This window comes from Collinsella aerofaciens (assembly GCF_015552075.1).
Classification (GTDB): domain Bacteria; phylum Actinomycetota; class Coriobacteriia; order Coriobacteriales; family Coriobacteriaceae; genus Collinsella; species Collinsella aerofaciens_Y.
Map to the genome: position 1 here is coordinate 1 of NZ_JADNDZ010000102.1, position 51,494 is coordinate 51,494.

General features: G+C 60.2%; 46 protein-coding genes and 1 tRNA gene. 9 read left to right on the plus strand and 38 right to left on the minus strand.

Features of this window, described 5'->3' with window-relative positions; genetic code table 11:
* The first annotated feature begins 386 nt into the window (after positions 1-386).
* Positions 387-1,073, plus strand: coding sequence for a DUF5710 domain-containing protein (locus I2D41_RS07755; RefSeq protein ID WP_195364133.1), 687 nt, complete (start codon positions 387-389; stop codon positions 1,071-1,073).
* 76 nt (positions 1,074-1,149) lie between these two features.
* Here the strand turns inward: I2D41_RS07755 and I2D41_RS07760 are convergent, their stop codons facing one another.
* Positions 1,150-2,655, minus strand: coding sequence for a Sau3AI family type II restriction endonuclease (locus tag I2D41_RS07760; RefSeq protein ID WP_195364134.1), 1,506 nt, complete (start codon positions 2,653-2,655; stop codon positions 1,150-1,152).
* 149 nt (positions 2,656-2,804) lie between these two features.
* Between I2D41_RS07760 and dcm the strand changes: the two genes are divergently transcribed.
* Both dcm and I2D41_RS07770 read left to right on the plus strand, forming a co-directional pair.
* A complete protein-coding gene (gene dcm, locus I2D41_RS07765; protein WP_055309617.1) occupies positions 2,805-4,067 on the plus strand; it encodes a DNA (cytosine-5-)-methyltransferase in 1,263 nt (420 codons plus the stop codon).
* A 124-nt stretch (positions 4,068-4,191) separates the two neighbouring features.
* Entirely contained in the window at positions 4,192-4,683 is a 492-nt protein-coding gene (locus I2D41_RS07770; RefSeq protein WP_055309616.1) for a hypothetical protein, read from the plus strand.
* A gap of 100 nt (positions 4,684-4,783) precedes the next feature.
* On the opposite strand, the gene I2D41_RS07775 is transcribed toward I2D41_RS07770, so the two are convergent.
* The 8 genes from I2D41_RS07775 to I2D41_RS07810 form a co-directional block, all read right to left on the minus strand.
* A complete protein-coding gene (locus I2D41_RS07775) occupies positions 4,784-6,250 on the minus strand; it encodes an ATP-binding protein (RefSeq protein ID WP_195364135.1) in 1,467 nt (488 codons plus the stop codon).
* A gap of 431 nt (positions 6,251-6,681) precedes the next feature.
* Positions 6,682-7,530 carry a PTS system mannose/fructose/sorbose family transporter subunit IID gene (locus I2D41_RS07780; protein ID WP_055285868.1) on the minus strand — a complete coding sequence of 283 codons (849 nt, stop codon included), beginning with the start codon at positions 7,528-7,530 and terminating at the stop codon, positions 6,682-6,684.
* A complete protein-coding gene (locus tag I2D41_RS07785) occupies positions 7,530-8,303 on the minus strand; it encodes a PTS mannose/fructose/sorbose/N-acetylgalactosamine transporter subunit IIC (protein ID WP_022094038.1) in 774 nt (257 codons plus the stop codon). The genes I2D41_RS07780 and I2D41_RS07785 overlap by 1 nt, the downstream gene beginning before the upstream one ends.
* Before the next feature lie 81 nt (positions 8,304-8,384).
* The gene (locus I2D41_RS07790; RefSeq protein WP_022094037.1) at positions 8,385-9,419 is read right to left on the minus strand and encodes an SIS domain-containing protein; all 1,035 of its coding nucleotides are present in this window, start codon (positions 9,417-9,419) and stop codon (positions 8,385-8,387) included.
* A 248-nt stretch (positions 9,420-9,667) separates the two neighbouring features.
* Entirely contained in the window at positions 9,668-10,138 is a 471-nt protein-coding gene (tnpA, locus tag I2D41_RS07795) for an IS200/IS605 family transposase (RefSeq protein WP_195364136.1), read from the minus strand.
* Between the two features lie 240 nt (positions 10,139-10,378).
* Entirely contained in the window at positions 10,379-10,852 is a 474-nt protein-coding gene (locus tag I2D41_RS07800) for a PTS sugar transporter subunit IIB (protein WP_195364137.1), read from the minus strand.
* Between the two features lie 71 nt (positions 10,853-10,923).
* The gene (locus I2D41_RS07805; RefSeq protein WP_195364138.1) at positions 10,924-11,343 is read right to left on the minus strand and encodes a PTS sugar transporter subunit IIA; all 420 of its coding nucleotides are present in this window, start codon (positions 11,341-11,343) and stop codon (positions 10,924-10,926) included.
* Between the two features lie 135 nt (positions 11,344-11,478).
* Positions 11,479-12,183, minus strand: a complete 705-nt coding sequence (locus I2D41_RS07810) for a GntR family transcriptional regulator (RefSeq protein ID WP_195364139.1) — start codon at positions 12,181-12,183, stop codon at positions 11,479-11,481.
* Between the two features lie 280 nt (positions 12,184-12,463).
* Between I2D41_RS07810 and I2D41_RS07815 the strand changes: the two genes are divergently transcribed.
* The 4 genes from I2D41_RS07815 (at position 12,464) to I2D41_RS07830 (ending at position 17,209) form a co-directional block, all read left to right on the plus strand.
* Positions 12,464-15,502 carry an insulinase family protein gene (locus I2D41_RS07815; RefSeq protein ID WP_195364140.1) on the plus strand — a complete coding sequence of 1,013 codons (3,039 nt, stop codon included), beginning with the start codon at positions 12,464-12,466 and terminating at the stop codon, positions 15,500-15,502.
* Between the two features lie 391 nt (positions 15,503-15,893).
* On the plus strand, positions 15,894-16,157 hold the full coding sequence (locus I2D41_RS10245; RefSeq protein WP_195364141.1) for a type II toxin-antitoxin system HicA family toxin: 264 nt from the start codon (positions 15,894-15,896) through the stop codon (positions 16,155-16,157).
* Positions 16,150-16,479, plus strand: coding sequence for a type II toxin-antitoxin system HicB family antitoxin (locus tag I2D41_RS07825; RefSeq protein WP_055285251.1), 330 nt, complete (start codon positions 16,150-16,152; stop codon positions 16,477-16,479). The genes I2D41_RS10245 and I2D41_RS07825 overlap by 8 nt, the downstream gene beginning before the upstream one ends.
* A gap of 133 nt (positions 16,480-16,612) precedes the next feature.
* The gene (locus I2D41_RS07830; protein WP_195364142.1) at positions 16,613-17,209 is read left to right on the plus strand and encodes a 5-formyltetrahydrofolate cyclo-ligase; all 597 of its coding nucleotides are present in this window, start codon (positions 16,613-16,615) and stop codon (positions 17,207-17,209) included.
* Between the two features lie 42 nt (positions 17,210-17,251).
* Here the strand turns inward: I2D41_RS07830 and metA are convergent, their stop codons facing one another.
* Complete coding sequence (gene metA / locus I2D41_RS07835; protein WP_118206081.1) at positions 17,252-18,178, minus strand: homoserine O-acetyltransferase MetA; 927 nt, start codon at positions 18,176-18,178, stop codon at positions 17,252-17,254.
* Positions 18,179-18,389: 211 nt separating this feature from the next.
* Here metA and I2D41_RS07840 point away from each other — a divergent pair, with 211 nt between their 5' ends.
* Positions 18,390-19,367, plus strand: a complete 978-nt coding sequence (locus tag I2D41_RS07840; RefSeq protein WP_195364143.1) for an L-lactate dehydrogenase — start codon at positions 18,390-18,392, stop codon at positions 19,365-19,367.
* A 132-nt stretch (positions 19,368-19,499) separates the two neighbouring features.
* On the opposite strand, the gene I2D41_RS07845 is transcribed toward I2D41_RS07840, so the two are convergent.
* The 13 genes from I2D41_RS07845 to I2D41_RS07905 form a co-directional block, all read right to left on the minus strand.
* Positions 19,500-20,468, minus strand: a complete 969-nt coding sequence (locus I2D41_RS07845) for an SIS domain-containing protein (RefSeq protein ID WP_195364144.1) — start codon at positions 20,466-20,468, stop codon at positions 19,500-19,502.
* A gap of 141 nt (positions 20,469-20,609) precedes the next feature.
* Positions 20,610-21,374, minus strand: coding sequence for a GntR family transcriptional regulator (locus I2D41_RS07850; RefSeq protein WP_195364145.1), 765 nt, complete (start codon positions 21,372-21,374; stop codon positions 20,610-20,612).
* 3 nt (positions 21,375-21,377) lie between these two features.
* Positions 21,378-23,354: a RecQ family ATP-dependent DNA helicase gene (locus I2D41_RS07855; RefSeq protein WP_195364146.1), complete on the minus strand. Its 1,977-nt coding sequence runs from the start codon at positions 23,352-23,354 to the stop codon at positions 21,378-21,380.
* A gap of 130 nt (positions 23,355-23,484) precedes the next feature.
* On the minus strand, positions 23,485-24,672 hold the full coding sequence (locus tag I2D41_RS07860; protein ID WP_271741683.1) for an IS110 family RNA-guided transposase: 1,188 nt from the start codon (positions 24,670-24,672) through the stop codon (positions 23,485-23,487).
* Positions 24,673-25,100: 428 nt separating this feature from the next.
* Positions 25,101-25,820, minus strand: a complete 720-nt coding sequence (locus tag I2D41_RS07865) for a GntR family transcriptional regulator (RefSeq protein WP_195364147.1) — start codon at positions 25,818-25,820, stop codon at positions 25,101-25,103.
* A gap of 104 nt (positions 25,821-25,924) precedes the next feature.
* Positions 25,925-26,932 (minus strand): YitT family protein, encoded by a 1,008-nt coding sequence (locus I2D41_RS07870; RefSeq protein ID WP_195364148.1) that lies wholly within the window; start codon positions 26,930-26,932, stop codon positions 25,925-25,927.
* A 355-nt stretch (positions 26,933-27,287) separates the two neighbouring features.
* Positions 27,288-27,917 (minus strand): HAD family hydrolase, encoded by a 630-nt coding sequence (locus I2D41_RS07875; RefSeq protein ID WP_195364149.1) that lies wholly within the window; start codon positions 27,915-27,917, stop codon positions 27,288-27,290.
* A gap of 159 nt (positions 27,918-28,076) precedes the next feature.
* On the minus strand, positions 28,077-29,060 hold the full coding sequence (locus I2D41_RS07880) for an SIS domain-containing protein (protein WP_229025861.1): 984 nt from the start codon (positions 29,058-29,060) through the stop codon (positions 28,077-28,079).
* A gap of 199 nt (positions 29,061-29,259) precedes the next feature.
* A complete protein-coding gene (locus I2D41_RS07885; protein ID WP_006235135.1) occupies positions 29,260-30,093 on the minus strand; it encodes a PTS system mannose/fructose/sorbose family transporter subunit IID in 834 nt (277 codons plus the stop codon).
* Between the two features lie 13 nt (positions 30,094-30,106).
* A complete protein-coding gene (locus I2D41_RS07890; RefSeq protein ID WP_195364150.1) occupies positions 30,107-30,901 on the minus strand; it encodes a PTS mannose/fructose/sorbose/N-acetylgalactosamine transporter subunit IIC in 795 nt (264 codons plus the stop codon).
* Positions 30,902-30,937: 36 nt separating this feature from the next.
* Positions 30,938-31,861 carry a PTS mannose/fructose/sorbose transporter subunit IIAB gene (locus I2D41_RS07895; protein WP_161145296.1) on the minus strand — a complete coding sequence of 308 codons (924 nt, stop codon included), beginning with the start codon at positions 31,859-31,861 and terminating at the stop codon, positions 30,938-30,940.
* 182 nt (positions 31,862-32,043) lie between these two features.
* Positions 32,044-33,126, minus strand: coding sequence for a DMT family transporter (locus tag I2D41_RS07900; RefSeq protein WP_195364151.1), 1,083 nt, complete (start codon positions 33,124-33,126; stop codon positions 32,044-32,046).
* 258 nt (positions 33,127-33,384) lie between these two features.
* Positions 33,385-34,377, minus strand: coding sequence for an SIS domain-containing protein (locus tag I2D41_RS07905; RefSeq protein ID WP_006235139.1), 993 nt, complete (start codon positions 34,375-34,377; stop codon positions 33,385-33,387).
* 206 nt (positions 34,378-34,583) lie between these two features.
* Here I2D41_RS07905 and I2D41_RS07910 point away from each other — a divergent pair, with 206 nt between their 5' ends.
* A complete protein-coding gene (locus tag I2D41_RS07910; RefSeq protein ID WP_195364152.1) occupies positions 34,584-35,306 on the plus strand; it encodes a GntR family transcriptional regulator in 723 nt (240 codons plus the stop codon).
* 45 nt (positions 35,307-35,351) lie between these two features.
* Here the strand turns inward: I2D41_RS07910 and I2D41_RS07915 are convergent, their stop codons facing one another.
* From I2D41_RS07915 to I2D41_RS07985, 15 genes are all read right to left on the minus strand, one after another.
* Complete coding sequence (locus I2D41_RS07915; RefSeq protein WP_118226089.1) at positions 35,352-35,933, minus strand: GNAT family N-acetyltransferase; 582 nt, start codon at positions 35,931-35,933, stop codon at positions 35,352-35,354.
* Between the two features lie 77 nt (positions 35,934-36,010).
* Positions 36,011-37,036 carry a threonine aldolase family protein gene (locus tag I2D41_RS07920; protein ID WP_195364153.1) on the minus strand — a complete coding sequence of 342 codons (1,026 nt, stop codon included), beginning with the start codon at positions 37,034-37,036 and terminating at the stop codon, positions 36,011-36,013.
* Positions 37,037-37,081: 45 nt separating this feature from the next.
* Complete coding sequence (locus I2D41_RS07925) at positions 37,082-37,945, minus strand: phosphatase PAP2 family protein (RefSeq protein ID WP_195364154.1); 864 nt, start codon at positions 37,943-37,945, stop codon at positions 37,082-37,084.
* Between the two features lie 56 nt (positions 37,946-38,001).
* Positions 38,002-41,634: a transcription-repair coupling factor gene (gene mfd, locus I2D41_RS07930; protein WP_195364155.1), complete on the minus strand. Its 3,633-nt coding sequence runs from the start codon at positions 41,632-41,634 to the stop codon at positions 38,002-38,004.
* A 121-nt stretch (positions 41,635-41,755) separates the two neighbouring features.
* The gene (gene nth, locus I2D41_RS07935; protein WP_195364156.1) at positions 41,756-42,421 is read right to left on the minus strand and encodes an endonuclease III; all 666 of its coding nucleotides are present in this window, start codon (positions 42,419-42,421) and stop codon (positions 41,756-41,758) included.
* A 63-nt stretch (positions 42,422-42,484) separates the two neighbouring features.
* A complete protein-coding gene (locus I2D41_RS07940; protein WP_195364157.1) occupies positions 42,485-44,287 on the minus strand; it encodes an ABC transporter ATP-binding protein in 1,803 nt (600 codons plus the stop codon).
* A 127-nt stretch (positions 44,288-44,414) separates the two neighbouring features.
* Positions 44,415-45,770: a DNA recombination protein RmuC gene (locus I2D41_RS07945; protein ID WP_195364158.1), complete on the minus strand. Its 1,356-nt coding sequence runs from the start codon at positions 45,768-45,770 to the stop codon at positions 44,415-44,417.
* A gap of 51 nt (positions 45,771-45,821) precedes the next feature.
* On the minus strand, positions 45,822-46,385 hold the full coding sequence (locus I2D41_RS07950) for a transcriptional regulator (protein ID WP_195364159.1): 564 nt from the start codon (positions 46,383-46,385) through the stop codon (positions 45,822-45,824).
* Positions 46,382-46,912 (minus strand): DUF6036 family nucleotidyltransferase, encoded by a 531-nt coding sequence (locus tag I2D41_RS07955; protein WP_195235013.1) that lies wholly within the window; start codon positions 46,910-46,912, stop codon positions 46,382-46,384. Before I2D41_RS07955 ends, I2D41_RS07950 begins: the two co-directional genes overlap by 4 nt.
* Before the next feature lie 123 nt (positions 46,913-47,035).
* Positions 47,036-47,470, minus strand: coding sequence for a hypothetical protein (locus I2D41_RS07960; RefSeq protein ID WP_195364160.1), 435 nt, complete (start codon positions 47,468-47,470; stop codon positions 47,036-47,038).
* A gap of 433 nt (positions 47,471-47,903) precedes the next feature.
* Entirely contained in the window at positions 47,904-48,536 is a 633-nt protein-coding gene (locus I2D41_RS07965; RefSeq protein WP_195364161.1) for a hypothetical protein, read from the minus strand.
* 289 nt (positions 48,537-48,825) lie between these two features.
* Positions 48,826-49,365: a rubrerythrin gene (rbr, locus tag I2D41_RS07970; protein WP_117634424.1), complete on the minus strand. Its 540-nt coding sequence runs from the start codon at positions 49,363-49,365 to the stop codon at positions 48,826-48,828.
* Positions 49,366-49,479: 114 nt separating this feature from the next.
* A complete protein-coding gene (locus I2D41_RS07975; protein WP_195364162.1) occupies positions 49,480-50,385 on the minus strand; it encodes an HhH-GPD family protein in 906 nt (301 codons plus the stop codon).
* Positions 50,386-50,406: 21 nt separating this feature from the next.
* Entirely contained in the window at positions 50,407-50,892 is a 486-nt protein-coding gene (locus tag I2D41_RS07980) for an RrF2 family transcriptional regulator (RefSeq protein WP_138341664.1), read from the minus strand.
* A gap of 359 nt (positions 50,893-51,251) precedes the next feature.
* Positions 51,252-51,329: transfer RNA gene (locus I2D41_RS07985), tRNA-Asp, on the minus strand.
* Positions 51,330-51,494 lie beyond the last annotated feature (165 nt).

Below are 51,494 nucleotides of genomic sequence, written 5' to 3' on the forward strand. Positions count from 1 at the left end.
TCCCTGACACGGAAGAGGTCAGAAGTTCAAATCTTCTAACGCCCACCAAATGTTCACAGCTCAGAGGCTATGTCTCTGAGCTGTTTTGTTTTATGTCGCCAAATCCGCTGGCAACTCCAACCGTCATCGCAACGTAACATCAATTCACCTGACGAATGGCTGCCAAACAAATTCAATACCCCAACATCAACAACAGCCGGGCACAAAACTGCGCCGCAAACTGCTCCAACCACCCTGCCCATGCACAAAACCGCGTCAATAGCCACCGAGGCCGAGACCAACGCGTCTCGAACCCATCCGAGCCGCAACTTCTCGACAAAACGCCGCGATGTCTGCGCCCTGCGGTATCCTTGAGCCACTTGCACCTGCAGCACCAAGGAGCCGCCATGCGCACCGAGCTCGATGTCCCCTTTTCGCACAAAGAAGAAGCCAAGGCGCTGGGCGCCAAATGGGACCGGACCAAGAAGATCTGGTATGTACCCAGCGGCGTCAACCCCGAGCCCTTTGCCGAGTGGCTGCCCGGTGTTGACCGATCCGACCCCTCAGCGCCGTATATATATCTAGTACTGGGCAAGCGCGAGTGCTGGAAGTGTCACAAAGAGACCTCGGTCGCGGCCTTCGGCATTCCCTATCGAACCGATAACGACGAGAGCATCGCCATCGCGCACGCGCCCAACGAAGCCAGGTACATTGCCATCGACACGGCCAACGCCAACGCACTCGCCATCGTGCCCGCTCTTGGCTGCGTGCCGGGCGAGATCCGCGACTACCTTCATAAGCGCTGCGGCTACAAGCCCGTAGGCGCGCGAGCCTCCAAAGCCCCGTCGCTCGGCAACACGTGCACCAGTTGCGACGCGTTGCAAGGCAGTCGCTATCTGCTCGAAGAGCCCTCGTCCCCGTTTGCCCTCACCGCCATCAACAAGCTGCCGGCACTGGAGTTTGTGCGCGTCGAAGTTGCCGGCGTCTTTGGCGTCCCGGCCACGCGCACCAATTTTGACCAGGCGCTCTTTACCTGGGCACGCGACCACCACGCCGAGTTCCACAAGACCCTGTTCGAGGGAATCTACCTGTAGGGCAAGGCTCGAAAATCGAGTCCAGATATCCTCGAAAATCGAGTATGCACAGGTAGTTGAATTGCCGACTCGAAGGCTACAACCCCAGGATGTGCTCTAGATAGCCTTTGTTAAACCAGAACGATTGCTTGGTCATCCAACGTCCATCGGGCAACTCGTAGGCGTTCCTCGCAATGTCGCCGATTTCGGTTCCGTCGGCGAATCTGTACGCAGCTTTTGAGGTATGCGGGCGAACGTGGACAATCGGGTTGTCCGCCATACCGGGCAGATTGTTGGTCACCTTGAGCTTTCCACTCGCGTCCCGATACGGACTGAGCTTAACGCCCTCACGAATTACCTTGCGAGTCTCATCCCAGCAGGCCTTTGCGGGGCCCTCGATTTCGTTTGCCGGCATTGCCCAGAATAGGCAGCGGTCAAGACGCCACTCCCCCTCGTGGTCCTCACGGAACACGACAAAGAAGAAACGGTTGGTCTCAAGGCGCGCACGGAAGGATGACGTTTCCCAATCCTCATTGATTAGCTGCTTAAACTCAAACGGAGGGAAAGACATTGCCTGCTCGATGTGTCCCCTCTTATTAACGCGACAAACGCGGACGTTAATCCCAGCCTTAACGAACTCCTCGGCAGCATTGCTTTTAATTCCGAGCATTCGATAAACGAGTGTCGTCCATTGCGCCTTGTTTCCCGTGTATTCCAGGCCGTACTGCTCTGCAATCTGGCGATCGGTTTCACCATAGTGGCGCTCGATAAGCGCAGTAACGTAGCTTTCGAAATCAATGGACTTGTCGCCGGCCTGGACGATACTCTCGCCAATGCGCGGAGCACCGAGAACATAGGTATGAAGCACATAGTCCATGTACGAGCGCTTGAGTGAGAAGGCACGACGCTTCGCGCGACGGTGCTCGATCTCGCCCGTATCGGTGTTGAAGTACTCGTAATACTGGTCAACCCACATCGTCGCTTCGGTTGCGCCCTTTGTGCAGGCGCCCAAGTAGGTGGTCATGCCCTCCGACAGCTCGTCCGCGCGACCATCCTGAATGTACGAAATGATCTTCTCGTAGTCGGCGCGAATGATCTTCATATCCTCTTCGGGCAGACGAACCATGACTGCACGCTCAATGCGCTGGTCGTATTTGTCGATGGAGCGGTCACGGCCGTAGTAGATCAGCAGGATATTGCTGAGCTTGGTCTTGAGATGCGAGCTGTCGTAGTCGAGCGAAACGGGACGGTCGTAGGGAATCATCGTCAAGACAAGACGCTCGCCGGCAGACTTGCGACCATCCTTGAGCACGTTGAAGCATGTTGCCTTGAGTTCCACACCCGCCTCGGGAAAGTCCGGCCGATCGTCGCTGTTGGCTTTGTAGCCAAAGTAACGCTCCTCGATCAGGGTTCCCATACCGCCCTTGTACTTCTTAGACCCAAAGTCCTTGGGCGCACTCTCCCCCTCCGGCGCAATGCCAAGCTCGAGAATATCGCGAAACGTCATCCCGTCGAGATTGGCAGCATACCGCTCAATGCTTGAGGGGTCAGAAAAATCAGTATCGTCAAGCATGCGCTTGAAATCGAGGTGCTTCTTGGACATGGCAAATCCTCTCGAAATAAGACATGATCTAACACGTATGCTACTGTAAATTCGGGTTATACCGTGAAGATCCCCTAAGGGATCTTCCATTTGCAACCCGATTTCTGTACCCTTGATCTTTGCATTTGCAGCGATTTGGGGGAGTGAGTATGTCAGAGGTCAAAATCGCCGAGCTTTTTGCTGGCGTCGGCGGATTTCGTTTGGGCCTCGAAGGCTACGCTGACCCTCGTTATCCAGATTTCTACATGAAGCCCGCCGGACCCTTTCGCACCATTTGGGCCAATCAGTGGGAACCACCCGGAACCAAGGCTCGTCAGTTCGCGGCACGCTGCTATATGGACCGCTTTGGCGAGGATTCCGTAGTCAACGAAGATATCAATAAAGTCCTGGAACAGGCTGAAGCCGGAGAGGTTGAAATCCCCGACGTCCAGATGGTCGTCGGCGGCTTCCCTTGCCAAGATTACTCCGTCGCTCGCCCGCTTAACCAGGCACATGGCATCGAGGGCAAGAAGGGTGTCCTTTGGTGGGACATCTACCACTTCCTCGAGATGAAGAAGCCGCGCTTCGGTCTCTTTGAGAATGTCGATCGTCTGCTCAAGTCGCCCGCGTCTCAGCGCGGTCGCGACTTCGCCATCATCCTAAGCTGCCTTGCCGACCTCGATTACACGGTCGAATGGCGCGTGGTCAACTCCGCGGAATATGGTTTTCCCCAGCGCCGCAAGCGCGTTTATATCTTCTGCGAGAAGAACGCCGGCAAGGTCGATCTCGTTGACCGCATGCACAACGGTGTCATGGCGAAGGCCTTCCCCGCCATCTACCCTGACGAAATGGCCGAGCTCGATGTCCTGCCTGATCCTTACGAGAACTCGACTCGTTTTGGCGTTGGTCAAAAGACATCTCAGTTCAAGAATGCCGGTGTCATGCAGGGCTGCCATGTTTTGACCTGCGACTTCGTTGAGGATTATCACGGCGAGCGCCGTGTGCTTGGCGATGTACTTGTTAATGAGGAGTATGTTCCGGAGCAGTTCTACATCTCCGACGAGAAGCTCCCCGACTGGCGCTACCTCAAGGGCAGCAAGCGCGAAGAACGCACCAACAAAAAGACGGGCTTTACGTACACGTATTCCGAGGGTGCCATGAGTTTCCCGGATGCCACCGACAAACCGAGCCGCACCATCCTCACGGGCGAAGGCGGCACGGGCGCCAGCCGATTTAAGCATGTTATCGAGTGCCCCGACGGCCGTTTCCGCCGCCTCGTTCCCGACGAGCTCGATCAGCTCCAAGGATTCCCCAAGGGCTGGACGGATACTGGTATGACCGACGGCCATCGAGCTTTCTGCATGGGCAACGCGCTCGTCACCGGCGTGCCCCATCGCATTGGCGAAGCTATGGTCGAAGTGTACGGCCTCTAAGGCAAGCAATCCGGAGCCGGCAGTCACGCTGTCGACTCCATTTTTCCACCCCACTCCCCTGTATACTGATGTAGCACGTGTTTCGTCCGGGCCTGTTGGGCCGGATTGTTCATGGGAGGGTCTTATGGCTGCTTCGAATCCGCCTAAGGGGAGCGTTTCTTCTTCGTCCATCAAGCCGGTTACGCGCAAGGCCGTGCGTTGCCAGCGCGAGGTCGCTTGGCTTGTCACGCAGGCGGCGGGCAGGCTCGTGGCGACCACTCAGGACGTCAACGCGCCTACGCCGAGCTTTGTGCTGGCAGCGGCGCTGGATTTTGTGCGCCAATTGGAGCTTGCCGCACAGGATGCCAGCGGCCACCTCGACTACCAGAATGTTATGGCGCCCGACCTGCAAACGTTCTGCCACATGGCCAAGTTGCCCGCCGCGCCCAATGCGCTTTCGGACGCAGGCTACATGTTTACGCTTTCGGGCGCGGACCTTATCCGCGACATCTATACATACTGCAGCGAGCTCGCCGAGCGCCATGTCTTTGACGCGGCTGAAGTCAAACCGGGATATGTCATCAAGCTGGTTCTTAGGCTGTTCTTGATGGACGGGTTCGCGGCCATGCCGGCGTAAGCCGAGTCTTTAGCATCACCGTCAACTGGGCAACAACCGCTTAACCTTAGTGGGCGCCAATCGAGGGTCGATTATTGGGTCGCCTCGTCCGCTAACGCATTTATTCCACGCGCTCCAACAGTCGGTACTTGCGGTTGCGGCTCGTCGCCGACGCCGTAGGTTCAAGCTCGCCCTGTGCGATGAGCGCATTGACGCGCGCCCTAACCTGGGAGACCGTAAGCCCCGTGCATTCTGCCAGCTCGCGCGTTCCCAGTTCGCCGTTGCGCTTGATTGCCGCTACAATTAAGTCACCGCCATGATCGACCTGCTCAACCTTCGCTCGGTAAAGGACAACCTTAAACCGGTCGAAACCCGGGCAAAACAACGGCTCGGCCAGACCTTGCGCACGCATGGCATCGAGCATCATTGGAATGCCCGACCCGTTGCCTTCGGCAGGAGAGCCCGCGCCGTCGGGCAATGGGACAAGCGACATGAGCTTCACAAGCGTCGCATTGCGACATCGGGAGCTGCCGTCAAACAGGTTCTCGCGAGTCTTTCCTCCGTATAGGCCGCCGGGGTTCGTCACCTCGATACGGTCATCAAAGACGTCAACAGCGATCGACTGCCCACAGAACCGATCTCCGTATTCTCGGTGGATTACGGCGTTGGCGATTGCCTCGCGCAGGACTTCCTCGGGAATCTCCAGCGAGTCGACACGCGAGACGCCTTGGATCGTCGAGGTTCGCCGCATTTTCTTGTCGATTGCCGAGACGGCATACGAGATCATTTCGCCCAACGTTCCCTCGCAGATCGTACGGTCCATGAACCTCAACGACCCCGCCGCGCCCTTCTGCGTTCCGGCATAGACCGCCACATCGATAAAGAGCTTGGGATAGAACTGCTGAGGATAGGCACCCGCAGCCAGGAGCCCGGCCTTAGTGACATTGCCCTGGGAGTCGAGGAAATTCAGGCGCTCCAGCTTCGTTTTCTTGTCCGGCGCGCCGCGCATCGCACGAGGTGTCAGTGAGAAAGCACGCTCTATCGTGCGGTCGACCAGGGCCTCGTCAAGATCGCCTGCGACCGCGCCGGGCACTGCATCGCGATCACTGGGGCTCGCCCGTTCATACGATGACAAGGACAGGACCTCGGTCGACGAGAGCGGAACATCTTTGTCATCGATGCGTTTGTAGCTGCCGCCTTGAGCGCCCCGCTCTATGACATAGCAAGGCTTGCTCGACGGGTCGAGCTCCTCAATCGTGATGACCAGAACCACGGTGCCCTGGAGCTCCACGCGTTCAATGGTGTATTTGGGCGGATTGGCCAGTTTTCCGCGACCGCCGGCATCACCCATGCCCGCTACGAATTGGTTGAGCACCTTCTCGGTCTCAAAGTTCTCAACCGGGACAAAGCCCGCGCGCTCGCTCACGCCGAGCACGATGATGCCGCCGGCGGTGTTTGCGAAAGCGCTGACCGTTTCCCATACGTCGCGGGAAAGCGTCGTGGCGCTCTCTTTCACTTCGACGCTAAGGTCATCCGAGCCCATGCGCTTTAATGACTCGAGCAGACCGGCCAGCTCGTTTTCGTTCATCTGCACGTCCCTTCGCTCGGTCCTGCGGAGAATGCCGCAGACGGATTTCCCTCGTCGCTCAGTTATCTCTCGTAATTATCTCTCATCTTACTGCTATCTCTCATATTAGAGATAAGTGAGAGATGAAAGATAAGATGTCTGCCATCTGTTTCATTTAAACATGTTTTTGCTGGTAGAACAATCAGTATTGAGACAATACCATGATTGCTTGTCTCTTTGCTGATCAGTTATCTCTCATATTTATCTCTCGTCTTTCTGTTATCTCTCGTATTAGTGACGAATGAGAGATGAGAGATACGTGAGTAATGAACGAGCGTGGATTTTTGGACGGTCGGAAAATCCCTCAAACAAAAAAACGGGGCCGGCCTTACGCCGAGCCCCGTTTTCAAACGGTCAGTTAGTTATCCAACGCACGAGCATAGCAGTCAACATTACGCCGCCGCGAACACTCCCAAACCTGTTCCGATGATGCAGATCGCGAAGATACCAATAATAATCCAAATGGTCTTGACACCCTTTTTGTACAGGGCAACGCAAGCGAACGTTGCCAGCAAGGGCAGCAGGCCGGGGAAGATCGAATCGAACAGATCCTGCAGGACAATCTCCGAACCACCCACATCAAAGGTCAAAGCAGTGGACAGTGAGACCTGCGCCGCAATCATCGCGCCAATGACGGTCATTCCGAGGACACCGGCAGCATGCGTCATGCGAGACATAAGGTTGTTCTCTTCGGACTGCTGCAGGAACTTGGTTCCCAGGTCGTATCCCAGATGGGCGGCGACGATACGCGTTGCAAAGTTAATCACGGAGTAGATGAGCGCATACACGATGGGGCCGAGCGGGTTGCCCGTCGACGCGATGCCAATACCAATGCCGGCGGCGACCACGCGGAACGTACCCCAGTAGAACGAATCGCCGATGCCGGAAAGCGGTCCCATGAGGCCGACCTTCATGGCGTTAATCGAGGACGTGTCGAAGTTCTTATCGGCAGCCGCCTGCTCTTCCATCGAAACCGTTAGGCCGGCTACAAACGGAAGCACATGAGGCGTGATGTTAAAGAACTCGGTATGGCGATCAAGCGCCGCATAGTAATCGTCGTCGTTGGGATAGATCTTTCGCAGGGGCTTCTGAATGGTGTACATGAAGCCCATTGCCATCATCTTGTCGTACGACTGCGAGCACTGGCTCGTAAACTGGCGAAGGAACATGCTCCGATACATATCGGGAGTCATAATCGCGTCCTTCTTGGCCTCTTTGAGATCGGTGTTCTGGGTAGCCATTAGAAGTCCTCCTCTTCATCCTCGGCAACCGCCTGCGGACCGGCCGAGCCCTCGCGGAAGGCCAGGAGCAGCGCGACGCAGATAGCGGCAGCGGCAACACCGACAACGTCCATCTTGAGGTAGATGACCATAATGAATCCCAGGAACAGCCAGGGAAGAAGCTTGTTGTCGCCCATGGTCCTAATAAGAAGAGCGAAGCCGATGCAGACCATGACGCCGGACGCAACGTTGAGGCCGTCCATCACAAACTGCGGAATAGCGTTAAGCGCATTGTTGATGAGGTCGGCACCAAAGAACAGCGAGCAAAACACCAGCAGTGCAGACGGAATGCCAATCGACAGCGGCACGATGGTCAGATGGTACAGATTCGCCTTGGCAAGATCACGATTTGCCAGAGCGGTCTCGATCTTCTTGCAGGCAAAGGCACCCGGAACGGCGTAGCAGAAGTTGCGCCACACCTGAAGGAAGACGGAGACGGGAAGGGCGAGTGCGACGGCAGTTGCCGTGCCCGTACCCGTAATGACGGCAAACGCGCAGCCAAGCACGCCGGAAGCATAGACCTCGGGAGGAACCGCCGCGCCGACCATGATGGCGCCCATGAACATGGACTCCAAAGCAGCGCCGACGATAACGCCCTGCTGGACATCGCCAAGAATCAAGCCGACAAACAGGCTCGTAAACAGCGGACGACCAAGCATCGTAATGCCAAATAATTGCTCGTCCATGGACGCAATAAATGCGACCAGTGCAACTAGAAGATACTGGACAACCATTTCGATCAACCCCAGAAACAGGTCTGCAGGCGAGGCATTCTGCGCAGCTCGCCTGCAGACAACCGCAGCAATTTGAGAGGATTAGTAGTTCATCTGGTGATAGTAACGACGCGTGGTGAGCGGGTGGTTACGGACGTGCTCGAGATGGCAGCTCAGACGCTCGGTGATGGTGTAGGTGACCATCGGGGAGACGATCTTGCGGAACTCGGGGTCGCTGAACGGCAGCTCGACCTCGGCGGTGTCGAACTTGTTCACGCGGACATGGACGCCCTTCTCGTCGGCGAGCATGTGAGTGAAGTTGTCCACGCGGTCCATGAGCTTACGGGTGTCGTCCTCGCCGTAGAGCATGATGAGGCTCGTGCCCTCCTCGCACAGTTCGATGGTGCCGTGGAAGAACTCGGCGGCGTGGATAGACTTGGTCTTGATCCACTGCATCTCCTCGAGAATGCACATAGCGTAGTCGTAGGCCTCACCCCAGAGCATGCCGGAGCCGATCACCATGTGGTAGTCGGTGTCCTTGAAGTCCTCGGCCATGGCGGCGCAGCGCTCGTCCTGAGCGTCCTTGGCCTTGATGAGGTACGGGGCGATGTTGCCGAACTCCTCCATGAAGGTGTCGTACTTGGGGAAGGCGCCGGCGTTCTTGAGGAAGCGGGCGACCAGCGTGATCTGATAGGTGTAGATGGCCTCGCACAGAACGTCGTCCTCGGCGAAGCTGAAGAACTTGTAATCGGCGTACTCGGTGGCCGGGGTGTTGTCGTTGGAGACATACATCAGCGTGCGGGCACCCTGCTCCTGGCAGAACTTGGCGGCCTCGATGATCTCGGGGGTGGTGCCGGTACGGGTGGAGAAGACGCAGACCGAGTCCTTGTTGAAGGTCTTGGGCGGGCATGCGAGGAACTCAGCGGCAATCTCGCAGTGGACGTCGACGTCGGCCGTGGTGGTCTCGACCCAATACTTCATCGGGAGCGTGTGGGCCCAAGTGCCGCCGCAGCCGATGAAGAAGATGTTGGAATAACCCTGCTCGCAGACCTTGTCCACGGCAGCCTCAATCTGAGGACGGAGAGCGAGGGCATCGCTCACAACCTTCTCGTAACGAGGCTCATCGAAATTGAACATCCCTTACTCCTAACTCACTTGGATGAACCCTTCATTCATCCCATGACGTTATAATACTTTATATAACTAACTATGCAAGAACTATTTCAGATTTTTTTGATTTTTCTTTAATCAAAACCACCCCTAAAAGGGGTGGTTTGCTCTTAGGGTATAACCCTTGGATTTCCGGCACGCGTCTAAAGGCGCCGGCCCTCACGGGGTTCGGGCCGCACTGCAGATTGACCCGTGGCGGGCCGGTCAAACCGGCGTTATTTACGCCCCGGCCCCCTGCCGAAGGGGTCCTCGTACTCCTTGACGCTCAGCCGGTCGAGCGCGATGTCGGCCTTCTCCTGCTCCCGGATGTACTTCGCGATCGTGGCCTCGTTCAGGCCGACGGTGGACACGTAGTAGCCCTCGGCCCAGAACCTCCTGTTGCCGAACTTGTACTTCATGTTCGCGTGCTTGTCGAATACCATCAGCGAGCTCTTCCCCTTCAGGTAGCCCATCACGCTCGATACGCTGTACTTCGGCGGTATCGCCAGCAGCATGTGGACGTGGTCGGGCATCAGGTGCCCCTCGATGATCTCTATCCCCTTGTACTGGCAGAGCTTCCTGAAGATCTCCCCAAGGTCGGACCTTATTTGGTTGTAGATGACTTTGCGCCTATACTTCGGCGTGAACACGACGTGGTACTTGCACATCCACTTCGTGTGCGACAGGCTGTAGGCCTTCTGGGCCATACGCCACCACCGCCCTCTCGACTCGGATTCCTTGCGGCCTGAACAATCGCAAGTGTCCGGCGAGGGGGCGGCTTTGTAAAGCCGTTTGGCCCCACCCGCATAGCGGGTGGTTTCTGATGCGGCGCGCTGTGCGCCCCGCACAGGCTAAAGCCTTTAATAAAAAGCCCGCCGATCAAATGATCGGCGGGCTAAAGAAAGGAGGACCTAGTTAATAAATGCTAGACAATGGCAGGTTTCCAGCTAGAAAACGTCCTTGGCAAGTACCTTTGAGTCATTGGGAACCTGACGGATTTCGATAACCACGCCATCGTTCACAAGCTCTTGGATATGCTCGGCATCGGTTTCGGTCGCAAAGATCGCGGGGGTCGGATGAAGCGTGGTCTCGGGAGACTTTCGAGTTCCGCCCAGATTGATCTCCTTGATGTCTTTGCAACCCTTAGCAAGGCGATAGGCATCCTCGATCGTCTCGACAATGATAAACAGCGAATACTTGTCGGTGACGCCGCTGTTGAGCGCCTCGATAGCAGCGTTTACGTCTTTTATGACGAGCTTCACGCCGTTGGGGCGGGCGAGCCTCAATGCGGCTTTTCTCATGTCGTCTTTTGCCACAGCGTCGCTGGCACACAGGATGCAATCGACATCCAGCGCATGTGTCCAAGACATGGCGACCTGGCCGTGAATCAATCGGTAATCAACTCTCGTAAGCTTAATCATCGTAATCATCTCCGCACGTAATAAAGGTAATGACAGGTGTGGCCCTTAGCTAGGGCTCGAACCAGAACTAACTAGAACTCTTCTTCTTCGACATCGGCAAGCATGTCCGCCGCCTCACAAAGCATGATAAACGAACGTGATCCCTCGACCGCAGCTTTGGCCTTGTCCGCATCCAGGGAGTCCAGCTGTGTAGCCATTTCCACCAGCAGCGGCAAGTTCATTCCGGTAATCAACGTAAACGATCCGGCGGTCTGCCTCTGAATGAATTCGTTGTTTACAGAGCCGCCAAAGATGTCAGTCACGACAAACCAAGAGTCGGCAGGGTCCTTCGACTCCATCCAAGCATCGATAAGCGCTGCGACATCCCTCGTGTCGTCATCGACATAGGCGCACAGACACTCGATTCGGTCGTTGGCGCCCATCAGGATCTCGAGAGAGCTCTTCATACCTTGGGCGAGATAACCATGACTCGCTAGCAATATCTTATTCATAGTTCTCCAATATCAATAAGACGTACTATATTGTCATAACAAAGTATATTAGCAATCTACCCTACGCGGTGTGTCTATTTTCCAAATCCGCGAACGGTAGCAATTGGTCGGTAAATTGACCAATCTATCTCTAATTTACAAATAGAACTTCAGTCGCTCGGTGCAGTACACCTGACGGGAGATGAAAAGCGGCTCGCCGCTTGGAGCATAACGTCTATCGACAAACAGAAGCAGCGGAGAGTCCAGCTCCACGTTAAGGTATGCCGCCTCGAGCTCGCTCGCATAGCAGACCTCGAGCGTACGCGTGTTGGGGCCCATCTTGATCCCCTGGCGATCGAGTACCGCCATCAGCGAATCCTCGAGGGATTCATGCTCCAAAAAAGAAAGCACAGCGGAATAGCTATTGGTTTCCAGCATCGTGGGCTTGTCATCCACAAGGCGCAGACGACGGCTACGCAATACCTTTTGGGTATCGTCTACGCCCAGGAACTTCGCGTCTCGCAGGCTTGGGAAGTCCCAGCCCATTGCGAGAACCCTGGTAGACGCCTGTTTTCCCGCAAGCTGGCACGAATGGGTAAAGCTCTCACGGTCGTCCGCGGCATACATCTGTGTGTCCGACGAAACGAACGTGCCCTTGCCGCGGGCCCTCTCAACAAGCCCAGCATCTTCCATTTCTCTAATTGCGGAGCGAACCGTTATTCGGCTCACGCCAAATTGCTCGATGAGCTCCGCCTCGGTCGGGAGCTTATCTCCCGGGCGGTACGTGCCGTTGGCGATCGAATCAGAAAGCGCACGGACAATCTGTTTGTACAGGGGGACAACGCTATTTGCTTCAACCATATCAACCATACCTTTGCAAGGAATCAGCAGTTTATAGATAGATGACTTATATTATATTAGAACTTTTTAGGAGTCCATATATTTCCTAAATGATTCGGTAAACGGGGTGTTATTTCACTTTAGCGGGGTGCAGCGGCTACCCGCGGTATTCGTTATCAACCTAGCTAGGCTAGTCCACCCACATCGTCTTCAGTTCGCTGCAGAGCCGCGGCCCCATATGGGTATACTCTCGGAGATTCGACTCGATTCGCCCCCACTGGGGCGTCAAAGGAGACTGCACATGCCCACCACCTCAACCGACCCGCGCTCCACCGCCGCCGCACTGCTGGCACCCGGAACCACCTGCCACGGCTTTGCCGTCGAGCGCCGCGAGACCGTGCCCGAGCTCGACGCGGATGCCTATGTGCTGCGCCACACCGCCTCGGGCGCGCGCCTGCTGTACCTGGCGTGCGATGACGAGAACAAGGCCTTTGCCATTGGCTTTAAGACGCCGCCGGCCGATTCCACCGGCGTGTTCCATATCCTTGAGCACTCGGTGCTGTGCGGATCGGCCAAGTTCCCCGTTAAGGAGCCGTTTGTCGATCTGATCAAGAGCTCCATGCAGACGTTCCTCAACGCCATGACCTACCCCGACAAGACCATCTACCCCGTTGCCACTACCAACGAGCAGGACCTCTACAACCTGATGGACGTGTACCTGGACGCGGTGTTCAACCCGGCCATCTATACCAAGCCCACCATTTTTGAGCAGGAGGGCTGGCACTACGAGCTGGACCTGCCGGAGGGCGCCGAGGGCGAGGGCGACGGCAGCTCCGCGAGCCTGCGCGAGGGCACGCTGCGCTATAACGGCGTGGTATTCAACGAGATGAAGGGTGCGCTGTCCGATCCCATGAGCGTGCTGGACGACGCCGTCAACGCCGCGCTCTACCCCGACACCGCCTATGCGCACGAGAGCGGCGGCGACCCGCGCGCGATTCCGACGCTCACCTACGAGCAGTTCCTGGACACGCACGCCCGCCACTACAACCCTTCTAACTCTTATATAACGCTCTACGGCGACCTGGACGTGGACCGCGCGCTGGCCTTTTTGGACGAGCGCTATCTGTCGCAGTCGAGCGCCGCGAGCCGCCGCATGGACGCAGCCGTTGCCGCCGGCGAGGACCCGGCCGCGTTGGCGCCCAATCCGCTGGGCGTGCAGGCGCCTGTGACCTGCGAGTACCAGCGTATCGAGATGGCCACCACGCCCGAGAACGCCCTGGTGGGCCTGGGCTTTGTGCTGGGCAGCGCGCTCGACCGCAAACGCACGATTGCGGCGGACATCCTGTTCGAGGCGCTGCTGGGCTCCAACGAGGCGCCGGTTAAGAAGGCGATCCTTGCTGCCGGCCTGGGCGGCAACGTGGTGAGCTACACCGCGGCCGAGAGCCTGCAGCCCTACGAGCTCATCATGCTGCAAAACGCTCAGCCCGGCGTGGCGCGCGAGGTGCGCCGCGTATTCCAGGACGCCTGTCGCAACCTGTGCGAGCACGGCGTTCCGCGCGAGCGCCTGGAGGCCATCATCAGCAGCAACGAGTACGACCTGCGCCAGCGCGACTACGGTATTGCCGACGGCGTGGCCATTGCGTGCGACGCGCTGAGCACGTGGCTCTACGATGACGACGCTGCGACGCTGGCGCTCAAGTATGGCCCGGTGTACGAGGAGCTGCGCGGCGAGCTGGACGGCAGCTATTTTGAGGACCTGCTGCGCGAACTGGTGCTGCAGAACGATCACATGGCACTGGTCGAGCTGGTGCCGGTGGACGCCGCCGAGGGTTCGGAGGGTGCCGAGGCCGCCGAGCTGGCAGCCAAGCGCGATGCCATGACCGATGCCGAGCTGGCCGACGTGGTCGAGCGCACGGCCGCGCTGCGTGCCGCGCAGGAGGCGGAAGACACACCCGAGGCCAAGGCCACGCTGCCGCGCCTGCGCGTGTCCGACATTGGCGAGGCGCGCCCCGAGCCGCCACTGGTCGTGGACACGACCGCGCCCATCCCCTGCCTGCGCCACGGCATCCCCACCAACCGTCTGGCCTACGCCATGCAGTATTTCGACCTGAGCTGCGTCGCGTTTGAGGACCTGCCCTATGTGACACTGCTCTGCCGCCTGCTTAAGCAGCTGCCCACGCGCGAGCATTCGGCCGAGGAGCTCGACAATTTACTTGCCGGCAAGCTCGGCTTTTTGAGCTTTACGACCGAGGTCATGACCCAGCCCGACGTGGACGGCGTGCGCCCCTACTTGCTGGTGAGCGCCGGCGCCCTGTCCGAAAAGATCGACGCGCTGGCGAGCCTGCCGCGCGAGGTGTGGTCGAGCACATTGCTGGCGGACGCCGATGCCGACCGCGTGCGCGACGTGCTCACGCAGATTCGTATTGGGCTTGAGCAGGGCTTTATCAACAACGGCCACTCGGCGGCGCTCGGTCGCGCGATGAGCTACAGCTCGCCTTCGGCCGTGGTGCGTGAGCAGCTCTCGGGCGTAGACTTCTACCTGTTCCTGCGCGATTTGCTCGACCACTTTGACGAGCGCCTGGACGGCCTGCGTGCCAAGCTTGCCGAGCTGGCAGGCCGCATCTTTGTGGCCGACGGCTGCCTGGCGAGCTTTACCGGCAGCGACGAGGACTTTGACGCGTACTGGGATGCCGCGGGCGACCTGGGGCTGGGTGCGGGCGATGGTGCCGGCCGCGACGCGCTCGTGGTACCGACGCCGTGCGACCGCCACGAGGCTTTTGTCATCCCCAGCGACATCTGCTTTGCGGCAAGCGCGTGCGACCCGCGTCGCTTGGGCATTGACGTGACTGGCACCTGGGCGGTTGCCGCCAACGCACTCTCCTACGACTACCTGTGGAACGAGATCCGCGTGAAGGGCGGCGCGTACGGCTGCGGATTCCGCGCGGCCGGCGAGCGTCAGGCGGCGTTCTACACCTACCGCGACCCGGCAATCGATCCTTCGATTGAGCGCGTGGAGCGCGCAGGCGAATGGCTCGGCAGCTTTGAGCCCGACGAGTCCGCCTTCGAGGGCTTTATCGTGAGCTGCGTGAGCGGCATGGACGCGCCGGTGAAGCCGTACGCGCTCACCAAGCGTCGCAACACGACCTACCTGGCCGGGCTCGATCCGCACGCACGCGAGGAACGTCGCGCCCAGATGCTCGCGGCCACACCCGCTGAGCTGCGCTCGTTCGGCGCCGATGTGACGCGCATCGCAGCCGTGTCGCCCACCTGCGTCTTTGGCGGCCGCGAAGTCATCGCCAAGAGCAACGCCGGCTTTAACGTCATCGACCTGCTGGGCTAACGCACAAAGGTAGATTTTTAGGACATGCCTGAAAATCTACCTTTTTCTGCGGCTTGGGCGAGGCGGCGCAGCCCACCGCGGCGGTTTGTCTCGATCTGTAACATCTAGGCGGTAATATTGGATCCAGATGTTACAAATCGAGACGTTTTCGGATGATGCCGGCCCTTTGTCTCAATCTGTAACATCTAGGTCAGATTTTGCAGAGTTACTGTTACAGATCGAGACAAACCGCCGCAGACGCCCATCACAGCACAGACCACCACAAAGGTGCCTGTCCCCTTTCTCAGTGGTGATTCGAACGCTTGTTCTATACGTACACATGTTCTATATTATGAGTGTTTGCATCGGACTTAAATTGCAACTATAATATAGTTGCAGGATGTGAGGCAGGATGACTCGGATCGACAAACTCATCGCCCAGCTGCTTAGCCGTCCTTCAACGTATAGATTTGCTGACTTTCTTAAAGTTATGGCTTCATATGGCTTTGAAATGGACAACAAAGGCAGGACATCCGGATCGCGCATTCGCTTCTACAGGCCATCGGACGGCAGAATGTTCGTGATGCACGCACCCCATCCATCTGACGAATTGACGGCGGGAACCATCCGAAACATCGTTCGATTTCTACAAGATGTCGGAGGCAGCCATGAGTAACGTTTTGGCTTACAAGGGTTATTTCGCCCCGGTCGAGTTCGATGCCGAACAGCACGTGCTGACAGGTATGGTCGCCGGCATTAGGGACGCAATTGTATTTGAAGGCTCCACGGTTGAAGAAGTGGAGCGATGCTTCCACGACGCCGTCGACGATTACCTTGAGTTTTGTGCCGAAAAGGGCAAGGAACCAGAGCGGGCTTTTAAGGGCTCATTCAATGTGAGAACAGGCTCCGAGCTTCACAAGCAGGCAGCACTGGCGGCGGCAAAGAAGGGTGAATCGCTTAACAAATTTGTGGCCGAAGCAATCGCCGCGGCGTTGTAATAGAGACGAGTCGCCATCAAAACCACTACGAGGGTGCCTGTGTTCCCTTCGTGGTGGTTTTCGCTGTTTGCCCAGATAAAACCTGCCAAAATAAACCTGTCTCTTTTTGGCAGGTTTGCTAGAGGAGGTTGGGATGGACAAGGCTGAGTTGCGACGGGCGGTGATTGCCCGACGTGACGCTCTTGATTTGGATGTGCGGGCGGCGAAGTCTGCCGTTATCTGTGCGCGGCTGGTTGAGCGACTGGGTCGCTCGGATCCCGCGGCACCGCACACCGTTGCCGTCTATGCCGCGATGGGTTCCGAAGTCAACCCAGCCGCGTTTGCCGCAGCTGCCGCCAAACGTGGCTGGCGCGTGGCCTATCCGTGCATGCTCTCGGCAACAGACGCCGCAGCTTGTGGCCAGCGCATGTGTATGCGGGCAGTTGCCGCCGACGATGCATCCGCGGCACCGTTTATCGCCCACCCCACGCGGGCCTTCGCGGCCACGGACATCGACAGCAGCCGCTTCCCTATCGTGCCTGCCGACGCTCTCGACATGATCGTCGTGCCGCTCGTAGCCTTCGACCGCGCCGGCGCGCGCCTGGGCTACGGCGGCGGCTGCTATGACCGCTACCTGCCCATGCTCTCGCCCGCATGCCAAATCATCGGCATCGCCTTTGACGAACAGCGCGTCGACCACATCCCCACCGATGCCCACGACCTGCCGCTGCCCAACATCATCAGCGCCTGATCGCCGCCACATCAGCCACGGCTACAGCAGCACCATCGCAGTCTAGTGCTCCTCGCCGGCGCGGGCCAGGTCGTAGGGCGTGGTCTGGTAGACGTAGTAGTTGAGCCAGTTGGTGTAGAACAGCTGAGCCTGGCTGCGCCAGACGTTGCGCGGCTCGGCGGCGGGGTCGTCACCCGGGAAGTAGTGCGCCGGCACCTGAGGGTTGAGCCCGCGCTTCACGTCGCGCTCGTACTCCAGGCGCAGCGTGTCGGTATCGTACTCGGGGTGACCAAAGACAAAGAAGCGGCGGCTGTCGGTCGACTTGACGATGTACAGGCCCACCTCGTCGGACACAGCCACGACCTCAAGCTGCGGCTCGGCCTCCACGTCCTCGCGGCGCACATCGGTGTTGCGCGAGTGCACGGCATAGAAACGGTCGTCGAAGCCGCGGACCAGCGGGCTTTGCGGCTTCACCAGATAATGCTCGAACACGCCACTTGCCTTGGCCGGTAGATCGTACTTCTGAATGCCGTAATGATGGTAGAGCCCCGCCTGCGCGCCCCAACAAATGTGCAGCGTAGAGTGCACGTGTGTGGTGGACCAATCCATGATCTGGCAGAGCTCGGGCCAGTAGTCGACCTCCTCGAACGGCATCTGCTCCACGGGCGCGCCCGTGATAATCAGGCCGTCGTAGTGGATGTCGCGGATGTCGTCGAACGTGCGGTAGAACGTCTCCAGGTGACCGGCGCTCACGTGCGTGGCCTCGTGCGTCTTGGTGCGCAGCAGGTCCACCTCCACCTGCAACGGCGTGTTGGAGAGTTTGCGCATAATCTGCGTCTCGGTGGCGATCTTGGTGGGCATGAGGTTGAGGATGAGCACACGCAGCGGACGGATGTCCTGGTGCAGCGCGCGGTACTCGGTCATGACAAAGATGTTCTCGCTCTCGAGCTGCGCGGCGGCAGGGAGGGCGTCGGGGATGCGAATGGGCATGGATGCTCCTTACGAGTCAGTTGCAGCTATGGTACAACGAGCGGCCCCATCCGCGCGAGCACATCGCCCAGCGATGCCGTCAGCGGCCCAAATCACCCCAAAAGTAGAGATTAAGGCATGTCCCAAAAATCTACGGCGCTTTAGCCTAGCAAAGTGGCAGCAGGACGCTACAATGGTTCGACGCGAAAAACTCGGCCGAAAGGATACATATATGTACCAGACGCGTAAGATCGGTGTGGTTGGCCAGGGCCACGTAGGAGCACATGTCGCCAATAGCCTGCTTATGCAGGGCATTGCCGACGAGCTGTACCTGTGCGATATCAACGAGGCCAAGGTGACGTCCGAGGTCCAGGACCTGCGCGACTCCCTTTCGTTTGTCCCGTACAACACCAAGATCGTCAACTGCTACGACTACTACGAGGAGCTGGCCTGCTGCGACGTCATCGTCAACGCTGCCGGTAAGGTCGCGCTGGCCGCCGGCAGCCGCGACGGCGAGCTGTTCTTTACCACCGACGCCGCCCGCACCTTTGCCAAGCGCATCGTCGACGCCGGCTTTGACGGCATCTTCGTGAGCATCTCCAACCCCTGCGACGTCGTGTGCACCGAGCTGTGGCACCTGACCGGCTACGATCCCAAGAAGATCATCGGTTCGGGCTGCGGCCTGGATTCCGCCCGCCTGCGCACCGAAATCTCCAAGAAGGTCGGCGTGAGCCCCAAGTCCATCGACGCCTACATGATCGGCGAGCACGGCTTTAGCCAGCTGGCCGCCTTTAAGGCCGCAACCGTCGCCGGCAAGAGCCTCAACGAGCTTCAGGCCGAGAACCCCGACAAGTACGCCTTTGACCACATGGAGGTCGAGGAGCTTGCACGCAAGGGCGGCTATGTAACCTACCAGGGCAAGCAATGCACCGAGTACGCCGTCGCCAACTCCGCCGCGCGCGTCTGCGCCGCTGTGCTGCACAACGAGCACGCTGTGCTTTCCGCCTCCACGCTTATGACCGGCCAGTATGGCGAGGAGGGTATCTTTACCTCCCTGCCGTGCGTGATCGGTGCCGAGGGCGTCGAGGAGGTCTACACGCTGGACCTGTCCGAGTACGAGCTCGAGGGCTTCCACAAGAGCTGCCAGCACATCCGCGACAACATCGCCCAGCTCGACTGGTGGGACACCGAGGCCTACGACGCAAAGTAGGCCGCTGCCTGCCGCAACCTTGCGATTCTAAGCGCGATACTAAGCGGGCCGCGCCGGAAATCCCCGGCGCGGCCCGCTTTTTTGACTCACGCAGTGCCCTTGCGAATCGAAGGTGAATGGTTTTCCCGTTACTTAGTACTGCTCGATGCCCATGTAGCGACGGATCTCGGGGCTGTGGTCGAACACCTTGCCGCGGGCGGCGCGCAGCTCGCAGCTCATCGCATAGAAGAAGATCGGCTCTAGGAACGAGCGCACGCTAGCGGGCACCTCGCCCACGCCGTACTCGAGCGCATCGAGCACCATGAGCGTGTCGGTGTGCGTGTTGAGGAACGCAAGCGCGCGCTCCTCCATGGGGCGGCACTCGCCTGCGCCGAGCTGCACAAAGTAGAACACGCCGGGCTCGGTGGCCTCGAAGGGGCCGTGGAAGTACTCACCAGAGTGGATGTAACAGCAGTGCTGCCATTGCATCTCCATGAGCGAGCAGATAGCCATGGCGTAGGTCTGGCTAAAGTTGGGGCCGGAGCCCAGGATGTAGAAGAACTTGTGCTGCTGGCAGAGCTCGGCAAAGCGGTCACCCAGCTCGGCGTTGACCTTCTCGCGAGCGGCGGGCAACAGCGCGTCCATCTGCTTAAGGCCAGCATACATGTCGGCGAGTGCTTCGTAGCCCTCCTGCTGATCGAGCAGCTCAGCGGCGATCAGAGCGCCGATACCCTGCGGGACCTCGGACTGCGGCACGCCCTCGCCCCACGGATAGACCCAGGTGGTCCACTTGCCGCTATCGATCTTGGAGCCCTCGCAGTCGGTCATGGCAACGACCTCGGCACCGGCAGCCAGCGCCATCTCGCAGCCGTCGACGACCTCCTGCGTGTTGCCGCTGTGGCTGCAGGCGATGACGAGCGACTTCTCGCCGAGGCTCTTGGGGGCCATCAGGCAGAACTCACGCGCGGTGTAGACCGTCGAGGTAAACGTGATGGCCTCGCGCTTGAGCAGCTCGTTAGCCGGCATCAGGTCGATCATCGAACCGCCGCAGGCGATCCAAAAGACGTTCTCGATCTTGCCCTTGCGCTCTATGATTTCCTGAACCAGATCATGTGCGTTCATACTGATGTTCCTCCTTGTATGGCAACTTTAGACGACAGCTCGTACCTGCGGTCGTTCTATGTTGTCCTATTTATACCACGCAAGCTATCGCTCGGAAAGTCATTTCGGCAAATTTGTTCTATGTTGTTCTATCTATGAACGTTAGATGTCGAACACGTAGCGCGATCCCACGATCTTTTGGCGGCCGAGCAGCAGAGGCTGCTCATCAAAATCGGTAAAGTACGCCTCCATGTAGAAGAGCGGCTCGCCGATCGGAACCTCGAGCAGCGGGGCCGCCTGAGCATCGGCAAGCGCAATCTCCACCGTGCAGGGATCGGATTTGAGCGGCGAACGACCCGAATGCTCGGCAACAAGCGCAAAGATCGAATTGTCGGTAAGGTCATCGTCGGCCAGTGTTTGCAGATACGGATGGTCGGCAAGCACAAAGGCGTTGTTCTCGAGCATGACGGGGACGCCGTCGGCCGTACGCACGCGCTCGACCACGATAAGCTCGCAGCCGGGCTCCACGCCAAAGAATGCCGCATCCTCGTGCGTCGCCGCGACCACCGTGCGCGACACCAGGCGCGCGCCCGGCACCATATCGTTTGCAACGCAGCCATCGGTAAAGCTCTGAACATCGCCTTTCTGGACAATCTTGCGCTTGAGCTTGGGAGCGCACACAAAGGTACCCCTCCCCTGCTGGCGGCTAAGATACCCCGCGCGCGACAGCTCCTCGATGGCGCGGCGCACGGTGATGCGCCCCACGCCGTAGGACTTCGCGAGCTCCATCTCGGATGGAATGCGCGAGCCGGTCGGATACACACCGCGCGAGATCTCGCCCTTTAGGTCGTCCATAACCTGCTGATACAGCGGCACGGCGGGCACCTCGGCGCGCTCGGAACGCTCTGTTTTGCTCTCGGTTGCCATAGTTTACGCTCCATCCCGTGCGTGCTCGGATTCAAACTCTTCAATCGCCGTCATAAACTGCTCACCAAAGCTGTCGGCCTTTTTCTCACCAATACCGTTGACCTGGATAAGCTCGTCGCGCGTCTGCGGGCGCAGGCGGCACATGCCGCGCAGGGCCTTGTCGGAGAAGACCATATACGGCGCTATCTCGAGCTCGGTCGAGATCTCCTTGCGGAGTGCCCGCAGACGCTCGAACAGCTCGGCGTCGTCGCCCACGCGCGGACGCTGGTCCAGCTCGGCTTCCTCGCGCAGCAGGTCCACCGCACGACGGGCGCGCGCTGAGGCCTTGCGCTTGGACGCGCGGCGCTTAATGGTAAAGGCAAAGGCCTCGTCCTCGACCTCGCCGGCGCGCGGGCCCAGGCCCACCACCGGATACTGACCCTGCGAGGTGGCCAGGTAGCCACGGCCGCACAGCTGGCCGATGATGTCCTTAATGCGGCCGACCGATTCGCTCGACAGCTCACCATAGCCGCGGTCCTCGTCCAGATGCATCTGGCGAATGCGCTCGGTATTGCCGCCGTGGAGCACATCGGCGATCAGCGACTTGCCAAAGCGCATAGGGCGCATGGCAACGTAGCGCACGGCGGCGCGTGCCATGTCGGTGACGTCCTCGACCTCGAACTGCGTGAGGCAGTTGCTGCAGTTGCCGCAGCCCTCGGCCTCGTCTTCCGCGCCAACCGCGCACGCAACCGCATGCTCGGCCGCGGCCTCGTCGCCAAAGTAACGCAGCATGTATTCGCGCAGGCAGCCGGTGGTGTTGCAGTAACCCTCCATCTGGCTGAGCAAACGGTAGCGGTTCTGGAGCGCCCACGCGCGCTGCTCGTCGTCGAGCGCTTCGTCGGCCGCATCGCCGCGGTCGATCAAAAAGCGGCGCATGCGGAAATCGTTGCCATTCCACAGCAGGTGGCAGCTCGCCGGATCGCCATCGCGACCGGCGCGGCCCGCCTCCTGATAGTAGGCCTCGATGCTCTCGGGCACGTTGTTGTGGATCACGTAGCGCACGTTGGGCTTGTCGATACCCATGCCAAAGGCGTTGGTGGCGACCATCACCTGGATGTCGTCGTCGATAAAGGCGCGCTGGCTCTGGCGACGGGCATCGTTGCCCATGCCGGCGTGGTAGCGGCCCACGCGAATGCCGCTGGGACCCAGAGCCTCGGCAAGCTCGCCTGCCAGGGCATCGACCGTCTTGCGGGTGGAGCAATACACGATGCCGCTCTCGCTCGAATGCGCAATCACGTAGTCGCGCACCCACGCGGTCTTGGCCTTGTCGCCCATCTCCTCGCAACCAAAGTAGAGGTTCTTGCGGTCGAAGCCCGTCACCACGGTCGCCGGGTTTTGCAGGCCGAGCATCTGCTGAATATCCGCACGCACACGCTCGGTCGCCGTAGCGGTAAAGGCCGCCACGATGGGACGCTGCGGCAGCGAATCGATAAACTCGCGAATCTGCAGGTAAGCGGGGCGAAAATCCTGACCCCACTGGCTTACGCAGTGGGCCTCGTCAATCGCCACGAGCGGCACGCCGATGCCGTCGGCGGCCGCAGCTTCCTGCGCAAAGGCGAGAAAGCGCGGCTCGAGCAAACGCTCGGGCGCCACGTACATAAGCTGGTAGCGACCCTCGCGTGCACGCTTAAGCACCGTGTTTTGCTGAGCCGGCGTAAGGCTAGAGTTGAGGTAGCTGGGGCGCGCACCCGCCGCGAGCAGCGCGCGGGTCTGGTCCTCCATAAGCGACAGCAGCGGGCTCACCACAAAGGTGATGCCGGGCAGCATGAGCGCGGGCACCTGGTAGCAGATGGACTTGCCGGCACCCGTGGGCATAACGCCCAGCGCATCGCGACCGGCAAGGATCGCATCGACCATGCGGTCCTGGCCCGGGCGAAACGAAGTGTAGCCAAAATAGGCGCCGAGCGTGTCGAGCGCCATCTGCTGCATGCTATCGGTCATGGTTTCCTAACGTCAGAATCATCTGCCGCCGATTATACGCCGCCACGCGGACCAGCGTCGCCCGGCTGTCAGCCACGCTCATTCTGCGGGTAATCATTGGGTGTTCCTATAGTTTTGTCAACCGTCGGGGCTACTCCCGGTAGGGCACCCGGTCGCGCATCACGGCGTATATCGCCCTGAGCCGCTTCCTCGCGACGGCCTTGAGCGCCCGTCCGTGCCCCATGCCCCGTGCCCTGCAGGCCCGGTAGTACTCGCCGTAGCGCCCCGAGGACCTCACCAGGCTGTTGCACGAGAAGATCAGCAGGGACTTGAGCCTCGCGTCGCCGCGCCTGGACGCCCTGACCGACCTCACCGACGTGCCGGAGCTCCTCACCCTCGGGGCTATGCCGCAGTACGAGGCCAGGTGGTCGTGGTCCGGGAACCTCCCGATGTCGACCGACACCGCGAGCTGCGCCGCGGTCCTCGGGCCGATGCCGGGCACGGTGAGCAGGCACGCGTAGGTCTCGTCGCCCTCGAGCAGCGCCGCCGTCTCGGCCTCGAGGGCCCCGGCCTCGTCGAGGGCTTCCGATATCCGGGCGGCCAGGAACCTGACCTGCCTGTTCTCGGCCTCGACGAGCGCCGGCGGGGGCGCGGTGGAGGCGGCCGCGGCCTCCCCGGCGGCCTCGGCCCGCGGGCCCTCGGCCCCGGAGCGGGCGATCCCCCACGCCCCGCCGAACCCGGCGAGCAGCTCCAGCCACCGCCGGTCCGACAGGTCGACCGCGGCCTCGAGGGCCGGGCAGGACTCGAGCAGCACCGCGCGCAGGCGGTTCTTGTCCCTGGTCGCGCAGGCGACGACGTGGTCGCGCTGCGACGAGAGGGCGCGGGCGGCCTCGAGGGCCTCGCCGCGGCCCGGGACCCCCGACAGGGAGTCCGGCACGCCCAGGGCGGTCCGCGCGATCACCGCGGCGTCGCGCTCGTCGGTCTTGGCCTCGCCGGCGAACAGGCCCGCGGCGCGGCTGGCGGCGAGCCCGGGCAGGTAGGCGACCCCGAGCCCCGCGGCGCGGGCCCGCCTCACGGCGAGGGACCCTATGTTGCGGAACTGGTCGACGACGACGAGCGTGCCGGCGGGCGCGGAGGCGAACAGCGCGTCGAGCTCGGCCTCCCTGTTGCGGACGGGGGCGCTGGCCAGCACCTCCCCGTCGCGGTCGATCAGGCAGGCCCAGTGCGACGACTTGCCGACGTCCAGGCCGAGCACGGCCGCGGGTCTGGTGGATGGCGCTTTCACGGTGGTATCCTTCCGGTAGTCGTTCGACCGGATGGCCTCCCCCTCGGCACTCACATTACCAGCCGCGGCACCTGCCCGGCACTTTCCTATCAGCCGTCGGGGGCGGCGCGTCCCGCGCCGGCAGCACCCAACTGGCCCTCTCGGGGGCAGGGACGTTCGGCCGTGCGCGGGCGCCCGGTCGGGGGCCCGTTCTGGGCGCGCCTCAATCGTAGCCCGAGACGGTCCCGGGCTGACAATTTCGACTGTAATGGACGTTCTTGAATGACTAGTCGTTTAAGAACGTCCCCAATGACTAGTCTCTTGACAAGCGCGGAAACGTCGCTGGTTGAGCATAAGTCAGCGAAAACGCCCCTAAGCGAGCAAGGTGACGTGAAAGAGGAGGGAAGCGTACTTCGGTACGCGACCGACGATTGAACGTCAGATTGCCGCTTAGGGGCGTTTGCAGCGTCGGCCCGTTACGCGGTTTGGTAAAACCGCGTAACCTACATGACCATGACGTAGCGGCTGCCCACGTAGTACTGCTTGCCGAGCAAAACCGGTTCATCGTTGGGACCGATAAAACCGACACGCAAGTTGAGCAGCGGATCGTGCGGGGCAATGCCCAGCTCGGCAGCCTGCTCGGTGTTGGCGCGAACGGCCTCGACCGTGCGGTGGCCAACCGAGACGATCGGGATGCCGCCGACACGCTCGACCTCGGCAAAAATCGACTTGTCCTCAAGATCGGCCGTCAGCAGCTCGCGATACTGGTCAAACGGCACAAAGACGTTTTCCTCAAAGATGGGCTCGCCGTCGGCCGTACGCACGCGCTTGATGTGCAGCAGCAGTGCACCCTTCGGCAGACCAAAGAATTCCATCTCGTTTTGACGCGCCGGCACAATCTGGCGATCGACTACATGCGTGCCCGCCTTCATGCCATTGTCAGCACATAGCGCGGTAAACGTCTGCAGCAGCGAGGCGTGGAACTGGCGATTGATGTGCGGCGTGGCGACGAAGGTGCCGCGTCCCTGCTGCTTAACCAGGTAGCCATCGGAGCACAGCTCCTCAACGGCACGGCGCACGGTGATGCGGCTCACCTCATACTGTTCGGCAAGCTCGAGCTCGGACGGAATGCGCTCCTTGGGTGTATAAACACCCTTTTCGATCGCGTCCTTGATCTCGTCGTAAATCTGCTGGTAAAGCGGTGCGTTTTTAGGTGCGGACATATCTGGTCACTCTTATCAAAATAGCGAAATAACTCATACGTATATAACGTCTTTTTATATGTTACCTCACTTTGATAAAACGATATACCGCATACAGCAAATCCTTACTTGCCGTCATCCTGCTGCAGGCTGTCCTGCTCGCTCAGGCGCGCCTGCCTGCTGGCCATACGCGCCGGCTTATCCGGATCGGGCACAGCCGTGGGCATAGGTTCGTCAACATGACCGCCCCACCAGCCGCCCACAAAGTTGAGCGTGTGGAACACGTTGATTACGGCGCCGGGGTCCACGTCGCACACCAGCTTGACGATATCCTGGCTCTCGTAGGTCGAGACAACGGTATGCAGCAGGTACATCTTCTCGCGGCTGTACCCGCCAACAACCTCGGCACAGCTAATGCCGTGCTGAAAATGGTCGACATAGGCGGTCATGATCTCGTCGGCCTTGCGCGTCGTGATCTGCAGCGTCACGCGGTCGTAGCGACGATAGAAGCTGTCGATTGTCTTGGTCGAAATAAACTGGAACACGATGGAGTACGCCGCCTTGTCCCAGCCAAACATAAAGCCAAAGATCGCCAGGATAAAGCAGTTGAAACCAAAGATGACGCCCCAGATGGTCTTGCCCGTGTGGTTGGAAACCCACAGCGCGATAAAGTCGGTACCGCCGGTGGATGCGCCGGACTTAAGCGCGATGGCAGCGCCCAGACCCGAGACCACGCCGCCAAAAATGATGAGCATGATCTTGTCGCCCAAAAACGGCGCGAAGTGAAAGACGTTGAGGAACAGCGATGAGAGCACGACCTGCATCATCGAGAAGATGACGAAGCGCTTGCTAATGCCGCTCCAACATAGGAGCGCCACGGGGATGTTGAGCGCGAGCATACCGAGCGAGATGTCGATGTGAACGCCGCCGAGCGAGGTAACGCGATCGAGCAGGACCGCGACGCCGGTGAGGCCGCTCGGAAGCAGGTCGGCGGGTTGAATGAACGCCTGGATCAGGAATGTCTGGAGAACGGCGGAAATTGTGACCGCCACGGCGGTAATAGCGCGGCGAACGATGGTGAGACGGCCGAGCATGAGCACGCGGTCCGTGAGCTGATCGATGGCGTTCGCCACGTAGGCTCCTTTCGAAGACAGATGTGGTTGTGGGGCATGCCCGCGATTGTAGCATGGAGCGTACGGGGGCGCTTCAATTCACCCTCCCTCGACAACCAAAGCGGGACCAGCAACCCCCACGACCAGAGGCCCAAATTACAAGTGAGTAGACCTTTTACGATCTGCCGAGCACACCCAAAACCGCCACCCCTGTGACCTGCGGTTTTACAAAGGAAGATATGCATTGTGCTCGGCCTACGCCAAAAAGTCTACTCACTTAGCCCGAATCGAAGCCAAACGGATCAAAATCGAAACCAAATTGAGCCAATCCACCGCAAAAAACGTTTGAACCCGTGCTTCTCGCGGCGGATTGACACTACAAAGCGGCCAAAATGTCGGTCAGATTATCAATAACGGCATCGGCTCGCGATTGATCGAGGTTGACGCCCTCGTGCGGACGCAGCGCCAGGACGTGGGCACCGGAGCGCTTGCCGGCCTCGATGCCCATGGGCGAGTCCTCGATCACCAGGCACTCAGCGGGCTCCACGCCCAGCGCCTCCATGGCGCGCTGGTAGATCTCGGGGTCGGGCTTAAACGCGCTGCACTCGTGGCCGCTGATGGTGTAGTCCAGCACGTCGGCAATGTCGGCAATCTCCACCAACTCGTCGATAAGCTCACGGTAGGACGAGCTCGCGATGGCGCACTTCACACCACGCGCGCGCAGCGCACGCATTACCGGCGCCGTCTGCTCGTTAAGCAGTTCGGCATACGGAACGGGATGGACCGGGCTGTAGACATGCTTGTACTCTACGCGCAGGCGCTCGCGCAGCTCGACATCGTCGGGAACCAGTGCCTCCCAAATGGCCGGTTCGTTAGACCCCGAAAGATCGGGGATCTCGTCAAAGTGAAACCCCTTCTCTTCCATAAACGCCACGCGGCGGCGGTTGTAGAACCACTCGGTATCGACCAGCACGCCGTCCATATCAAACAGCACTGCCTTGATCATACGCATCTCCTCCCACCTGCCAAAAAGGGACAGGTTTATTTTGGTAGGTTTTATCTGGGATTTGCGACGCGACAGACACGCCCTCCCCAGAGCAAAAAAGGGGACGGGGCGCAAACCCCATCCCCTCTCAATCAACCCGTAAGGTCTACTTACTTGTGATTAGTAGGAAAGCTTCCACATGTAGCGGCGCATGGTCAGCGGGTGCTGACGGGCCTCGGCGATCTGGTTGCCGTACTCGCGCATAACGGCGAGGTGCAGCAGCGGGTTGAAGTAGGTGACGACGCTCGCGGGCACGGCGTCAGCCAGGCCGTAGTCCTTGGAGTCGATCAGAGCGACCTTGGCGCCCATGCGCTCAAGGAAGGTGAGGGCGCGGGCGTCCATCGGACGGGTAGCGCCATCGGACATGAAGAAGACGTAGGGCTTACCCTCGGTGGAAACCTCGAACGGGCCGTGGAAGTACTCGCCGGTGTTGTAGGCGGCGGCGTCGATCCACTGCATCTCGGTGAACAGGAAGGCGGCGTGAGAGTAAGCCATCTTCTCGGAGGCACCAGAGGCCATGAAGTAAATCATCTTGTCGTCCTTGAAGTCCTCAGCGAACTTCTTGGCGAGCTTCTTGCAGGACTGAGCAGCGTTCTCGCAGAGATCGAAGACGTTGGTGAGGCCGGTGATCATGTCGTCGTACTTGTCATAGCCCTCGGTCTGCTGAAGGATCTCGAGAGCAAGAGCGATGGCATAGCCGGGCTTCTCGCACTTGGCAGCGAAGTTGGCGTGGAAGCCGTGAACGATGACGTAGTCAGCGTCGACGGTCAGAGCGGAGCCAGCCTTGTTGGTGAGGGAGACGACCGGGCAGTTGTGCTTCTTGGCGGTCTTGTTGGCCTCGACGGTCTCGGGCGTGGAGCCACCGAGGGAGCAGGTGATCACGAAGGTGTGCTCGTTGACCCAGGAAGGCGTGTCGTAGTTGAACTCGTTAGCGGTGAAAATCTGAACGTTCAGCTTGTCCGTGTTGTTGGCCAGGAAGTACTTGGCGGGGTACAGGTCGGACATGGAAGCACCGCAGCCGACGAAGGCGACACTGTGGATCTCGTGGTTGGACAGGACGTCAGCGACGATCTGCTTAGGGAGGTTAAGGTCGATCTCGTACATCTGACACATTCCTTTCGATTTTTGCGGCGCCACATTGCCGGGCGCTCGCAGGGTTACCGTGATTTGGACCGAGTCGCCGGCCCGTTGAGGATGCGACAAAGGGACTGTCCCATTGTCGCATTTTAGGGATGGAAGCCTGCCTGGGGTATGGGATGCCAGGCAGGCCCCCGGGGGAAAGCGGTTAGGCGCTTGGTCGCGACTAGGCCAGAATGCCGGCCGCGGAGAGGGCGATGCCGCCCACGATGGCGATCACGAGAAGCCAACCGGTGTTGACGTTCTTCTTGATGAGCCAGTACATAAGGCCGGTGAGGCCAAGGGAGATCATCTGGGGCATCATGCCGTCCAGGATGTCCTGGATAACGACGGTGCCCTCAGCGAACTGCAGCGGGGTGGTGGCGCCGATCAGCGTGGCGATCATGCCGCCCACGGACATAAGACCCACGATGCCGCAGACATACATGAGCTTCTCCATGAGGTCGCCGCCCTGAAGCTTGCTCAGGTACTCGTGGCCGCCCTGATAGCCCATCTTGGCGGCGAACCAAGTAATCAGCACAGAGGGGACGATGGAGATGAGCATGGCCAGGATCGGGCCCATGATGGAGCCCTGCTGAGCCAGCTGAACGCCCAGGCCAAAGGCGATAACGCGGATGGTGCCCTGGAAGAAGGAGTCACCGATGCCGGAAAGCGGACCCATGAGGGAGGTCTTGACCGCGTTGATCGAATCGGGATCGAAGTTCTCGGGATCCTTGGCGTACTCCTCCTCCATGGAGGCGGTGAGGCCCAGGATAAAGGCGCTCGTCTGCGGGGTGCAGTTGTAGAACGCCATGTGACGGTGGTAAGCCTCTTTCTTAGCAGCGAGCTGCTTGGGGTCGGACTCGTCCGGATAGAGGCGATCGAGCGTGGGAACCATGCCGTAGAGGAAGCCCATGTTCATCTGACGCTCGTAGTTCCAAGAGGCCTGGATGGCCCAGGAGCGCCAGAAGAACTGGCTGACCTTCTTGTTCAGGGACACGTCCTTGGTTGCGGTTGCCATAGTGTGTTCCTCCTTAGTCTTCGTCGTCTTCGAGCGGATCGTAGTCGGAATCGACACCGGCGGCTGCATGGGAACCGTTGAACTTGAAGCCCATGAAGACGACAGCCAGGCACACACCGATCAGAGCGACCGCGATGACGGACAGGTTGAGGTAAGCGGCGAGCAGGAAACCGATGAACAGGAACGGAGTCATACCCTTCTTGATCATCATGGTGAGCAGCAGGGCCAAGCCGTAGGCGGTCATGATCTTGGTCGAAACGTTAAGACCAACGGACAGCCACTCGGGAACCATGTTGACGATGGCCTGAACCAGGTCGGTGCCAACAAAAACGGCGAGGAAGATCGGCAGGAAGTACATGACGGCGTACAGACCGGAGCCGGCGCAGATGTGCATACGGTAGGCGGTCTTGAACTTTCCGTTATCGATCGCGCTATCTGCCACATGGGTGAGGGCGGCGATGATGGAACGGAACACGATGCCGAGAAGCTGACCCAGGACGGCGACCGGGATGGCGATCGTCATGGCGGTCTCGGCGGAAGCATCGGTCAGGCATGCGAAGGCAGCGGCCACGATGCCGCCCAGGACCATATCGGGCGGAACGGCGGCGCCGACCTGCACCAGGCCCATGGACACGAGCTCGACGGCGGCACCGACGGCAAGGCCGGTGGGCACATCGCCCAGCAGCAGACCGACGAGCGTAGCGCCAACGAGGGGCTGCTCGAAGTTAAGACGACCGAGCAGGCGGGAGTCCCACATGCAGAACACGCCGACGAGGCCGACGAGCACCGCACTGATGAACGTATTCATACCCTTCTCCTTTCAGTCAGGCAAAAGCCTGGTTGATTACAGCTTGGCGTCGATGTCGACGCTCTGATACGTAGGGGTCTGCTGAACATAGAGCTTGATGCCCATGTCGAGCAGCTGATTGACGTCGGCCTTCTGGGTGGCGTCGAGAAAGACGGAGCTGTCCTTGCCGCCGACCTGATCGGCACCGTCGTGGTTGGCGGTGGCGCCCAGGTTGATGGCGTCGAGCTTGTAGCCCTGGCAGAACTGCAGCATCTCGGCAGTGTTGCCAAAGACGAACATGACGCGCTCGCCGAGGGTGTTGAGCTTGTCCATCTTGGCGAGGGCACGCTCGACGGTGAAGACGTTCAGGCGCACGCCCTGGGGCTTGGCCAGCTTGAGAGCGCCCTTCTTGATGTCATCGTTGGCGGCAGCGTTGTCGACGACGATGATGCGCTCGGCCTGAACCTTGGTGGTCCAGGTAAAGACGACCTGGCCGTGCAGCAGACGGTAATCAAGACGTGCGAGGACGATCTTGGCGGGACCGGAGCTGTGACGGGACGCCTTGGCCTTCTTGGCGGGAGCCGCGGCAGCCTCGACCGGTGCGTTGGGGTTGGTCAGACCGGTGCGGGCCTCGTTGATGAGGGCTGCGAGCTCGGCACCCTTGACGGGGACGGGGCTCATAGCGAGCGTGAGCGCCAGCGGGATGTTGAAACCGCTGACAACCGTGAACTTCGTGCCGTTCTTGGAAAGCTCGACCATGCTGTTGTTGACCGAGCTGCCGAGCATATCGGTCAGCACATAGACGGTGTCGTCCGCGTTGAACGTGGCGATCATGGCGTCCACCTTATCGGTGATGGGCTCCTTGTCGTCACGAGCAAGCGACACGACGTGGACGTTCGACACGTCGCCGAGAACCATCTCGAGCGTGTCTTTGGCGCCTGCGGCCAGGCCGCCATGAGATGCGAGAATGATCTGATTCATCTTGCCTCCTCCTTTTCGTTATGGTCATTATAACGTCTTATACGTTGCTTATATTGCTAATTAGTATAAAGACCGTTCGCGGGTGAAAATCGACCGTTGACGGGTTTAACGTATTTGAAACGTTGGGGCTGGGTAGGCCGCGCTGGCTGGATAACCCGAGGTCAGACCCTGCGCGCAATCCTCTATCGCACAAAGTACCAGGGGCTTTCCTGCACGGTGGGCTCCAGCGCGATGCCGGTGCGCTCCTTAAACAGATCCATGTCCTGCGATTTCTCCGTCCACCACGCGTTGGGCTTAAAGGTCATGCTCTCAACAACATGACCGACAAACACACTGTTGCGCAGCTTGGAGAAGTCGGTGTTCATGATCAGGATGGACGCGAGCACCAGCACGATGCCCAGGACCTTGATCGCGCCGGCGGGCTCAGCGTAGATGCCAATGCCCACCAGTACGGTGACGACCGTCTCGAAAGACATTACGACGGGAACTTTCGACGTCTCGAGCCCCATGGACAGACCCTGCATATATAAGATGTAAGCCACGGCTGTGGGGATGAGTCCAAAGCCAAGGAACAGCAGCAGCAGCTGTGGCGACATTGCCGCGGCGACATCCGGCCACGGAGCCGCGATAGCCGCCATAACCGCACCGCCAAAAACAAAGCCCCAAAACGTGACAGCCAGCGGGTGGACTGTCTTGGTTGCTATCCGGCTAAACACCGCGAGCGACGCACCGCAAAGGCCTGCAATCACGCCCGACGTGACGCCCCAAACCGAAAAATGAAAACCGGAAAGGTCGCCATTGGTCACTGCAAGCACGCAGCCAACGATGTTAAAGACAATGGCGACGAGCTTGTTGGGGGTCACGTCCTCGCGATAAAGCACGCGGCCGAGCACGACGCCAAACACCGGCGAGGTATAGAGCAGCACCGAGGCCGTGGACATGCCCACCTCGCCCATGCACTCGTAATAGCAGGTGTTGGCGGCGGCCAGGCCGACAATACCGACAAGCGCGCAGGGAACAAGCTCTTTAGGGCTTGCCTTGAACAGTGCCAGCGGACCCTGAGCCACGGTAGACCCCTCACCCGGACGGCAGCCCATAAACATCAGGACCGGCGCCAAGATAAGCGCTCCGACCAACAAGCGAAAGGCAGCCATGCTCTGGGACGAAACGCCCATGGCCGAGATGCCGTTTACAAAGATTCCGATGCTGCCCCACATAAGCGCGGCGATCAGCACCAGCACATAGCCCAGATTGCTTTTCTTCAACGCAGCCTCCTCGGTATTGTTTCCAATATGTTTCACACTACGTTATAGTCGTTATATACATTTTTCAAGACACAAATCGGCGGACGGGAAATGATTCCCAGGAGTGTCCCCAAGTGCCGGCACAAAAGGAACGTCCCCAAGTGCCGCCCTGGATTCAGTTGCGGTGAAATAGTTCCTAAATAGAGGCTTCAAGCCCCCAAGCAGGAACTATTCCACCGCAACTTATGAGGACATCGAGCTGTTAGGCCGCTCTATCCCCTAGTAGTCCAGCTTCCACATGTAGCGGCGCGTCATGTAGTCCTTGTGGGTGACGGCAGAGAGCGCGCGCATGTACACGTTGTTGAGGATCGGCGCAAAGATTAGGTGGTTGAAGTACTCGCTCACGCTGTCCTTGATGTCGTTGAGGCCGAGCTCCTTGGCGTCAAGCTGATAGACGCGCTCGCCACCGTACTGGTTGACGAAGCGGATGCCGCGCTCGTCGTTGCAGCGGCTGCGGCCGACGCTGATGAGCTGGAACAGCGAGGTGCGCTTGTCCAGGATCTCGAAGGGGCCGTGGAAGAAGTCGCAGGTGTTGATGGTGCAGGAGTCGATCTGCAGCATCTCCTGCACGTTGCAGATGCTAAAGACGTAGGCGGCACCAAAGAGCGGGCCCTGGGCCATGACGTTGATGCAGGGCTTGTCGGCGTTCTGCTCGGCCCACTTAGCAGCGAGCGGACGGGTGTACTCGACGGCCTTGCGATAGATGGGGTCGACCAAGTCGAACGCGGCCATAGCGGTCTCGTACTCGGCATAGCCCTCGGTCTGCTGCGTAAGCTCCATGGCGATCATGGTCACGACGGCAGAGTTGGTGCGACCCATGCAGGACTCGTCGACGGCCAGGCTGTCGTACTGAATCTTGTAGTCGCAGACCTCGGTGAGGCCGGACTCGTCAACATAGATGGCGATGGTGCTGGCGCCGTGGTCCTTGGCGACCTGGGCGGCGACGATGGTCTCCTTGGTGCCGCGCATGGACACGACGACGGCCAGGGTGTTCTCGTTGACGTAGGCCGGGGTGGCGTGCACGAACTCGTTGCTGGTGTAGCTGGAGCTCACGACCTGCGTGGCCTCGTGCTCCATAAAGTACTGGGCAGGATAGTTGCCGCCGTTGGATCCGCCGGCGCCAATCCACACGACGCGCTTGATGCCGCCCTTGTCTGCCTTGTCAGCCAAAACCTGGGAGACGACGTCCTTAACCTGTTCCTGAGTAGTCATCGTGCATCAGCCTTTCTTCTCGTTTGATGCTCATAACAGGCATACAAGTTACATACATGTTTTGGTTATGTCGACTAGTTGTATGCTATATTTATCTTAGAATTTTTGCTGATGCGGTTTTTGATAATTGGCTACCAGCTGTTTTGTTGTCGTATTGAATACATGCTTGCTTAGATAAGCATACAAGTTAGATATAGGCTGATCGCATGAACGCTTCATCTAAAAAGAAACTGAGCCAATACGAGCGCTTGGCGGGTACGCTTCGCGACCGCATCGCCGCCGGCATCTACGCACGCGGAGACAAGCTGCCGTCCGAGATGGAGCTCATGGACGAATCGGGGCTGTCGCGCAGCACCGTACGCCATGCCCTTAAGGTGCTCGTTGATGAGGGTCTGGTTCGAACCGAGCGCGGGCGCGGCGCCTTTGTGGCCGACACGCCGGCGCTCCACGAGAACAACCTGGTGTTTTCGAGCTATACGGCGCAGGTCCAGGGTCAGGGCATGAAGCCCACCACGCGCACGGTGGACTCGGGCTTTACCAAGGCGGGCGGCAGTATAGCTAAGTTCTTTGATGCGGCCGTGGGCAGCAAGCTCGTCAAACTTGTCCGTCTGCGCTATCTGGACGATGCGCCGCTGTGCCTGGAGACTACCTATCTACCACCGAGCTTTGAAGCACTCATCGATCGCGATATCAATGGTTCGCTCTACGCGACGCTGCGCCAGGAATTCCATCGCGCGCCGGCACAGGGGCACAAGACCTTTGAGGTGTGCTATGCCTCGCAAAACGAGGCGTTTTTGCTCAACGTTGAGCGCGGGCAGGCGCTGATCCTAATCACCGACTACGTCTACGACACCGACGGCCGCCCGCTCCATGTCTCCAAGCGCATCCAGCGCACCGACCGTGCCAAATACACCGAGCCCATCGGCTAACCTGCCAAAACCACCACAAAGGGGACAGGCACCTTCGTGGTGGTTTTAGGCGAGGAGGTCGGGGAACCAGGTTGGCTTGGGCTGGTTGGGCGTGCGCTCGGCTAGGACCAGCTCCATCCAACACATGTCGTACCAGCGGCCGAACTTTTGGGCGCAGCGGTCGAAGGCACCCACCAGGCGATATCCCATATGGGCATGGAAATCCTGGCTGTTGTGCGTCAGATACTCGTCGTCCTTATCGTGCGGCACGGCGATGAGCGCGCACATGTTGGTGATGCCCATCGCAATCAGGCATTGCTTGAGCGTATCGTGCAACTTGCGACCCAGCCCGCCATGGCGCACATCGCGTGCCAGGTAGATCGACGTCTCGACCGACCAGTCGTATGCCTCGCGGCTGTTGAGCGGACTCACATAGGCATAGCCTATCGGACGCCCGTCCAGCTCCATCACCAGGTACGGATAGCGCTTGAGCGTACGCTCGATGCGCCCGGCGAACTCCTCAACGCTCGGCACCTCGTATTCGCAGGTAATCGCCGTCTGGCGCACATATGGCTCATAGATGGCAAGCAACGCCGGCGCGTCTTCGGGCGTCGCCAGGCGAATCGTCGGCTCGGACATCTCGGTCATACAACTCTTCTCCCCCAAAAGCAAAGGCCGCCCTGCGCCAAACCCAGCGCAGGGCGGCCCCTCGTCATTACATCAGGCTACAGGACAGCCGCCAGCGCGTCGATGTCCTCCTGCGTCGTGGCCCAGCTGGTGCAAAAGCGCACTACCGTATGAGTATCGTCGTACTTTTCCCAGTACTCGATCGCCGCATGCTCGCGAATGCGGGCCATATCCTCGTTGGGCAGAATCACGAACTGCTGGTTCGTGGGCGTCTCCAAGAAGAACTGGTAGCCGCGCTCGTGCAGCACACGACGAAGCGCCTGAGCGGTCTCAATCGCCTGGCGACCAATCTCAAAATACAGGCCATCGGTAAAAAGAGCCTCGAACTGCACACCCATCAGGCGGCCCTTGGCGAGCAGTGCGCCATGCTGCTTAATACGCGGAATGGGGTGCGCCGGGGCGTGCATGCCACAGAACACCACAGCCTCGCCGCAGAGCGCACCACACTTGGTGCCGCCGATGTAGAACACGTCACACAGCTGCGCCAGCTCGGGCAGGGTAATGTCGCACTCATCGGCCGCCAGCGCATAGGCTAGGCGAGCACCGTCCACAAACAGCGGAATCTCATGCTTCTGGCACACCGCGTGAATCGCCGCGAGCTCGGCCTTGGAGTACAGCGTGCCGTACTCGGTCGATAGGCTCACGTACACGGCGCCCGGGAACACCGTGTGCTCGTAGCTCTCGTTTTCGTAGAACACCTGAATATAGTTCTCGAGGTCCTCGGCGTGCATCTTGCCCTCGTAGCCGGGGATGGTGAGCACCTTGTGGCCGCCAAACTCGATGGCGCCCGCCTCGTGGCAGGCAACGTGGCCGGTCTCGGCGGCAACGACGCCCTCGTAGGGCGCAAGCAGCATGTCGATCACCGTCGCGTTGGCCTGCGTGCCGCCCACCAGAAAAAACACGTCGGCATCGGGGGCCTGACAGGCCTCGCGGATGAGCTGCTTGGCACGCTCGGTGTGTGCATCGGTACCGTAGCCGGGCTGCGGCTCCATATTGGTGTCGACGAGTGCCTGCAGCACTGCCGGGTGTGCGCCGTGGGAATAGTCGTTGTTAAACGCGAGCATGGCAATCCTCTCTAGCCGGGCACGGGCCCGATGATTTAAACGCCGCTATTGTACGCCGCCCGGATAGGCAATGCGCGCGGCAAGGCACTCAAGTGCCAGCACCAGGGCAAAGCCGCAGCTCACGTCAGTCAAAAAGTGCGCACCGATCACAATGCGGCCAAAGGCGACGAGCGCCGCAACCGCAGCCGCCGTCCAAAAGACCACGCGACGGCGCGACGGCTTTTCCTTAAAGGCCGCCGCGGGAAGCCCGGCGAGCATAAGGCCGATCGCCGCGTGCGCCGTATGTCCGCTCGCAAACGACTTGAAGCCGTCCTTGATCACGCCGGCCGCAATATAGCTCCACTTGTCGGGGTTGCCAATCACCCACCACGGCTGAAAATTGAGCCCCGGCGTGACCTCGATCACGCGCATGCGCGGGCGCGACCACAGCGGCTTGACAACCACGTTGAGGATGATGGCCTGAGCGACCCACACGGCAAGCACCATCAGCGCCCAGCGCGCGAGCTCGTCGGAGTCGGTGTCGCGCGTGAGGCGATAGGCGATGAGGTTGGCCGCGATGACCAATGCAAACGTCAGAACCAGCTGAAACGCAATAAGCTTGCCGCCGACGCGCAGCGATCCGATAATCTCGTAGCCGACCAGGCCTACGTTGATCAGAACGCCCAGCGCGGCGAGCCACTTGCTCGCCTTGGAATCGGGACGTGCCGAGCGCACGAGCATAATGCCCGCGACGCTCGCCGTCAGCTCGAACGGCAGCTCGCCGGCCGCCTCGACAAAGCGGCCAAACAGGCTAGACGAGTTGAACAGCGCACTCGAGATCTGATAATCGAAGAAACTGCCCACGCCCAGACAAAGACACAGGACAACCGCGATAATGGCGACATCTTTCTTATAGATGTATCCGAACATGCTTTCCTTTCGATGGAGCCAGAGTGCCCGAATGGGGTGTTTGCAGCGTCGACTCGCTAGTCATCATCACTAGCGCCCAGCTGTTGCAGCAGCATGAGCGCCGCGGCCACGGGGCCGGTGCCGTCGTTGGCATCGAGGCCGCGACCCAGGCCGCTGCCCGCACCGGCGCCCGCCTTGTAGGGCACCGACAGCTTGCGGCTCTTGGGGAAGTTCACCGCGCCATAGCGGGTCTTAAGCTCAAAGGCCACCTTCTTGGGCACGTCTACGCCCAAAAACGTGATGCGACCGCCACTGAGCGTGACGCTCTCGAGCCCCAGGCGCTCGCCGCGAATGCGGATGCGCGCGCGATTGAACAGGTTGAGTCCCGCCAACGGCAGCTCGCCATGCGCGGCCTCGGTCTCTTCCTGCACCTCGTCGATGCTCTCCAGGTCCTCGGCCGCTGCGAGCTTACGGTACACGAGCACGCGCTGGTCCACCGCCGGCAGGTACTCCTCGGACAAGAAGTAGTCGGCCGGCAGGTTAATACCCACGCTCGCCGCCTCCACGCCGGCGTCGTCATCGCCGCGCGCCTCGGCCACGGCCTGGCCCAACATCTGCGTAAACAGGTCAAAGCCCACACTCGACAAGTTGCCGTGCTGCTCGGCGCCCATAAGCGAGCCGGCGCCGCGAATCTCCAGGTCGCGCATGGCGATGCGCATGCCGCTGCCCAGGTCCTGGAACTCGGAAAGTGCGGTCAGGCGCGCCGTGGCCTCCTCGGTGAGTGGCAACTCGCCCGGGAACATAAAGTACGCGTAGGCCTGCGTGGCAGAGCGGCCTACACGGCCCTTGAGCTGGTAGAGCTGCGCCAAGCCCAGACGTTGCGAATCCTCGATGATGAGCGTGTTGGCGGTCGCGTTGTCGATGCCGCTCTCCACGATGGTCGTGGCGATGAGCACGTCGATCTTTTTGGTCGCGAACTCGATCATCACGTCCTCGACCTCGCGCGGGCTCATCTTGCCGTGCGCCACGCCCACGCGCGCCTCGGGCGCGGCCTCGTGCACGCGCGCCACGGCGTCATCGATGGTCTTGACGCGGTTGGACACGTAGTACACCTGACCGCCGCGGCCCACCTCCAAGCGAATCGCCGCGCTCACCACATCGGGGTCGTACTCCCCCACGTGCACGATCACGGGACGACGCCCGGTCGGCGGCGTAGTGATCAGGCTCATGTCGCGAACGCCGCTCGTAGCCATCTGCATGGTTCGCGGAATCGGCGTTGCCGAAAGCGTGAGCACGTCAATCTGCTCGCGCAGGTTCTTGAGCTGTTCCTTGTGCTGCACGCCAAAGCGCTGCTCCTCGTCGATGATCACCAGGCCCAAGTTCTTGGGGTTCACATCGGCCGAAAGCAGACGATGCGTGCCGATGAGCACGTCGATCGTGCCCTCGGCAAACGCCTTGAGCGCGCGCTTTTGCTGCGCCGGTGTGCGGAAGCGGCTGAGCACCTCGACCTCAAGGCCAAACGGGGCAAAGCGCTCAAAGAATGTCTCGTAGTGCTGCTGGGCCAGAATGGTCGTGGGGCAGAGCACCATGACCTGACGACCGGAATCCACGCACTTAAATGCCGCGCGCAGGGCGACCTCGGTTTTGCCAAAGCCCACGTCGCCGCACAGCAGGCGGTCCATGGGCTTGGGAGCCTCCATGTCGGCCTTAATGTCGGCGATGGCCTCCAGCTGGTCGCGCGTCTCGTCGTAAGGGAAGCTCTCCTCCATCTCGATCTGCTCGGGCGTATCGGGCGGGCAGGCGATACCGGCAATCGAAGATCGGCGCGTATACAGGTCGACCAGGTCAAACGCCAGCTTTTTGGCGTTCTTGCGCGCCTTGTTGGTGGCGCGCGTCCAGTCGGCGGTGTTGAGCCTGGTCAGGCGCGGCTTGTCGCCGTCGGGACCAACATAGCGCGTAATGCGGTCGACCTGCTCCAGCGGCACGTAGAGCTTGTCGCCGTCGGCGTATTCCAGCAAAAAGTAGTCGCGCTCCTTGCCGCCCACTTCCTGGCGCGCGATCTCGCTAAAGAGCGCGATGCCGTGGGTGGCGTGCACCACGTAGTCGCCCGGCTTAAAGGGGAAGGTAATCTGCGTAATGTCCACCCTGCGGCGGCCACGCGCGCGGTTGGCGTCCATGCGGGCGTTGAGGTCGGCGATCGAGAACACGGCCAGGTTGGCGTCGGGCACCACCACGCCCTGCGGCAGGGCGGCGTCCACAAAGGTCACGCGTCCGCGCGAGATGGTGGGCACGGCGGCGCCGGCGGCGGCCTGGGCGGCGCCGGCCTCCAGAGAGCGGGCATTGAGCGCGTCGGCCTTGCGCTCACGGATCGAAGCATGGGCCTCCTGGCGTGCGGCGCGATCGGCAGAATCCGCCGCCGCCACGCGCACGCGGTCGCCGATGAGACCCGCGTTTTCGGGCGCGGCGGTCAGCGACTCCTCAAAGGTAATGCCCTCGTCGCCAAAGGTGAGCTCCATCGACTCGCGCGCGCCACGGTCGGGAATGGCAAACACGCAGGCATAGCGCTTGCCCACGACCTCCTGGATGCGCGTCATAAAGCGATTGTCCGAGCCCGCAATGGCCGGCTGCTCAATCTTGAGCTCGGCGGTCACCGCACCGCCGGCGCGGATGAGGCTCACGTAGTTCAGGCGTTGCTGAGCACCAAAGTCGAGCTGCTGGGCGCGCACGTACAGGCCGTCCAGGCGGTCAACCCCCGCTTCGCCGGCACGGGTCTCGATATCCTCGTAGGCGCGCAGGCAATCGTCGAACAGCGAGCGCGGCTCGGACAGCACCACGAGCGCCTTGCCGCTCACATGCGACAGCGGGCTCACAGTCTGGCCGTACATCACTGGCAAAAAGCGGTCGAGCTCGGGCGTGACGATGCGCGCATCCACCATCTCGAGCAGCGCCGCCAGCTTGCTGTCGTCCTGACTGGCGCGATAGAGCGCCACATGCATGTTGTGGACGGCCTCGTCGGTGAGCGCCAACTCGCGACAGGGGAAGATCTCGATGCTGTCCTCGTTGCCGATGGTTTGGCCCGTAGAGCTCACCATGCGGCGGATGCGATCGATCTCGTCGCCGAAGAACTCAATGCGCACGGGCGCCTTTTCCTGCGCGGGGAACACCTCGACGGTATCGCCGTGCACACGGAACAGACCGGGCGCGTCGGCAGCGCCGGCATTGGTGTAGCCCATGCCCACCAGACGCTGCGGCACCTCGTCAAAGGGAATCTCCTCGCCCACTGTAAAGGTCGTGGACTCCCAGTAGCGGCTCTCGACCGGCGGCACGCAGCGCAGCAGCGCGCGGGCCGAGGCGACCATGATGCAGTTGTCGCCGCGCACGATGCGCCCGAGCGCCTCGCAGCGCTGGGCCACCACGGCGTCGTCGGGCGCCTGTTCGCGCCAAGGGTAGTCCTTGCGCTCGGGAAAGCGGCACACGTGCGCCAGGCCCACATAGGCAGCTAGGCTGCGCGCAGCGCGATCGGCAGCGTCCTCGCCGCTCACGATGTAGACCGTGGGGCGCGGACGGCGCGCAAACTGGGCGGCTGCCATAAGTGTGCGGCCCGACTGCGACACGGCAAGCGTCACGTCCTCGCCGGCATCGAGCCCAGCCTCGACGGTCTGCAGCGCCTCGGCAGTGTAGAGCTGCGCGGCTATACGGTGAATGAGCATGCTGTTCCTCCGGCATCGCAACGCCAAAAGCCCGCCGGGGCAAGCTCGGCGGGTCGTTCGTCAAAATTCATTGATTGCCATGGTAGCGCATAGGGCGCGCACGCCGATGCACGCCGCGGCGCTACCCCAAAACGCGCACGCTGGGGCAAAGGTCTGCCAGCGGGCATTCGTCGCATTTGGGCTTGCGGGCATCGCAGATCTCGCGGCCGAAGGTAATCCACTGGTGGTTGACCGACTCCCAATACTCGTGCGGCAAGATCTTGAGCAGGTCCTGCTCGGTCTTGAGCGGTTCCTTGGCGTGCGTCTTGGGGCTCAGCATCAGGCGGTGCGCAATGCGATTGACGTGCGTATCCACCGCAATGCCCTCCACAATGCCGTACCCCACGTTGAGCACAATGTTCGCGGTCTTGCGTCCCACGCCCGGCAGCTTGACGAGCTCCTTCATGTCGGCCGGCACCTCGCCGCCGTAGTCGGCAACGATCATCTGCGCGGCCTCCACGGCGTGCTTGGCCTTGCTCTTATAGAAGCCGAGCGACTTGATCGTATCCGCCACGTCGGCAACACTCGCGCCGGCCATGGCCTCGGGCGTGGGCCACTGGTCAAACAACCGCGGCGTCACCTTGTTGACCTGTGCGTCGGTCGTCTGCGCCGAAAGAAGCACGGCGATCAACAGGCGAAAGGGGTTATCGTGGTCCAAAAAGCACTCGACCGGGCCATAGCGACGGTTGAGGCGCTCGCACACCTCGATGGCGCGCTCGCGTTTGGCGGCATTGGTCTCGCGTGGCATAACGACTCCTCGGCTCGGCAAAAACATTACTTCACGGGAACGATTGTCCCACGCCCGGGGACCTTAAGCCTCCAAGAATGCGCCGGTTTGGCGGCTCCACAGGCTCGCGTACTCGCCGCCCGCCTCGACGAGCTGTGCATGTGTACCGTCCTCGACGATCTCGCCGTCCGCCAGCACCACGATGCGGTCGAGCGCCGCCACGGTGGACAGGCGATGCGCCACCACAATGGAGGTGCGCCCGCGCATCAGGTTTTCGAGCGCCTCCTGCACCAGCGCCTCGGACTCGCTGTCGAGCGCAGAGGTCGCTTCGTCGAGCACCAGAATCGGAGCGTCGGTGAGGATCGCGCGCGCAATGGCCACGCGCTGACGCTGACCGCCCGAGAGCTTAACGCCGCGCTCACCCACCATGGTGTCAAAGCCTTGGGGCAGTCGGTCGATAAACTCCAAGGCATTCGCCAGGCGCGCCGCATCGCGGATCTGCTCGTCGGTGGCGTCGGGGCGGCCGTAGGCGATGTTCTCGCGGATGGAGCGGTGGAACAGCAGCGCCTCCTGCGGCACGTAGGCAACCTGGCGACGCAGGCTCTGCTGCGTGCAGCGCGAGACATCCTGGCCGTCCACGAGCACGCGACCGCCCTGCACGTCGTCCAGACGCAGCAGCAACTTGGTGAGCGTCGTCTTGCCCGATCCCGATTTGCCCACCAGACCCACGCGCTGGCCAGCCGCCACATGGAGCGTCAGGTCGTCGAACACGCTCTCGCCCGCCGCAGCGTCACGGTACGCAAAGCTCAGGTGCTCAAAATCGATCGCGCCCTCGGTCACTTTGAGCTCGGGGGCGTCCGGGTCGTCTGCTACTAGGCGCGGCTCGTCCAGCACGCGCGTCATCTCGGCGGCGTCGCCCAGCGCGCGGTTGATGCGCTGCATCATGGAGCTCACGTAGTTCAGGCGCATGGTGAGGTTGTACGTGTAGGTAAAGATCATGACGAGCGCGCCGGCCGAGATGCCAAACCACGCGTTGCCGCTCGCCACGAACACGCTCACCACGGCCATGGTGATGACGATAAGGCCCGAGGTCGTAAAGTTGCGCTGCATCATGGCGTGCATCGAGACGGTCTCGGCGTCGCGCGCGGCGCGGTCGGCGGCATCGAACAGGTCGCGCTCAAAGTCCTCGCGCCCGCAGGTCTTAACGGCCAAGATGTTCGTGACCGCGTCGGAGAGCACACCCGACAGCTTGTTCTGCGCGGCGGACGTCGCGGCAGAAAGCGGCATGATGCGCTTGTACATGAGCCAGACAAACGCGATGTAGACGACCATGATGCCCACCAAGATCACGGTGAACGTGGGCACGACCGGGGCGAGTGCGGCCACGGTGCAGATGACCGAGGTGATGGTAGGGATGAGCGAATACACCGTTACGTCCACCAGGCCCGTATAGCCGCTCATAAAACGGCTCGTCTGGCTCACAAGCGATCCGCCAAAGCGGCTGGTATGGAATGTCATGGATTGGTTGGAGAGCGTGTCGAAGCACAGGCGCGCCAGGTGATAGTTGCCCGCGATCTCGAGCTTGTAGACGGTGTAGTCCTGCAGCTTGGAAAGAATCTGGCCCACCAGATTAACGAGTACGAGCGCCAGGATGTAGGGGCCGAAGACCTCAAACACCTGATCACCCGCCACGGGACCGGCTTGAACGCGGTCGACAATGAGGGCCATCACATAGGTATTGGCAAACGTCAGCAAAAAGATGTAGCCCGCCGACGAGAACACCGAGAGAAAGACAATCAGCGGCTGCGTGCGCGTGACACCCCAAAAACGCCGGAGTGTACGGCGCACGGTCGAGCGCTTAAGCGGACTGGTGCTTCTCTGAGACATGGACTTCCTTTCGCATCCGGCAGTTCGAACAGCCATTGTTGCACATTGGAGCACGCTTCAGACAAGTGCGATACGAAAAGCGGTGGGGCGCCCGCGTTTGCGCCGGTGCCCCACCGTCTTGTTACAATTAGTCCTCGTCTTCTTGGTCTGTGAGAAGGTCCGCGGGCGTGAGTCCCAAGATCTCATCGGCTTGGTCGGCGTCTTCCAGCGCGTCGATATCCTTGAGTTTGCGCTCCATGACGTTGGTGCGCGTGGTGATAATGCCCTCGACCGTTTTACCCGCGGTCTCGATCTGCTGCTGGGCGCGGCGCAGCGCCTTTTGATAGCGCGGCAGCTCGGCCTTGACGGCGGAGAGCACTCGCAGTACATCGTCGGTGCGTTTTTGCAGCCTAAACGTCTGGTAGCTCATCTGCAGGCTGTTGAGAATGGCCGCCATGGTGCTGGGGCCGGCAACGTTGACGTGATAGTCGCGGCCCAGGGTCTCGATAAGCCCGGAGCGGCTGACGACCTCGGCGTACAGCCCTTCAAACGGCACGAACATGATGCCAAAGTTGGTCGTTGCCGGCACACTCAGGTACTTTTCGCAAATGTCCTTTGCCTCGCGCTTGACCATGGTGTCGAGCGTCTTGCGCGCAGCCGCCACGGTCTCCGCATCGCCCGACTCCTGCGCGTCGAGCAAGTGCTCGTACGCGTCGCCCGGGAATTTGGAGTCGATCGGCAGCAGCACGGGATCGCCCTCGTCCACCGGCAGCTTGACGGCAAACTCAACGCGCTCCGAGGCGCCGGGCTTGGTGGCGACGTTTTCCAGATACTGGTCGGGCGTAAGGATGTCCGCCAGAATTGCACCCAGCTGCACCTCGCCCAAAATGCCACGCGCCTTCACGTTGCCCAGCACGCGCTTAAGGTCGCCCACGCCGGTGGCGATGGACTGCATGTCGCCCAGGCCCTTGTACACGGCCTCGAGCTGGTCGCTCACCTGCTTAAACGATGCCGACAGTCGGTCGTTGAGCGTGCGGGAGAGCTTCTCGTCCACCGTCGCACGCATTTGATCGAGCTGCACGTTGTTGTCTTTGCGGATGGCGCCCAGCTGAGCATCGACCGTTTCGCGCACCTTGTCCAGGCGATGCTCGATACCCTCGCGGTTGGCACCGAGCTGTTGGGCCGTCTCGCGGCGCAGGTCATCCATCCGGTCACCAGCTTGCGAAAACTCACGTGCGATGGTCAGGTAACGTTGCTGCTCCACGGCCGCATCTGTCGTCTGCTGCTGCGCGATGGCATTGGCCGTGCGGCGAGTTTCGGCCAGCGCGACGTTCAGGGCATCGAGCGCGTTGTTGGCCTGCTCGAGTGCTGCCAGCGTTTCCGCGCTACTGTCGCCACGCTCCCGCAACTCGGCACGCAGGCTCTTGAGCTGGAGGGCGCAAGCCACAGCAACCCCCACCGCCACCAAGGCGATCACAACAAGCACAATATCAATAGCAGACATAAACTCCGCCCAACAAACCCAATCGAGCACCAATCAAAACCGCGATCAATCTTACCCCGCCATACGCACCGGGCGCCCGGCCCCTTCTTGGGCGCCCCTCTCCTCCGCATATTCCATAATGCGGCGCGCCGTCTCCCTGCTCACCTTTGAGTCATCACCTGCTAAATATGCGTACACGTTTCCCTTATTCAGATTCAAATCGCGGCAGAGACCGTAGCGCGTTACACCCGATTCCTCTAGCGCTCCCAACGTTCTTTTTCGCATCAGGGCGTTGATTCTTCTGTCCGCCACTGGCTTTTCCTTCACCGCTCTATACGCACGCCAAACGTTGGCATAACGATTTGGGAGCTCACTTTTGGCGCATAGAGACGCCATGCTACCCGCTTGACCGTACAAGGATAAAACGTCTCGGTAATCCCGTTCCATCCACGAGCCCTCGGATAAACCCAGAACGTATTCGGCTTTTCCTTGCGCCAAAGCGAGCAAAAACAGAGGCTCCGCCACGCGCGGCGCATCCGTCGTCGCCTGCTCAACCAATTTTCTAAAACTCAGCGACCGCTGTCCGGATAGCTCTCGGCAATAGCCTTTTAAGAATCCCTCAAAGGTCAGATTCAACCGAGCACCTCCTTTTTGTATTGCCTGTATGCACAGACCATCTCTTGATAACTCCGCTCCGAAGGCGACGACGCCAGCGCCTCTCCCTCGTCGAATATAAGCCGTTCGAGCAACCCCCAATCAAGTCGGTCGACGAATGCCTGACTATGAAGATCGATGATGTCGTTCGGACGACAGGCATAGAGCTTCATTACCGCCAGGTCCTCCAAGGATGGCGTAAAGTACCTGATAAAACGCGCCCCAATATCCAAGGGAATCAAACGATCTTCGTAATTGAACGGCATCTGATTACAATATGCCACCGCCATACCATTCACCTCGGGGTATCGAGCTATGATCTCGCGGAGGCACCTATCTGCCTCAAACACATCAATGTCATGTGTAACCGAACGATTCGTCACATCGTTTAGCATGAAGGCGCTTCCTCCCACCAATACAACGTTCGGCCTGTCGTCTCTTGGACCTATTTCCAGCTCCGCCTCTTCGTCAATGCCCAAAAGAGTCTGTTCTAAATCCTGCTTATACATAACAAATCCTATTATTATTCATCTTCAATAATACTATTAAGTCGCATGACAGGACCCACAGGATGCGAGGATTCTACTCATGGCGATAATCCCTACACCCTAGAAGTCCTAATGTGACAAACGCTAACTCTCCCAGCCGGCGCGGATTGTTGTTATGACATCGCCTAGGCGCTGGCCGAGGGCTGACAGATGTTGGAGCACCTCGTTGGGCGATGCGCCGTTGAGGATGCACGTGAGGGCATACGACGCCAGAAAGATGGCCGCAAGCCCTAACGGGATGAGCACGATCATCGCCAATATGCGCAAGCGCTGGCCCACACGGCGACGACGCGCACGACGCTTGTCGAACGCGAGCTCCTGCGCATATGAATCTTGCTGTACGGAATAGGCCTCTGGCGCCGATTTACACCCGGGCACAGCTGCAGGTACAGCAGCGGGCACGACATTTTGCGCAAAGGGCTGGGCTGCCGCCCCTTGCATTTGCATCTCTATAAGCCGTTGCTGTTGGCGCAACATGCGCTCGGCTTGTTGCTGCGGAGTCTCAAGAAACAGATCCATGCTGGCCTCCAAAATCGGAGCATTCGACGCTTACGACCAGCATCCCGCACCGCCATGACCGCGACAACGCAATCGCCGGCAATAGCCACAAAGTTTCTTCTGCTCAAAAGCTGTCGAAAAGCTCAACAACTCCCCTACCAGCACTTTCTCTGAGCTTTTTTCGCCAACAATCTTTTGGCCTTCCACCCTTACGCCAACTGACCAAAATCTAACCAATAGCTTGACGAAAATTGTGGAGACCGGGACCCCACACAAAAAGTGCCGCCCCAAAGGGGCGGCACACAAACTTATTATCAGCTTTTCTGTAACGAGCATGCGACGACTCAACGCCGGGGCGCAGGGCGGGGAAACCTTTGCCTCGCGCGACCCTGCGAAGCCGTGAGCGAGAGGGGAAGGTTTCCCCGCCCTGCGCCCCGTGGTCGGTGAGAACAGACTACATGCCCGCGAGACCGCGGGCGGCGGTGGCGCACATAAATGCCAAGACGAGAATCACGAGCGACCCGGCGATGTCTGCCAGCACGCCCATTACGCGGCGCTCAAACAGCCAACTCTCAAAGTGCGGGGCAACGTTGCGCCAAACACGCCACAGCAAGATGCCCATACCGATGACGCCGGGAATATTGAGCAACAAAATCTCGGAGCACAAGAGGCCGATCAGGTTGCCGGCGGCAAAGCCCGCATCGCCCTTGCAGTATTTGCGATAAATCATGTACAGCATGTACGCCACAAACGGCTGCAGACACGCCGAGATAAACGTAACCACCATCGAGGGGTCTTGAGAAAAGACATCGGTGAGCTTATCCACACTCGTAGCATCCTTAGAGGCCAGGAACAGACCGATGACCACCACGGGCACCACGCCCAAGATAACCTCGACCATCGTAAACAGCTTGGCGGTCAGGTCCTCACTCGCCGAATTCAAATGGGGCGCCCACTCAGGATGAGCATGCGCGCCGACCTTCTTGTCCTTCTCGGCACGATCGGCCTTTTTGCCCTCGGCAACCCGACGACCAGGATCCCTGCGAGTTCCCGCCGCAGCCACCCGAGCCCGAGACTTCTTACCCATAAAAAACACCCCATCAGGTAGTAGATAAACTAAAAGTCGCTACCCAGTGTACCCCACCCATGAACGGTGCCGTCCCAACCAGTCCCCCTACAAAAACGTGCCGCCCCAAAAGGGGCGGCACACAAACTTCTTATCAGCTTTTCTGTAGTGAGCACGCGACGACCCGAAGCCGGAGCGCAGGGCGGGAGGCCGGACTACCTTCCCTCAACGCGACCCTGCGGAGCCGTGAGCGGGGAGGGAAGGTAGTCCGGCCTCCCGCCCTGCGCTCCGCAGCAGCCAGCGCCACGCGCTAGTAGTTCACCACCTGCTCCTCAAAGTACGCCTTCGGGTGGTTACAAACCGGGCACACCTCGGGCGCCTCGGCACCAACATGCAGGTGCCCGCAGTTCAGGCACTTCCACACCTTCACGCCCTCGCGCTCAAACACCTCGCCCGACTCAATGCGCTCGACAAGCTTGTTGTAGCGCTCCTCGTGGGCCTTCTCGACGGCGGCGACGCCACGGAACTTCTCAGCGATCTCGGCAAAACCCTCCTCCTCGGCGGTCTTGGCGAACTCGTCGTACATCGTGGTCCACTCGTAGTTCTCGCCCGCAGCGGCATCACGCAGATTGTCCAGGGTATCGGGGACGGCGCCGTCGTGCAGATACTTAAACCACAGCTTGGCGTGCTCGGACTCGTTGCCCGCCGTCTCGGCAAAAATATTCGAGATCTGAACGTAGCCGTCCTTTTTGGCCTTGGATGCATAGTAGCGATACTTGGTGTGTGCCTGGGACTCACCGGCAAAAGCGGTCTCGAGGTTCTTCTTGGTTTGGGAATTCTCAAAATCCATAGGTGTACTTCCCTTCAACGCATGCCGCCCGTAGGCTTCGAGCGGCCTCGTCTTTAGGATGCCCTCAAGCCGCGAATTTAAACCTTACAATCCCGTTCTTCAGATTTGAGCGGGTTACACACTCAACCAACGATCGTCCTCGGCTCGGCAAAAGCCCTCGCGCTCCAGGTCAGCTAGAATGCCCGCGATCAAGTCGCACTCGACCGGCCCGCGACCGGCTGCCGCTTCCATCTCGTTAACGCCCACCACGGCATCAACAAGCGTAATCCCCGCCGGCTGGCCATCGCGCGCTGCCAGCAACATACGCACGATATGCGCGCGCTTTTGGCGACGCGAGCCCTCAAACTTTGATTGACGGCTATAGCCCGCCGAGCGCCTGGACGGATTGGGCAACGTCTTTTTTAGATATGCGCCGTAATCTAGCAACGCGTAATACCACGCGCGCGGCGTGTCGGCATCATCGAGCGGCACGGCAAAGGGAGCGATCTCGTCGGTCGCTGCACCGGGAGCCGCCGGACAGGCGGCTTGGATCAGCGGCACCAGCTCGCGATCGGGAACAGCCGGTACATCGGGAAAGAAGTGATGCAGAAAGACTGTGCGCACATTGGTCTCCAGATACACGCCCGGAAGATCAAACGCAAACGACCGGATACCCTGCGCCGTTGCCGGGCCAATACCAGGCAGAGCGACCAAGTCACGCGTCTCACGCGGAAACTCCCCGTCCCAGTCTTCTACAACGCGCTGAGCGGCCCCATGAAGCGCCAGAGCGCGTCGGTTGTAGCCCATGCCCTGCCAAGCGTCCAAAACATCGGAAGGCGCGGCCTGGGCAAGCGCCTGCACAGTCGGAAAACGATCGAGCCACACCGGCATGCGCGCCTCCACACGCGGCACCTGCGTTTGCTGCAGCATGACCTCAGAAAGCCAAATGATGTACGGATCGCGTGTGCGGCGCCACGGAAGGTCGCGATAACGCAGGACCCCTTCCGAACGAATCATCGAACGAAAGGGGTCCTGAATCATGGCTATGCTCCTTATGCGGCGCTATTCCTCCCGGTAAGCGCACGCGCAGGTGGCGTACTCGGGAAACGCTTCGCGGTCGGCGAACTTGGGATCGACGGCCGGGAACTGGCGGTGAGCGACGATGTCGCCGAGCGAAACGGAATCGAGGTAGTCGCGCATCAACGCCTGGGCTCCGGCCCACAGGGGATGATAGCAGCACGCGCCCATGCGCGCACAGTCACCATCGGGCGCGGTACAATCGTTCATAACCATAGGACCCTGAACGGCCTCGACGACCTGGCGGATAGTGACGTCGTCCGGACTGACCTTGAGACGCATGCCACCGTGGACGCCACGCAGACTCTCCACAATACCGGCCTGGACCAAACCGTGCTGAATCGAGCGGGCAAACGAATACGGGACATTGACCTCTTCGGCAGCGGTGCGAACAGAAAGCAAACGTTCCGGATCCTCGGCAAGCATCGCCAGCATGCGAAGGGCGTAATCAGTCTTCCTCGATATGTCCATTTTTCCCCTTTCAAGGAATACGAACAGCTCGAACGAGCTCCGGGGCCGAGCTTGTGTCGAGACGCTAAATGACCGCCAGGACATCCAAATGGTAAATCGGATATCCACTGAGTGCCGCGCTTGGAGCGAAATGCATCAGATGCGGCGCACAGTGCAATTTAGTATAACCTAACCCCCTGTCTCGTAGAACAGGTGTTGCGCAACAAAGCTGTTGTTCAGACAGATATACTTATTAGATTTTACTTGCGTTCCCGAAGGCGCGGGGATTCTGGGCGAAGATGCACCAGGGCGATCGTTCTATCGAAACAAAGTGCATCAAACGCAAAAAGCCACGTCCGAAGACGTGGCTTTAATTGCGTTGGCGGGAAGTACGGGGCTCGAACCCGCGACCTCCGACGTGACAGGCCGGCGCTCTAACCAAACTGAGCTAACTCCCCAGGCAGACGTTCGCGTTTGTTTCCGCTCGCGTGCGCTGCGGGAATTAGTATACACAGAAGTCTGTCCGGCGCGCAACAACTTTTTTGAAAAATTTTTTGGGGCCATCCGGCCTTGATTATCGACTTCATCCGAACACCTCCCACATTCATCCGTACATGTACGGA

Bases quoted from the DNA above. Each gene is read 5' to 3' on its own strand.
- I2D41_RS07755 (WP_195364133.1), top strand. From the start codon at position 387: ATGCGCACCGAGCTCGATGTCCCCTTTTCGCACAAAGAAGAAGCCAAG.
- I2D41_RS07760 (WP_195364134.1), bottom strand. From the start codon at position 2,655: ATGTCCAAGAAGCACCTCGATTTCAAGCGCATGCTTGACGATACTGAT.
- dcm (WP_055309617.1), top strand. From the start codon at position 2,805: ATGTCAGAGGTCAAAATCGCCGAGCTTTTTGCTGGCGTCGGCGGATTT.
- I2D41_RS07770 (WP_055309616.1), top strand. From the start codon at position 4,192: ATGGCTGCTTCGAATCCGCCTAAGGGGAGCGTTTCTTCTTCGTCCATC.
- I2D41_RS07775 (WP_195364135.1), bottom strand. From the start codon at position 6,250: ATGAACGAAAACGAGCTGGCCGGTCTGCTCGAGTCATTAAAGCGCATG.
- I2D41_RS07780 (WP_055285868.1), bottom strand. From the start codon at position 7,530: ATGGCTACCCAGAACACCGATCTCAAAGAGGCCAAGAAGGACGCGATT.
- I2D41_RS07785 (WP_022094038.1), bottom strand. From the start codon at position 8,303: ATGGTTGTCCAGTATCTTCTAGTTGCACTGGTCGCATTTATTGCGTCC.
- I2D41_RS07790 (WP_022094037.1), bottom strand. From the start codon at position 9,419: ATGTTCAATTTCGATGAGCCTCGTTACGAGAAGGTTGTGAGCGATGCC.
- tnpA (WP_195364136.1), bottom strand. From the start codon at position 10,138: ATGGCCCAGAAGGCCTACAGCCTGTCGCACACGAAGTGGATGTGCAAG.
- I2D41_RS07800 (WP_195364137.1), bottom strand. From the start codon at position 10,852: ATGATTAAGCTTACGAGAGTTGATTACCGATTGATTCACGGCCAGGTC.
- I2D41_RS07805 (WP_195364138.1), bottom strand. From the start codon at position 11,343: ATGAATAAGATATTGCTAGCGAGTCATGGTTATCTCGCCCAAGGTATG.
- I2D41_RS07810 (WP_195364139.1), bottom strand. From the start codon at position 12,183: ATGGTTGAAGCAAATAGCGTTGTCCCCCTGTACAAACAGATTGTCCGT.
- I2D41_RS07815 (WP_195364140.1), top strand. From the start codon at position 12,464: ATGCCCACCACCTCAACCGACCCGCGCTCCACCGCCGCCGCACTGCTG.
- I2D41_RS10245 (WP_195364141.1), top strand. From the start codon at position 15,894: ATGACTCGGATCGACAAACTCATCGCCCAGCTGCTTAGCCGTCCTTCA.
- I2D41_RS07825 (WP_055285251.1), top strand. From the start codon at position 16,150: ATGAGTAACGTTTTGGCTTACAAGGGTTATTTCGCCCCGGTCGAGTTC.
- I2D41_RS07830 (WP_195364142.1), top strand. From the start codon at position 16,613: ATGGACAAGGCTGAGTTGCGACGGGCGGTGATTGCCCGACGTGACGCT.
- metA (WP_118206081.1), bottom strand. From the start codon at position 18,178: ATGCCCATTCGCATCCCCGACGCCCTCCCTGCCGCCGCGCAGCTCGAG.
- I2D41_RS07840 (WP_195364143.1), top strand. From the start codon at position 18,390: ATGTACCAGACGCGTAAGATCGGTGTGGTTGGCCAGGGCCACGTAGGA.
- I2D41_RS07845 (WP_195364144.1), bottom strand. From the start codon at position 20,468: ATGAACGCACATGATCTGGTTCAGGAAATCATAGAGCGCAAGGGCAAG.
- I2D41_RS07850 (WP_195364145.1), bottom strand. From the start codon at position 21,374: ATGGCAACCGAGAGCAAAACAGAGCGTTCCGAGCGCGCCGAGGTGCCC.
- I2D41_RS07855 (WP_195364146.1), bottom strand. From the start codon at position 23,354: ATGACCGATAGCATGCAGCAGATGGCGCTCGACACGCTCGGCGCCTAT.
- I2D41_RS07865 (WP_195364147.1), bottom strand. From the start codon at position 25,820: ATGTCCGCACCTAAAAACGCACCGCTTTACCAGCAGATTTACGACGAG.
- I2D41_RS07875 (WP_195364149.1), bottom strand. From the start codon at position 27,917: ATGATCAAGGCAGTGCTGTTTGATATGGACGGCGTGCTGGTCGATACC.
- I2D41_RS07880 (WP_229025861.1), bottom strand. From the start codon at position 29,060: ATGTACGAGATCGACCTTAACCTCCCTAAGCAGATCGTCGCTGACGTC.
- I2D41_RS07885 (WP_006235135.1), bottom strand. From the start codon at position 30,093: ATGGCAACCGCAACCAAGGACGTGTCCCTGAACAAGAAGGTCAGCCAG.
- I2D41_RS07890 (WP_195364150.1), bottom strand. From the start codon at position 30,901: ATGAATACGTTCATCAGTGCGGTGCTCGTCGGCCTCGTCGGCGTGTTC.
- I2D41_RS07895 (WP_161145296.1), bottom strand. From the start codon at position 31,861: ATGAATCAGATCATTCTCGCATCTCATGGCGGCCTGGCCGCAGGCGCC.
- I2D41_RS07905 (WP_006235139.1), bottom strand. From the start codon at position 34,377: ATGACTACTCAGGAACAGGTTAAGGACGTCGTCTCCCAGGTTTTGGCT.
- I2D41_RS07910 (WP_195364152.1), top strand. From the start codon at position 34,584: ATGAACGCTTCATCTAAAAAGAAACTGAGCCAATACGAGCGCTTGGCG.
- I2D41_RS07915 (WP_118226089.1), bottom strand. From the start codon at position 35,933: ATGACCGAGATGTCCGAGCCGACGATTCGCCTGGCGACGCCCGAAGAC.
- I2D41_RS07920 (WP_195364153.1), bottom strand. From the start codon at position 37,036: ATGCTCGCGTTTAACAACGACTATTCCCACGGCGCACACCCGGCAGTG.
- I2D41_RS07925 (WP_195364154.1), bottom strand. From the start codon at position 37,945: ATGTTCGGATACATCTATAAGAAAGATGTCGCCATTATCGCGGTTGTC.
- mfd (WP_195364155.1), bottom strand. From the start codon at position 41,634: ATGCTCATTCACCGTATAGCCGCGCAGCTCTACACTGCCGAGGCGCTG.
- nth (WP_195364156.1), bottom strand. From the start codon at position 42,421: ATGCCACGCGAGACCAATGCCGCCAAACGCGAGCGCGCCATCGAGGTG.
- I2D41_RS07940 (WP_195364157.1), bottom strand. From the start codon at position 44,287: ATGTCTCAGAGAAGCACCAGTCCGCTTAAGCGCTCGACCGTGCGCCGT.
- I2D41_RS07945 (WP_195364158.1), bottom strand. From the start codon at position 45,770: ATGTCTGCTATTGATATTGTGCTTGTTGTGATCGCCTTGGTGGCGGTG.
- I2D41_RS07955 (WP_195235013.1), bottom strand. From the start codon at position 46,912: ATGTATAAGCAGGATTTAGAACAGACTCTTTTGGGCATTGACGAAGAG.
- I2D41_RS07960 (WP_195364160.1), bottom strand. From the start codon at position 47,470: ATGGATCTGTTTCTTGAGACTCCGCAGCAACAAGCCGAGCGCATGTTG.
- I2D41_RS07965 (WP_195364161.1), bottom strand. From the start codon at position 48,536: ATGGGTAAGAAGTCTCGGGCTCGGGTGGCTGCGGCGGGAACTCGCAGG.
- rbr (WP_117634424.1), bottom strand. From the start codon at position 49,365: ATGGATTTTGAGAATTCCCAAACCAAGAAGAACCTCGAGACCGCTTTT.
- I2D41_RS07975 (WP_195364162.1), bottom strand. From the start codon at position 50,385: ATGATTCAGGACCCCTTTCGTTCGATGATTCGTTCGGAAGGGGTCCTG.
- I2D41_RS07980 (WP_138341664.1), bottom strand. From the start codon at position 50,892: ATGGACATATCGAGGAAGACTGATTACGCCCTTCGCATGCTGGCGATG.